The 54,583-nt window shown below is 61.4% G+C and carries 54 protein-coding genes and 1 pseudogene (1 of these 55 running past the window's edge); 28 read left to right on the forward strand and 27 right to left on the reverse strand.

Annotation, left to right across the window (positions count from 1 at the left end; translation table 11 throughout):
• From QTL94_RS00685 to QTL94_RS00700, 4 genes are all read left to right on the forward strand, one after another.
• Positions 1 to 1,153: the 3' portion of a pyridoxal phosphate-dependent decarboxylase family protein gene (locus tag QTL94_RS00685; protein WP_289800256.1), read on the forward strand. 254 nt of this gene lie to the left of the window's left edge; only the last 1,153 of its 1,407 coding nucleotides appear in the window; its start codon lies beyond the left edge, outside the window; its stop codon occupies positions 1,151 to 1,153.
• 192 nt (positions 1,154 to 1,345) lie between these two features.
• Positions 1,346 to 2,635, forward strand: a complete 1,290-nt coding sequence (locus QTL94_RS00690; protein WP_289800257.1) for an extensin-like domain-containing protein — start codon at positions 1,346 to 1,348, stop codon at positions 2,633 to 2,635.
• Between the two features lie 372 nt (positions 2,636 to 3,007).
• On the forward strand, positions 3,008 to 3,934 hold the full coding sequence (locus QTL94_RS00695; RefSeq protein WP_289800258.1) for an ABC transporter ATP-binding protein: 927 nt from the start codon (positions 3,008 to 3,010) through the stop codon (positions 3,932 to 3,934).
• A complete protein-coding gene (locus QTL94_RS00700) occupies positions 3,931 to 4,692 on the forward strand; it encodes an ABC transporter permease (RefSeq protein WP_289800259.1) in 762 nt (253 codons plus the stop codon). Before QTL94_RS00695 ends, QTL94_RS00700 begins: the two co-directional genes overlap by 4 nt.
• A 1-nt stretch (position 4,693) precedes the next feature.
• On the opposite strand, the gene QTL94_RS00705 is transcribed toward QTL94_RS00700, so the two are convergent.
• Both QTL94_RS00705 and QTL94_RS00710 read right to left on the reverse strand, forming a co-directional pair.
• Complete coding sequence (locus QTL94_RS00705) at positions 4,694 to 5,482, reverse strand: COG4705 family protein (protein WP_289800260.1); 789 nt, start codon at positions 5,480 to 5,482, stop codon at positions 4,694 to 4,696.
• 20 nt (positions 5,483 to 5,502) lie between these two features.
• Positions 5,503 to 5,766 carry a hypothetical protein gene (locus tag QTL94_RS00710; RefSeq protein ID WP_065693975.1) on the reverse strand — a complete coding sequence of 88 codons (264 nt, stop codon included), beginning with the start codon at positions 5,764 to 5,766 and terminating at the stop codon, positions 5,503 to 5,505.
• A gap of 175 nt (positions 5,767 to 5,941) precedes the next feature.
• Here QTL94_RS00710 and QTL94_RS00715 point away from each other — a divergent pair, with 175 nt between their 5' ends.
• The gene (locus QTL94_RS00715; protein ID WP_289800261.1) at positions 5,942 to 6,619 is read left to right on the forward strand and encodes a winged helix-turn-helix domain-containing protein; all 678 of its coding nucleotides are present in this window, start codon (positions 5,942 to 5,944) and stop codon (positions 6,617 to 6,619) included.
• Entirely contained in the window at positions 6,606 to 7,967 is a 1,362-nt protein-coding gene (locus tag QTL94_RS00720; RefSeq protein ID WP_289800262.1) for a HAMP domain-containing sensor histidine kinase, read from the forward strand. The genes QTL94_RS00715 and QTL94_RS00720 overlap by 14 nt, the downstream gene beginning before the upstream one ends.
• A gap of 3 nt (positions 7,968 to 7,970) precedes the next feature.
• Here the strand turns inward: QTL94_RS00720 and QTL94_RS00725 are convergent, their stop codons facing one another.
• The 3 genes from QTL94_RS00725 to QTL94_RS00735 are packed head-to-tail and all read right to left on the reverse strand — an operon-like array spanning position 7,971 to position 9,687.
• Positions 7,971 to 8,672, reverse strand: a complete 702-nt coding sequence (locus tag QTL94_RS00725; RefSeq protein WP_065693972.1) for a TIGR02281 family clan AA aspartic protease — start codon at positions 8,670 to 8,672, stop codon at positions 7,971 to 7,973.
• Positions 8,669 to 8,884, reverse strand: coding sequence for a DUF1289 domain-containing protein (locus QTL94_RS00730; RefSeq protein ID WP_065693971.1), 216 nt, complete (start codon positions 8,882 to 8,884; stop codon positions 8,669 to 8,671). The genes QTL94_RS00725 and QTL94_RS00730 overlap by 4 nt, the downstream gene beginning before the upstream one ends.
• Before the next feature lie 20 nt (positions 8,885 to 8,904).
• Positions 8,905 to 9,687: an adenosylcobinamide-GDP ribazoletransferase gene (locus tag QTL94_RS00735; RefSeq protein WP_289800263.1), complete on the reverse strand. Its 783-nt coding sequence runs from the start codon at positions 9,685 to 9,687 to the stop codon at positions 8,905 to 8,907.
• A gap of 137 nt (positions 9,688 to 9,824) precedes the next feature.
• Between QTL94_RS00735 and cobT the strand changes: the two genes are divergently transcribed.
• Both cobT and QTL94_RS00745 read left to right on the forward strand, forming a co-directional pair.
• Positions 9,825 to 10,841, forward strand: coding sequence for a nicotinate-nucleotide--dimethylbenzimidazole phosphoribosyltransferase (gene cobT, locus QTL94_RS00740; RefSeq protein ID WP_289800264.1), 1,017 nt, complete (start codon positions 9,825 to 9,827; stop codon positions 10,839 to 10,841).
• 119 nt (positions 10,842 to 10,960) lie between these two features.
• Positions 10,961 to 11,341, forward strand: coding sequence for a diacylglycerol kinase (locus QTL94_RS00745; RefSeq protein WP_065693968.1), 381 nt, complete (start codon positions 10,961 to 10,963; stop codon positions 11,339 to 11,341).
• Between the two features lie 59 nt (positions 11,342 to 11,400).
• Here QTL94_RS00745 and QTL94_RS00750 read toward each other — a convergent pair whose 3' ends face one another.
• Positions 11,401 to 12,936 carry a sensor histidine kinase gene (locus tag QTL94_RS00750; RefSeq protein WP_289800265.1) on the reverse strand — a complete coding sequence of 512 codons (1,536 nt, stop codon included), beginning with the start codon at positions 12,934 to 12,936 and terminating at the stop codon, positions 11,401 to 11,403.
• Positions 12,937 to 13,042: 106 nt separating this feature from the next.
• Here QTL94_RS00750 and QTL94_RS00755 point away from each other — a divergent pair, with 106 nt between their 5' ends.
• The 3 genes from QTL94_RS00755 (at position 13,043) to QTL94_RS00765 (ending at position 14,773) form a co-directional block, all read left to right on the forward strand.
• Entirely contained in the window at positions 13,043 to 13,579 is a 537-nt protein-coding gene (locus tag QTL94_RS00755; protein WP_289800266.1) for a thermonuclease family protein, read from the forward strand.
• The gene (locus QTL94_RS00760; protein WP_289800267.1) at positions 13,573 to 14,217 is read left to right on the forward strand and encodes a uracil-DNA glycosylase family protein; all 645 of its coding nucleotides are present in this window, start codon (positions 13,573 to 13,575) and stop codon (positions 14,215 to 14,217) included. The genes QTL94_RS00755 and QTL94_RS00760 overlap by 7 nt, the downstream gene beginning before the upstream one ends.
• 67 nt (positions 14,218 to 14,284) lie before the next feature.
• Positions 14,285 to 14,773, forward strand: coding sequence for an Lrp/AsnC family transcriptional regulator (locus QTL94_RS00765; protein WP_065693964.1), 489 nt, complete (start codon positions 14,285 to 14,287; stop codon positions 14,771 to 14,773).
• A gap of 2 nt (positions 14,774 to 14,775) precedes the next feature.
• Here QTL94_RS00765 and QTL94_RS00770 read toward each other — a convergent pair whose 3' ends face one another.
• Positions 14,776 to 15,462, reverse strand: a complete 687-nt coding sequence (locus QTL94_RS00770; RefSeq protein WP_289800268.1) for a DNA alkylation repair protein — start codon at positions 15,460 to 15,462, stop codon at positions 14,776 to 14,778.
• Positions 15,459 to 16,328: an NAD(P)-dependent oxidoreductase gene (locus QTL94_RS00775; protein WP_289800269.1), complete on the reverse strand. Its 870-nt coding sequence runs from the start codon at positions 16,326 to 16,328 to the stop codon at positions 15,459 to 15,461. The genes QTL94_RS00770 and QTL94_RS00775 overlap by 4 nt, the downstream gene beginning before the upstream one ends.
• 264 nt (positions 16,329 to 16,592) lie before the next feature.
• Between QTL94_RS00775 and QTL94_RS00780 the strand changes: the two genes are divergently transcribed.
• The 5 genes from QTL94_RS00780 (at position 16,593) to QTL94_RS00800 (ending at position 21,719) form a co-directional block, all read left to right on the forward strand.
• Complete coding sequence (locus QTL94_RS00780) at positions 16,593 to 17,558, forward strand: aliphatic sulfonate ABC transporter substrate-binding protein (RefSeq protein WP_289800270.1); 966 nt, start codon at positions 16,593 to 16,595, stop codon at positions 17,556 to 17,558.
• Positions 17,559 to 17,755: 197 nt separating this feature from the next.
• A complete protein-coding gene (locus QTL94_RS00785; RefSeq protein ID WP_289800271.1) occupies positions 17,756 to 18,721 on the forward strand; it encodes an aliphatic sulfonate ABC transporter substrate-binding protein in 966 nt (321 codons plus the stop codon).
• 32 nt (positions 18,722 to 18,753) lie between these two features.
• Positions 18,754 to 19,929, forward strand: a complete 1,176-nt coding sequence (ssuD, locus tag QTL94_RS00790) for an FMNH2-dependent alkanesulfonate monooxygenase (protein WP_065693960.1) — start codon at positions 18,754 to 18,756, stop codon at positions 19,927 to 19,929.
• Between the two features lie 121 nt (positions 19,930 to 20,050).
• Positions 20,051 to 20,887 carry an ABC transporter permease subunit gene (locus QTL94_RS00795; RefSeq protein WP_289800272.1) on the forward strand — a complete coding sequence of 279 codons (837 nt, stop codon included), beginning with the start codon at positions 20,051 to 20,053 and terminating at the stop codon, positions 20,885 to 20,887.
• Between the two features lie 10 nt (positions 20,888 to 20,897).
• Positions 20,898 to 21,719 (forward strand): ATP-binding cassette domain-containing protein, encoded by an 822-nt coding sequence (locus QTL94_RS00800; protein WP_289800273.1) that lies wholly within the window; start codon positions 20,898 to 20,900, stop codon positions 21,717 to 21,719.
• Here the strand turns inward: QTL94_RS00800 and QTL94_RS00805 are convergent.
• The 5 genes from QTL94_RS00805 to QTL94_RS00825 form a co-directional block, all read right to left on the reverse strand.
• Positions 21,716 to 22,192, reverse strand: coding sequence for an SRPBCC family protein (locus QTL94_RS00805; protein WP_289800274.1), 477 nt, complete (start codon positions 22,190 to 22,192; stop codon positions 21,716 to 21,718). The two genes, QTL94_RS00800 and QTL94_RS00805, sit on opposite strands and share 4 nt — an antisense overlap.
• Before the next feature lie 7 nt (positions 22,193 to 22,199).
• The gene (locus QTL94_RS00810) at positions 22,200 to 22,532 is read right to left on the reverse strand and encodes an ArsR/SmtB family transcription factor (RefSeq protein WP_065693957.1); all 333 of its coding nucleotides are present in this window, start codon (positions 22,530 to 22,532) and stop codon (positions 22,200 to 22,202) included.
• Positions 22,529 to 23,221, reverse strand: a complete 693-nt coding sequence (locus QTL94_RS00815; RefSeq protein ID WP_289800275.1) for a glutathione S-transferase family protein — start codon at positions 23,219 to 23,221, stop codon at positions 22,529 to 22,531. Before QTL94_RS00815 ends, QTL94_RS00810 begins: the two co-directional genes overlap by 4 nt.
• 88 nt (positions 23,222 to 23,309) lie before the next feature.
• Entirely contained in the window at positions 23,310 to 25,001 is a 1,692-nt protein-coding gene (locus QTL94_RS00820; RefSeq protein WP_289800276.1) for a hypothetical protein, read from the reverse strand.
• Between the two features lie 91 nt (positions 25,002 to 25,092).
• On the reverse strand, positions 25,093 to 25,908 hold the full coding sequence (locus QTL94_RS00825) for a class I SAM-dependent methyltransferase (protein WP_289800277.1): 816 nt from the start codon (positions 25,906 to 25,908) through the stop codon (positions 25,093 to 25,095).
• 126 nt (positions 25,909 to 26,034) lie between these two features.
• On the opposite strand from QTL94_RS00825, the gene QTL94_RS00830 reads away from it, so the two are divergent.
• Positions 26,035 to 26,757 (forward strand): DUF2270 domain-containing protein, encoded by a 723-nt coding sequence (locus QTL94_RS00830; protein WP_065694099.1) that lies wholly within the window; start codon positions 26,035 to 26,037, stop codon positions 26,755 to 26,757.
• Positions 26,758 to 26,774: 17 nt separating this feature from the next.
• Here QTL94_RS00830 and QTL94_RS00835 read toward each other — a convergent pair whose 3' ends face one another.
• The 4 genes from QTL94_RS00835 to QTL94_RS00850 form a co-directional block, all read right to left on the reverse strand.
• A complete protein-coding gene (locus tag QTL94_RS00835) occupies positions 26,775 to 27,041 on the reverse strand; it encodes an usg protein (protein ID WP_113521115.1) in 267 nt (88 codons plus the stop codon).
• Between the two features lie 159 nt (positions 27,042 to 27,200).
• Complete coding sequence (locus QTL94_RS00840; RefSeq protein ID WP_289800278.1) at positions 27,201 to 28,031, reverse strand: ABC transporter permease; 831 nt, start codon at positions 28,029 to 28,031, stop codon at positions 27,201 to 27,203.
• Entirely contained in the window at positions 28,028 to 28,831 is an 804-nt protein-coding gene (locus QTL94_RS00845; protein WP_065693951.1) for an ABC transporter permease, read from the reverse strand. The genes QTL94_RS00840 and QTL94_RS00845 overlap by 4 nt, the downstream gene beginning before the upstream one ends.
• Positions 28,832 to 28,944: 113 nt before the next feature.
• The gene (locus QTL94_RS00850; protein WP_289800279.1) at positions 28,945 to 29,718 is read right to left on the reverse strand and encodes a transporter substrate-binding domain-containing protein; all 774 of its coding nucleotides are present in this window, start codon (positions 29,716 to 29,718) and stop codon (positions 28,945 to 28,947) included.
• On the opposite strand from QTL94_RS00850, the gene QTL94_RS00855 reads away from it, so the two are divergent.
• Both QTL94_RS00855 and QTL94_RS00860 read left to right on the forward strand, forming a co-directional pair.
• Entirely contained in the window at positions 29,717 to 29,866 is a 150-nt protein-coding gene (locus QTL94_RS00855; RefSeq protein ID WP_289800280.1) for a hypothetical protein, read from the forward strand. The two genes, QTL94_RS00850 and QTL94_RS00855, sit on opposite strands and share 2 nt — an antisense overlap.
• Before the next feature lie 174 nt (positions 29,867 to 30,040).
• Positions 30,041 to 32,305 carry an OmpA family protein gene (locus QTL94_RS00860; protein WP_289800281.1) on the forward strand — a complete coding sequence of 755 codons (2,265 nt, stop codon included), beginning with the start codon at positions 30,041 to 30,043 and terminating at the stop codon, positions 32,303 to 32,305.
• A gap of 51 nt (positions 32,306 to 32,356) precedes the next feature.
• On the opposite strand, the gene mobB is transcribed toward QTL94_RS00860, so the two are convergent.
• From mobB to moaA, 4 genes are all read right to left on the reverse strand, one after another.
• Positions 32,357 to 32,875: a molybdopterin-guanine dinucleotide biosynthesis protein B gene (mobB, locus tag QTL94_RS00865; RefSeq protein ID WP_289800282.1), complete on the reverse strand. Its 519-nt coding sequence runs from the start codon at positions 32,873 to 32,875 to the stop codon at positions 32,357 to 32,359.
• Entirely contained in the window at positions 32,875 to 33,507 is a 633-nt protein-coding gene (gene mobA, locus QTL94_RS00870; RefSeq protein WP_289800283.1) for a molybdenum cofactor guanylyltransferase MobA, read from the reverse strand. Before mobA ends, mobB begins: the two co-directional genes overlap by 1 nt.
• Before the next feature lie 7 nt (positions 33,508 to 33,514).
• Entirely contained in the window at positions 33,515 to 34,423 is a 909-nt protein-coding gene (locus tag QTL94_RS00875; RefSeq protein ID WP_289800284.1) for a DMT family transporter, read from the reverse strand.
• Between the two features lie 201 nt (positions 34,424 to 34,624).
• Positions 34,625 to 35,671, reverse strand: coding sequence for a GTP 3',8-cyclase MoaA (moaA, locus tag QTL94_RS00880; protein WP_289800285.1), 1,047 nt, complete (start codon positions 35,669 to 35,671; stop codon positions 34,625 to 34,627).
• A 134-nt stretch (positions 35,672 to 35,805) separates the two neighbouring features.
• Here moaA and QTL94_RS00885 point away from each other — a divergent pair, with 134 nt between their 5' ends.
• Both QTL94_RS00885 and QTL94_RS00890 read left to right on the forward strand, forming a co-directional pair.
• The gene (locus tag QTL94_RS00885; RefSeq protein ID WP_065694098.1) at positions 35,806 to 36,180 is read left to right on the forward strand and encodes a gamma-butyrobetaine hydroxylase family protein; all 375 of its coding nucleotides are present in this window, start codon (positions 35,806 to 35,808) and stop codon (positions 36,178 to 36,180) included.
• 27 nt (positions 36,181 to 36,207) lie between these two features.
• Positions 36,208 to 37,398, forward strand: a complete 1,191-nt coding sequence (locus QTL94_RS00890; RefSeq protein WP_289800286.1) for a low temperature requirement protein A — start codon at positions 36,208 to 36,210, stop codon at positions 37,396 to 37,398.
• 1 nt (position 37,399) lies between these two features.
• On the opposite strand, the gene QTL94_RS00895 is transcribed toward QTL94_RS00890, so the two are convergent.
• On the reverse strand, positions 37,400 to 37,867 hold the full coding sequence (locus QTL94_RS00895; protein WP_065693943.1) for a MarR family winged helix-turn-helix transcriptional regulator: 468 nt from the start codon (positions 37,865 to 37,867) through the stop codon (positions 37,400 to 37,402).
• A 45-nt stretch (positions 37,868 to 37,912) separates the two neighbouring features.
• Between QTL94_RS00895 and QTL94_RS00900 the strand changes: the two genes are divergently transcribed.
• Positions 37,913 to 38,857, forward strand: a complete 945-nt coding sequence (locus QTL94_RS00900) for an alpha/beta hydrolase (RefSeq protein WP_289800287.1) — start codon at positions 37,913 to 37,915, stop codon at positions 38,855 to 38,857.
• Positions 38,858 to 38,907: 50 nt separating this feature from the next.
• Positions 38,908 to 39,519 carry a pyridoxamine 5'-phosphate oxidase family protein gene (locus tag QTL94_RS00905; protein WP_289800288.1) on the forward strand — a complete coding sequence of 204 codons (612 nt, stop codon included), beginning with the start codon at positions 38,908 to 38,910 and terminating at the stop codon, positions 39,517 to 39,519.
• Between the two features lie 34 nt (positions 39,520 to 39,553).
• On the opposite strand, the gene QTL94_RS00910 is transcribed toward QTL94_RS00905, so the two are convergent.
• Complete coding sequence (locus QTL94_RS00910) at positions 39,554 to 40,621, reverse strand: GGDEF domain-containing protein (RefSeq protein WP_289800289.1); 1,068 nt, start codon at positions 40,619 to 40,621, stop codon at positions 39,554 to 39,556.
• A gap of 348 nt (positions 40,622 to 40,969) precedes the next feature.
• Between QTL94_RS00910 and QTL94_RS00915 the strand changes: the two genes are divergently transcribed.
• Positions 40,970 to 41,185 carry a hypothetical protein gene (locus QTL94_RS00915; protein ID WP_065693939.1) on the forward strand — a complete coding sequence of 72 codons (216 nt, stop codon included), beginning with the start codon at positions 40,970 to 40,972 and terminating at the stop codon, positions 41,183 to 41,185.
• 6 nt (positions 41,186 to 41,191) lie between these two features.
• Here QTL94_RS00915 and QTL94_RS00920 read toward each other — a convergent pair whose 3' ends face one another.
• Together QTL94_RS00920 and fumC are read right to left on the reverse strand one after the other, a co-directional pair.
• Positions 41,192 to 42,799 (reverse strand): fumarate hydratase, encoded by a 1,608-nt coding sequence (locus QTL94_RS00920; RefSeq protein WP_289800290.1) that lies wholly within the window; start codon positions 42,797 to 42,799, stop codon positions 41,192 to 41,194.
• A 170-nt stretch (positions 42,800 to 42,969) separates the two neighbouring features.
• A complete protein-coding gene (gene fumC, locus QTL94_RS00925; RefSeq protein WP_289800291.1) occupies positions 42,970 to 44,361 on the reverse strand; it encodes a class II fumarate hydratase in 1,392 nt (463 codons plus the stop codon).
• 395 nt (positions 44,362 to 44,756) lie between these two features.
• On the opposite strand from fumC, the gene QTL94_RS00930 reads away from it, so the two are divergent.
• Both QTL94_RS00930 and QTL94_RS00935 read left to right on the forward strand, forming a co-directional pair.
• On the forward strand, positions 44,757 to 46,631 hold the full coding sequence (locus tag QTL94_RS00930; RefSeq protein WP_289800292.1) for a L,D-transpeptidase family protein: 1,875 nt from the start codon (positions 44,757 to 44,759) through the stop codon (positions 46,629 to 46,631).
• Positions 46,632 to 46,879: 248 nt separating this feature from the next.
• Positions 46,880 to 48,373, forward strand: coding sequence for an esterase-like activity of phytase family protein (locus tag QTL94_RS00935; RefSeq protein ID WP_289800293.1), 1,494 nt, complete (start codon positions 46,880 to 46,882; stop codon positions 48,371 to 48,373).
• Positions 48,374 to 48,409: 36 nt separating this feature from the next.
• On the opposite strand, the gene recG is transcribed toward QTL94_RS00935, so the two are convergent.
• Positions 48,410 to 50,515 carry an ATP-dependent DNA helicase RecG gene (gene recG / locus QTL94_RS00940; protein WP_289800294.1) on the reverse strand — a complete coding sequence of 702 codons (2,106 nt, stop codon included), beginning with the start codon at positions 50,513 to 50,515 and terminating at the stop codon, positions 48,410 to 48,412.
• A 91-nt stretch (positions 50,516 to 50,606) separates the two neighbouring features.
• Here recG and QTL94_RS00945 point away from each other — a divergent pair, with 91 nt between their 5' ends.
• Both QTL94_RS00945 and mfd read left to right on the forward strand, forming a co-directional pair.
• Entirely contained in the window at positions 50,607 to 50,918 is a 312-nt protein-coding gene (locus QTL94_RS00945) for an FAD assembly factor SdhE (protein ID WP_065693933.1), read from the forward strand.
• On the forward strand, positions 50,915 to 54,421 hold the full coding sequence (mfd, locus tag QTL94_RS00950; protein ID WP_289800295.1) for a transcription-repair coupling factor: 3,507 nt from the start codon (positions 50,915 to 50,917) through the stop codon (positions 54,419 to 54,421). The genes QTL94_RS00945 and mfd overlap by 4 nt, the downstream gene beginning before the upstream one ends.
• Before the next feature lie 71 nt (positions 54,422 to 54,492).
• Here mfd and QTL94_RS28425 read toward each other — a convergent pair.
• Positions 54,493 to 54,583 (reverse strand): annotated as a pseudogene (locus QTL94_RS28425) (IS200/IS605 family transposase); the annotation flags it as partial.

The raw sequence follows: 54,583 nt of genomic DNA on the forward strand, positions 1-54,583 counted from the left end.
CGTCGCCGCCGATTTTCTGACGAGCGCGTGGGGCCAGAACGCCGGCAACCACACGGCAACTCCCTCCGCCGCGGCGGTCGAGGGCATTGCTGCGCGGTGGCTGCTCGATATCCTTGGCCTGCCTGCGCAGAGCTCTGTCGGTTTCGTGACCGGCGCGACGCTCGCCAATTTCACCTGCCTTGCCGCCGCTCGCGGTGAGGTGCTGCGTCGGGCGAACTGGGACGTCGACGCGCACGGACTGTTCGGCGCGCCGCCGATCACGGTCCTCATTGGTGACGACGCGCATACGACCGTGTTTTCCGCATTGCAGTTTCTGGGGCTCGGTCATGACAGGGTCGTCAGACTGCCGACTGACGACCACGGTCGCATCGCCGTTTCTGCCTTTTCGCAGGCGATCGCCGCCGTCCAGGGGCCATGCATCGTCATCCTTCAGGCCGGGCAGATCAATACCGGCGCTTTCGATGACTTCTCGGTCCTCATTCCGCTGGCGCATTCCGCCGGTGCCTGGGTGCATGTCGATGGCGCCTTCGGTCTGTGGGCGCAGTCATGCGCCAAACGCCGTCATGTGACGGCCGACGTTGCGCTCGCGGACAGCTGGGCCACCGACGGCCACAAGTGGCTGCAGACGCCCTACGACTGCGGCTACGCGATCGTGCGCAACGAACTCGCCCACCGCCGCGCCATGACCATTGCCGCGAGCTACCTGCCTCTGGCGGCCGAAGGCGAGCGGGATCCCTCGCATTATGTGCCCGAGCTGTCGCGGCGTGCGCGCGGTTTTGCGACGTGGGCCATGATCAAGCATCTCGGTCGCACCGGCATCGAAGCCATGGTCGACCGCTCCTGCGACGCGGCAAGTGAGCTGGCCCAGAAGCTGGCAAGGGAGCCGGGTGTGGTCATCGCCAACGACGTGGTGCTGAACCAGATCGTTGTGCGGTTCGAGGATGAGCGCTGGCCGGGGCAGGGCGACGAGTTGACGACACGGACGATCGCGGCAATCCAGCGTGACGGCCGGATCTTTGCCGGCGGCGCGACCTGGCGTGGCACGCAGGTCATGCGCCTGTCTGTCACCAATTTTCAGACGGATACGGCCGAGGTGGCGCTCGCCGCCGAGGCGATTATCGATGCCTATCGATCGGCGAAAATCGGCGCCTAGTCAGAGGTTGGTCTGCTGCATCGACGAGCCTGTCGCGGCGGCTGAACGTGGCTCTTTCGGGAGCCCGGGGCGGGCCTGCGATTTCTCGACCGTGGATCGCGAGGGCTTCGAGGTAAGCTTTCGTTCACCGTTTTTTACTAAATTTCAATTGAACTTCTTTGATGACTGCCGTTCTGCGGAAGCGATTTTGGTATGGCGTTTGTTTCCATTCTGCGGCGTTATGTGCTGCCTGTGCTGCTATCGACTGCACTGACGACGTGCTCGACGGATGGGCTCATTCCGCCCGGCGAAGTGGATCATGGCACGAAGGTCAGCTCCATTTCGCCACCCAAGCGCTATGCCGCGCCGGTCTCCGCCCAGCCAGTCGAAACCCGGCAGGCCTATCCCGTCTCCAGCCAGCCGGTGAGTGGTACCCAGCAATCGATCGACTATCTGGATACGCCGAACCTCGCAGGGACCGGACATTCGGCACGCACCGGTCAACCAGGCGGGCTCCCGCGTATGGACAGCGATCAGGCCGCCGCTGGCGCGCGGGGCGCGGCCGGGCAGCTTCAGGGGCAACCGCAGAACTGGGGTGGCACCCAGGCACTTGCCGTGCCCGAGGGCGGCGTCAACATGGATGCCGAACTCGGCGCCGAGCCGGTGACCGGCTTGGCGCAGGAAGAACAGCAGCAGATCGCCGAAGGACAATCCGACCAGCCTGTCGTCGATGGCATCGGCACGGACAATCCGACTCAGCTCAATCGCGCGCGCGTCGCGCAGCCTGCGAGCGAGGCTGTTGTGAGCGAGTCTCGCGTCTGGAGTGATGGCAGGCCCGTTGTGGCTCCGTCGCGCGTGCCGGAGGAAAATGAGACGCAGGTTGCCATGCTGCGTCCCAGCAATCCGATGATGAGCCGACCTGCTCCCGTCGATCCCGGCGTCATGCCGGCGTCCGAGTTGGCGTGTCGCCGTGAGCTGAAGCGAATGGGCGTCGTCTATACCGACAAGCCGCCGATTTCGCAGGGGCCGGCCTGCCAGGTGCCATATCCCATCTCGCTGCAGGGGCTTTCCGGCAATATCGGGGTCAGGCCCGCCGTTGTCCTGAATTGCCAGGTGACACTTGCCTTTGCCAAGTGGGTGAAGAACGAACTCGCGCCGTCGGCACGCTTTCGCTACTGGTCCGGCATCAAGACCATCGAGCCTCTTGGCGGCTACAGCTGCCGGCGCATGAACAACAGCCGGCAGAAATACAATCCGATGTCCGAGCATGCGCACGGCAATGCGATCGACGTGGGCAAGTTCGTGCTGAAAAGCGGCCATGAGATCGACGTGCGCAAGAAGGGGCTGTTCTCCTTCCGCGAAGGGCGCCTGTTGCAGGCGGTTCGCAGCGACAGCTGCCGGTACTTCAACACTGTTCTCGGCCCCGGCAGCAATCCGGAGCACTGGAACCACTTCCATTTCGACCTGAGATCGCGCCAGAGCGGCAAGGTCTATTGCGACTGATCTCTCCCGAGACCTAACAAAAGCGCCGGCGCGAAGGCCGGCGAGGCACATGCGACCGGGTGCTGGCCAGCTTCCGGCGCCTTGATAATGCGCGGATGCCGCGCTGCTTTGCCTTGGGGCCGCAGACGAGGTGCAACGAGATCACCTGCACGGCTCCCCAAGGGGTGCGGCGGGAGGGAGCGTGGCGTCGGCCCGCCGATGTTATGCCTTGGAAATGTCACCGCCTGATGACGTGGCGCCAAGCTGTGCTCTTTTTCGCGGATGCCCGTTTTCGAGGAAATGAATGCTCTGTTCACAGCCGGCGGGATGTCAAACGTCTCCAAAGCGGCTATATAGCGGCACAAAACGCCCGCGAATTTGCACGAGCCCTGAATGGCCCCCATCATTTCGATCCGCAATCTCACCAAAACCTATGCCAATGGTTTCCAGGCGCTGAAGGGCATCGATCTCGATGTCGAGAAAGGCGAGATCCTGGCGCTGCTTGGACCCAACGGCGCCGGCAAGACGACGATGATCTCGATCGTCTGCGGTATTGCCAATCCGAGCGGAGGGCAGGTGATGGTCGGGGGCCACGACGTGGTCAGGGACTTCCGTGCAACCCGATCGATGATCGGCCTCGTTCCGCAGGAGTTGACGACCGACCAGTTCGAAACGGTCTGGAACACAGTGAGCTTTTCGCGTGGCCTGCACGGCAAGAAGCCGAACCCGGCCCACATCGAGAAGGTCCTTCGCGACCTGTCACTCTGGGACAAGAAGGACAACATGCTGCGCCAGCTTTCGGGCGGCATGAAGCGGCGCGTGCTGATCGCCAAGGCGCTGTCGCATGAACCGGACATCCTGTTTCTTGATGAGCCGACGGCGGGCGTCGACGTCGCGTTGCGCAAGGACATGTGGCAGGTCGTCGAGAAGCTCCGGCAGGCCGGCGTTACGATCATCCTGACGACGCATTATATCGAAGAGGCCGAGGAGATTGCCGATCGCGTCGGCGTGATCAATGGCGGTCAACTGCTGCTGGTCGAGGAAAAGAAGGCGCTGATGGCCAAGCTCGGCCGCAAGCAGCTGATCCTGGAGTTGACCAAACCACTCGAGGCGCTGCCGGAGAGCTTCGTCGGGAACGGGCTCTCGCTGGCCGCCGACGGCAACCGGCTGATCTACGAGTTCGACGCCCAGAACGAGCAGGAGAGCATCGCGTCGCTGCTGACGCGGCTTGGCCAAGAGGACATCCACTTCAAGGATCTGTCGACGCAGCAGAGTTCGCTGGAAGATATCTTCGTGGCGCTCGTGGGAGGAGCGAAATGAACTTCGAGGCCATCAAGTCCATCTATTTCTTCGAGATGGCGCGCACGCGCCGCACACTGCTGCAAAGTGTCGTCTCGCCGGTCATTTCGACATCGCTCTATTTCATCGTGTTCGGCGCTGCCGTCGGTTCGCGTATCCAGGAGGTCGATGGCGTTCCCTACGGCGCCTTCATTACGCCAGGGCTGATCATGCTGACCCTGCTTGGCCAGTGCATCAGCAACGGTTCCTTCGGCATCTATTTCCCGAAATTCACCGGGACGATCTACGAGGTGCTGTCCGCGCCGGTCGCCATGACCGAGATCCTGCTTGGCTATGTCGGGGCGGCGGCGACGAAGGGGCTGATGATCGGCGTCATCATCCTGCTGACGGCCAACATCTTCGTGGACGTGAGGATCGAGCATCCATTCATGATGGCGCTGTTCTTCCTGCTCACGGCGATCACCTTCAGCCTTTTCGGCTTCATGATCGGCATCTGGGCCGCGAACTTCGAGCAGTTGAACCTGATCCCGATGCTGGTCGTCCCGCCGCTGACGTTCCTTGGCGGCAGCTTCTATTCGATCAACATGCTGCCGCCCTTCTGGCAGGCGGTCAGCCATTTCAATCCGGTGCTCTATCTCGTGAGCGGCTTTCGCTGGAGCTTCTTCGGGATCGCCGACGTCAATCCGCTGGTCAGCCTCGGCATGATCACCTTCTTTCTGGCGATCTGCCTCGGCACGCTCGGCTGGATCTTCAGAACCGGTTACCGGCTGAGGAACTAGCCTATTTCGTGCCGGCGATTTCTCCATCGTCCATGGAGCCGCCGTTGAGCGTCATGTAGATGACGATGACAACGATGGCGCCCAGGAACAGGAGGCTGGTGTAGATCGTGCCAAATCCGAGCCCGCCATACTCCAGCGGCTGGGCCAGGAGATCGCCGAAGGACGCTCCGAGCGGTCGGGTGAAGATGTAGGCGAGCCAGAAGGCGAGGATGCCGTTGATCCTGCCTGCGAAGTAGCCGAGCGCAATGATGCCGACGACAAGGACGAAGAGTGCAGCGGTCGCGAGATAGCCGACATCAAGCGTTTCGGCGATCCAGTCGCCCGCGGCAGTTCCGAGCGCGAAGGTGAACAGGATTGCCAGCCAATAGAAGGTTTCGCGCCGGTCGGTGTAGATCGTGTGGATGGAGAGCGTTCCCTCAAGCCGGTGCCAGATCAGGAACGTCAGGATCAGGGCGACGGTGAAGACGATGGTTGTGACTTCGAGCGGGACGCCGAAATTGTCGACGAGATTGTCGGTCACCAGCGTGCCGACGATACTGATCAGGACGACTGCCAGCCAATAGACCCAGGGGATATAGCGCTTGCGTGTGAACTGAAGGGTGATGGCGACCACAAGTACGGCGGTCATGATCACTGATGTCACGGTCAGGCCCAGGCCGAGATTGACGGCCAGGTAGTCGGCTGCCGTTTCGCCCATGGTCACGGCCATCAGCTTGATCAGCCAGAAATCAAAGGTCGCCTCGGGCACGCGGTTTGCACGCGCACCGAACGGAAAGACAGGTCGTGTCATTCGCTCTACTCCAGCGCTTGTCACTTGCCCATGATCTTCATGGCGTCTGCAAGAAACTTGTCGGAGCGGGTGTCATCATCGGCATTGCAGCGTTCGATGGCCTTGGTTTCGAGCGCTTCCACCGCCTTTGCGTCGGCATCGTTGAGTTTGGCCGAGGCCTTGGTGGCACGCATTTCCTTCAGCATGTCTTCGCAGGGGGCGGCAGCGTGCGCAGGGAGGGCAACGACAATGAAGCCCAATGCCACGACTGAGCTCAGAATTCCGGCGGCAACGATGGTTCGCATGATCTACTCCTTGGACTGACCTGGCACTGTTGGCCATGTCAGACAGGTTAGAGGCATGACCATACGCTGGCTTTGCTGGAAACATACCGTTTCGTAAGGTTGCGGCCCGGCGCTGGCGTCTTCGCGAAAATCAGCTAACGTGAAATTGCCAGGCGAGCGGAGCGAACGGTAGCGAATGCGGATACTGTTGGTCGAGGACGACCGAAAGACGACCGACTATGTGGCGAAGGGCTTCGCGGAGGCGGGCCATGTCTGCGACGTCGTTCATGACGGTCGCGACGGCCTTTTTCAGGCGAGCCGCGAAGCCTACGACGTGGTTGTCGTCGACCGGATGCTGCCGGGGCTCGACGGCCTGTCGCTGGTACGTGCGCTGCGCGCCGCGCGGGTCGGCATTCCGGCATTGTTCCTGACCTCGATCGGCGGCGTCGATGATCGTGTCGACGGGCTGGAGGCTGGTGGCGACGACTATCTGGTCAAGCCTTTCGCCTTTTCCGAGCTTCTCGCCCGCGCAAACGCGCTGGCGCGCCGGCCGCCCGTGCAGGAGCAGAAGACGGTGCTGCGGGTTGCCGACCTGGAACTCGATCTCATCCGCAGGCAGGCGACGCGTGCAGGACAGCCCATTGAACTGCAACCGCGGGAATTCACGCTGCTCGAGGTCCTGATGCGGGGCGAGGGGCGGGTGTTGACACGTACCATGCTGCTCGAGCGGGTGTGGGATTTCCACTTCGATCCGAAGACGAGCGTGGTGGAGACACATATCAGCCGGCTCAGGGCGAAGGTTGATAAGCCCTTTGATATCCAGTTGCTGCACACGGTCAGAAACACCGGCTACAGCCTGCATGCCCCGCGCTAATCTTCTTCGCAGCACGCCGTTCCGGCTCGCTCTGACATTCGGCCTGCTGTTCATCGCCGCATTCTTCGTCGCCGGGGTCATCACCTATCGGACACTGGAACGCGGGTTGACGCGGCAGCTCGATGAGTCCGTCAACGCGACCTATCTTGCGGTTGCCTCGACCTTCTCGCAGAACGACGCCGAAGACCTGATTGCTGCGGTCAATACCTATGCCAGCCTGCATGGAGCAGGCCGCGGGGTGTTTTCCCTGGCGGATGCGAGTGGCAAGCGCCTTGCGGGCAACTTGGCGCCGCCTGCGCTGTCGGAAGGACTGTGGGACGTCGATTCCGACGATCTTGGCCTTCCCGGCAACAAGAAGTATCGCGCGCGGGTGGGCATCGTCGGCGGCAATCGACTTGTCGTCGGTCAGAGTTTCAGTGAGAGGGATCGCCTCGCCAATATACTGCTGATCAGCCTGGGATGGAGCGCCGGGCTGATCGTCGTCATCGCGTTCGCTGGTGCGATGTTTGTCGCCGCGCGGGCTCAAGGTCGACTTGATGCCGTCGCGCGGACGATGGAGGACGTGTCGAACGGGCAGCTGGCCACGCGGATTCGCCTGAAGGGAAATGGCGACGATATCGACCGTGTTTCCGAACACATCAACCACGCGCTCGACCGTCTTTCAGGCCTGGTGGACGGGATGAGGCAGGTGAGCGCCGACATCGCGCACGAGCTCAAAACGCCGCTCAATCGCTTGAAGATGACGCTGGAGGATGCGGCGGACAAGGACGAGCGAGGGCAGCCGGTCGCAAGCCTGCTCGCGGAGGCGCGCGCCGAAAGCGACCAGATCAATGCCACCTTCGAGGCGCTGCTCAGGATATCGCAACTCGAGGCCGGCACGCGCAGGACGCGGTTTCAGCCGGTCGACCTCGTCGATGTTATGTCCTCGGTGGCGGAGATCTATGCGGATGTTGCGGAGGACGAGGGGCATAGCCTTCAATTCTCCGGCCCGGACGCCAGGAGCGCCATGGTCATGGGCGATCGCGAGCTCCTGACGCAACTGTTCGTCAACCTGATCGAGAATGCCATCAACCACTGTCCACCGGGGACGGCCATACAGCTCGGGCTCGAGATCGAAGGCGGCGCGGCGCTGGCAACGGTGACCGATAGCGGACCGGGCATCCCCGCGCACGAGCGGGAAAAGGTCTTCCGTCGGCTCTACAGGCTCGACAAGAGCCGGACGACTCCTGGCAGCGGATTGGGGCTCAGCCTTGTCAGGGCGATCTCCGACCTGCATTTCGCGGAGTTGTCGCTGGAAGACAACCGGCCCGGCGTCCGGGTCGCATTGCTCCTGCCGCTGTCGGACTAAGGCCTAGTCCCGGAGCCGCAACTCGTCCGTCTGCATCTGGAGCGAGCCCAGCGTCTCGAGGAAGCTCATGCCGAGCAGGCTTTGGTCGAGTTTTCCGTCTTCGGCGACGCTGGCCGCAACATTGTTGCGAACGATCGGGCCGATCGCGACTTCGGAGAGGGTGACGGGCGCGGCGCGTGCGCGTCCGTTCGCGGTCATGACGCTCATGGAATAATCTAGGTTCTCGGGAATGATACCGACGCGTTCGGCGTCCTCGCGGGAGAGGGCGACCATGCTGGCACCCGTATCGACGAGCATCGATATCCGCTGGCCGTTGACGGAGACTACCGCCTCGAAGTGGCCGTTCAGGAGCTTGTGAAGAATGACCTCTTCACCACCCTCGCTTGTCGTGACCACGAAGGCGCGGCCGGGGATGAGCCCAGCAAGCAGGCGATTGCCGACGCCAAGGGTTTCCTGGCGGTAGACGTAGGCCGTCGCAAGACCGAGGATGAGGACAAGCCATATCAGCAGGTTGCGCATCGTCTCGCCGAGGCTGATCCGACGCGCCCATATTCCGGCGGCCAGCATCAGGGCAATCGGCAGCAGGTAGACGACACGGCCGAAGTCGTCTGTTCGCATGCCGAACAGGCGATTGTCGTCATTGCTGAAGAGCAGGAGCGCCAAGCCAAATCCGAGGACACCGAGAGCGACGGTCAAGCGCGTCATGCAGTCTGCTCCGCGTTCAAGTTCCCTTGCCTGCTGCCCCCGGCAAAGGTCTGCTGCGCCGGGAGGCGGGTGGGCAGGATGAGCATCAGCCGGTTGCGCTCGTCATCCGACAATGTGATCCAGTCTCCGATTTCCTGGAGGGTCCGACCGCAGCCGACACAGAGGCCGATGGCCTGATCGATAGAGCATACGTTGATGCATGGTGTCCGCATAATCAGACTATATCGATGTTTCACAAAGACATGGCAATAGCGCAGAGTGCCGCGATCTCGGAAATCTGTGCGGTGGCGCCAAGCGTGTCCCCGGTGTGGCCGTGGAGGCGTTTGCGAACGAAAACCGAAAAGGCAACGGTGGACAAGCCTGCAGCGAGCAGGCAGGTGACCAGCGGCAGCAGCCCCAGGCTCGGCCAGATGAGGATGGCGCCGAGCAGGCAGCCGGAGACGAGTGCCGTGTGCATGGTGCCTTCGCCCGGCTGGCCGGCCGCTGCAGCGACGCCGTCGGGCTTGGCCGGCGGCAATCGATGCCAATGCCAGACGAGTGCACCTCGGCTGACGCCGGCGACGGCCAACACTCCCAAAGCTGCGGCGAGTGGCGGGGCGGCGCGCGCGATTGCCGCGATAGCGGCGGCACGGATGGCGAAGGAGAGGATCAACGAGATCGCGCCATAGGTGCCGATGCGGCTGTCCTTCATGATCGATAGGCTATGATCCCGATCTCGGCCACCACCGATCCCGTCAGCGCTGTCTGCGAGCCCGTCTTCATGCAGGGCGCCGGTCACGATCGCCTGTACGCCAAGCGCGACGAGGGCCGACATCAGGCGGTCGGCACGCAACCCCAGCATCACCAGAAACACCAGTGCCGGCAGCAGGCCGATGATCAAGCCGGCCAGCGGAAACGCACGGGCGACGCGGCTGAGCCTGCCGTCGAAACCTGAAAAGACGGATTGGGGTACTGGAAAGCGGCTGAGGAACGAGACGGCGCGGGCAACGTCTGTGACATAGTTTCCAATGCTCATTCTGCGCTTGCCCCGCGACCATTTGCAACGCTTTTGCAGTTGTTCGCCTGCGTCGCTGCCTTTAAGAGAGTGGCGACGAAAGAAGCTGATTTGCAGCCAAAAGACAAGTTTACAGACAAGACAAGGAAGCCGCATTCATGAGCGTTTCAGGCCTGCCATTCGATGATTTCCGGGCGCTTCTGCGAGATCTGCCGGGCCCGGATGCCGCGGCACTGGTTGCCGCGCGCGAGCGCGACGCGCAGCTGACGAAGCCTCCGGGTGCGCTCGGACGGCTTGAGGAAATCGCTTTCTGGCTGGCAGCCTGGACCGGTCGCACGCCGGCTGTCAACCGGCCTCTGGTCGCGATCTTCGCTGGCAACCATGGCGTTGTTCGCCAGGGGATCACGCCGTTTCCGCCTTCGGTGACGCAGCAGATGGTCGAGAATTTCGCCGCCGGTGGCGCCGCGATCAACCAGATCTGTGTGGCCAATGATCTTGGTCTGAAGGTTTTCGACCTCGCTCTCGACTATCCGACCGGGGACATCACAGAGGAAGCAGCCCTGTCGGAGCGCGACTGCGCGGCGACGATGGCATTCGGCATGGAGGCGATCGCTGGCGGCACGGACCTGCTCTGCATCGGCGAGATGGGGATCGGCAACACCACGATTGCCGCAGCGATCAACTACGCCCTCTACGGCGGCTCGGCCCGCGACTGGGTTGGACCGGGCACCGGATCGGAAGGCGAGATGCTGGAGCGCAAGATCGCGGCTGTCGAAAAGGCGGTTGCCCTGCACAGCGATCATCTCGACGATCCGCTGGAAATCATGCGCCGGCTCGGCGGTCGCGAAATCGCGGCGATGGCCGGGGCCATCCTTGCCGCACGCGTCGAGCGGATCCCGGTGCTGATCGACGGTTATGTCGCGACCGCCGCGGCCGCGATCCTGAAGGCGGCCAATCCGTCGGCGCTCGATCATTGCCTTATCGGCCATGTTTCGGGTGAGCCGGGGCATCTGCGGGCAATCGAGATGCTGGGCAAGACCCCGCTTCTGGCGCTGGGCATGCGGCTGGGTGAGGGCACTGGGGCAGCGCTCGCCGCCGGTATCGTCAAGGCAGCGGCGGCCTGCCACTCGGGCATGGCGACATTTGCACAGGCAGGTGTTACGAATAAGCACTGACCTTCAGGTTCGTGACAGGTTTATGACAGAGTTCTTGCGGCGCTTACCGCGAACCGGTATTCGCATTTTTTGATACATGGCGGCCGTGGGCCGCCATCGACATGATGACGAGGCGCTTGATGAAACCTGCCGTAACCAAACTCACTGGCATCAGCCACTTCTTCGCTGCTGCCAGCTATTCACTCGGCGGTTTCCGGCGACTGATCAAGGAGGCTGCATTCCGGCAGGAGCTGCTGTTCTTTGCCGTTTCGCTGATCCTGCTGATTGCTGTCGGGGCGACACTGGTCGAACTGATGATCGCTGTGCTTCTCTTTCTCGTCCTGTTTGCTTTCGAAGCGTTGAACACCGCCATCGAGGAAGTGATCGACCGGATCTCGCCGGAGATCTCCATGGTCGGAAAACACGCGAAGGATCTGGGCTCGTTTGCGGTTCTTTGCATGATCGCCGCCTGCGGCATCTTCCTGCTCTTCACCGTCGGAAAACATCTGCTGCACGTATGATGCGATAGCGTCGCCGGCATCGCGTGCGGCGCGGTGCCTTCAGCCTATCTGCAGAATGATCAGGCAAAGCTGCGGCGGCGGCGTGAGACCGCTTGCGTATCTTCCACGGCCGGCACCGTCTGCAGTACGCGGCGTGCCGGAAGAATGGCGATGACCTCGGTACCTTCTCGTAGCTTGGACTTGAGGATGAACTGACCGTCGTGCTTGGCAAGGATCGCCTGCACGATGGGCAAGCCGAGCCCGGTGCCCTGTTCGGCGCTCTTGATGGCGATCGAGCCTTGCCCGAATGCGGATAGCACAACGGGAATCTCGTCCTCGGGGATACCAGGCCCATTGTCCTTGATGGAGACATACTGGCCGCCGCCGGCGGTCCAGCCGACCTTCATATGGATCTCGCCGGATTGCGGCGTGAATTTTACCGCGTTCGACAGCAGGTTGAGGATGACCTGGCGCATCGACTTTTCGTCCGCCCAGACGGACGGAAGCTCTGCCTCGAACTGCTGCGTGATCGAGATGTTCTTGCTGCGGGCGCGCAGCTGCACCATGCCGATGCATTCCTCGGAGATGTCGAGCAGCGAAATTGCTTCTTCGCTCAGTTCATATTTGCCGGCCTCGATGCGCGAGAGGTCGAGGATTTCGTTGATCAGGTCGAGCAGATGCTGTCCGGATCGATGGATGTCGCTGGTGTATTCCTTGTAGGTCGGGTTGTTGAGTGGACCCATGACCTCGGCGGACATTACTTCGGAGAAACCGAGAATGGCGTTCAGCGGCGTCCTAAGTTCATGCGACATGGAGGCGAGGAAGCGCGACTTTGCAAGGTTTGCCTCCTCCGCACGGCGGCGGGCCTCGTCCGACATGGATTTGGCCACTTCAAGCTCGGCGATCAGATCGTCCTTCTCCGCCTGGTAAGCGAGGATCTTCAAATTCGACTGGAACAGCCGGTCGCTGATGTAGTTGAAGAAAAGGACGGTGGTCGTGAGAATGGCGGTCAGGCTGATTTCGAGAATGTCGCGCGACAGCGCCGCCTTGATGCCTATGCCGACGATGACAGGGACAAAGGCCACCAGCACCGACGGTGTGAGCATGAAATTCGACATTGCAGTTAGCGACAGCGCGATCAGCAGGGTGGCGCCCTTGTAGAGGACGAAGCTGGATGGTTCGCAGGTTGCGCAATCCTGGACGGCGAAAACCGCCCAGCAGCAACCGATCATGAATTGACCAAGCAGCAACGCACGCCGCCATTTGCGGGCGCGTGCCGTCGTCATCTCGTGCTTGCGGGCGCGGCGCGCGAGGAAGACGTTTGTTGCGTGCGCCGTGAGCGTCAGCAGCGCCCAGAGAAATATCTGTGTGTTTTCGGTGAAGTAGACCCCAAGCGCCGCGACGATGATGACGAAGAGGGGCATGATCGAGGCGCCCTGGAGCAGCGCGTTGATGTACATGACGAGCACGTCGCGATCGAAGGCACCGCTCGCTGAATGGCTGGACTGCAGGCGTTCGCGCGTCACGCGAACAGCCTTGGAAACCGGCTTGTTGCGGTGACTGCGTGATTTGTCGACGATATTCTTATCGTTCGATGTGCTGACGCCGTTACTCATTGCACACGTTGAAACTTGATCCGCGGATTTCTACACCCTAGACCCCAATTCTTAAGAAGATGTTTGCCATCTTTGCCAACGGTTTGTTTTTCAAGGAGGCGAAAGCGTGACGGGCGGCTTTCGGATAATTCGCGACGGTGTGACGGCGCTGGCTATCCTGGCGTTCCTCTGGCTGATCGCCGCGAAGTTGAACGACAGGGCGGAAATCGTGCAGGCAGGTTCCTTTCATGCCGCCGACGGCGACAGTCTTGCTCTCGGCGGCGAGCGGATGCGCCTCTACGGGATCGATGCGCCGGAGCTTAGCCAGACCTGCGCGCGCGCGGGGACGACCTGGCCATGCGGCGTGGACGCCAAGCGGGCGCTGCAGGGGCTGGTCGCAGCCAAGGATACGCAGTGTGCGGGGACCGAGCGAGACCGTTTTGACCGGCTGCTGGTGGTGTGTCGGGCCGGTGGCGTCGATCTCAATGGCGCGATGGTGCGCAAGGGGCTGGCCGTCTCCTACGGCGCCTATCACAGCGAGGAAGCGCAGGCGCGGGCCGAAAAGATCGGGCTGTGGGCCGGCACCTTCGAGATGCCGAGATCGGTGCGCGACCATGCGCGCGAGGCGTCAGGCTCTCGCGATACGAGGCTATTCGGATGGTAGAGGTAAACGAACAGCCTGACGGACTTGAAGCGTTGCGCACCGAAATCGCGGCCTGTCGCATCTGTCGTGATGCTTCGCTTCGCGGGTCCGAGCATCGATTGCCGCATGAGCCCCGACCCGTTGCGGTGATCTCGTCGCTGGCGAGGGTGCTGATCGCCGGGCAGGCACCGGGGCTTCGGGTCCACGAAAGCGGGATGCCGTTCAACGATGCCTCCGGCGACCGACTGCGCGAATGGCTGGAGGTCGACCGGGAGATGTTCTACGATCGTGACCGATTTACGATCGTGCCGATGGGGTTCTGCTTTCCGGGGTATGATGCCAAGGGCAGCGACCTGCCGCCGCGGCGTGAATGCGCGCCGCATTGGCGCCAGCGGGTGATTTCGGCCATGCCGCAGGTGGAGCTGGTTTTGGTCGTCGGACAATACGCGCAGGCATGGCATCTGGGTACGGAACGGCGCGAGAATGTGACGGAAACGGTGCGAGCGTGGAGGACAATGCTGTTTGCCAATCGCTCTCCAGCCTTCTTGCCGTTGCCGCATCCCAGTTGGCGCAATTCCGGCTGGATCAAGCGCAATCCATGGTTCGAGGACGAGTTGCTGCCGGTGCTCCGTGAGCGGATCAAATTGCTCGTGAACTGAAACAAAATTCTTTTCCACCGCCGGAATCGCGCTATACAGGGAAAATAATTCGAAGGGGCTTTTGTAGATGGACCGTCTCGACCGCAAAATCCTGCGTCTTTTGCAGGAAGACTCGACTTTGGCCGTTGCTGATCTCGCCAAGAAGGTCGGTCTGTCTACCACACCCTGCTGGCGGCGTATCCAGAAGATGGAAGAAGACGGCGTCATCAAGCGCCGAGTGGCCATCCTGGACCCCGAGAAGGTCAACACCAAGGTTACGGTGTTCGTATCGATCCGCACGGCAACGCATTCGATAGAGTGGCTGCGCCGCTTTTCGGAGGTGGTGGCCGAGTTTCCCGAGGTTGTCGAATTCTACCGCATGAGCGGCGACATCGATTACCTCTTGCGCGTCGTCGTTCCTGATATTGCCGCCTATGACGCCTTCTACAAGCGGATGATCGCCAAGATCGAAATCCGCGACGTCTCCTCGGCCTTCGCCATGGAGCAGATCAAATATTCGACTCAACTGCCGCTCGACTACATGCTCCTCGACAACGCGAAATCCAACGAGGACTGAGCTCAGCCTTTCAGGCGAGCCAGGATCTTGTCGCTCTTCAGTTCCCTGACGGCATCCTTGCCGATCCATCGGGCGGTCTTGTCGTTGCTCGCGGCCAGCTGTTCGGCAAGCGCCAGCGCCGGGCCGTGGCAGCGGCGATTGCGCTTTCCGATGTTTCTCAGCGCCCAGTTGACCGCCTTTCGCACGAAGTTGCGAGGGTCCGTGGAATGGGCCTCGATCAGCGGCAGCCAGGCCAGCAGGGTTTCGTCCGGTTCCTTCTTCATGTGGACGGCGGCCGATGCGATCATCGCAAACGCGGTTCGGCGGACAAACTCTCGGTCATCCGCGGCGAATTCCGGGATCAGTTGCAAAAGGCGCGCTTCGATGAAGAGATCGGCTGCCGTGTCGACGATCTCCCATGACTTGAAATCGCTGGCCCATTGGCGGGCGAGGCCGGCGGTCAGGCTCTTCGGCTCGGCGGTATAGAGCGCTAGCATGCGCGCCTCGCGGATGTTGCTCGCCCACAGTTCGAGCGCCCGCGCATGATCTTTCTTCACGGCACGGGCGATGCGTTGCAGGTCGGGATTGGAAAGGCCCAGCGCGGTATCTGTGACGATGCCGAAGCGAGCCATCCCGGCGACATTCTCCTGCGAGCGCAGCGATTGCAGATGCGCGATTAGTACTGCTGCGCTGGAGGAGGGGCCGATCATTTTTCGAGGCGGGCGAGCAGGGAAGACGTATCCCAGCGATTGCCGCCCATGGCCTGGACATCGCCGTAGAACTGGTCGACGAGGGCCGTCAGGGGTAGCTTGGCGCCGTTGCTGCGAGCCTCGTTGAGAACGATGCCGAGATCCTTGCGCATCCAGTCGATGGCAAAGCCGAAGTCGTACTTGCCGACGTTCATCGTCTTGTGGCGGTTTTCCATCTGCCAGGAGCCTGCCGCACCCTTGGAGATCACCTCGACCACCTTTTCAATGTCGAGGCCGGCGCGTTTGCCGAAATGGATGCCCTCGGCAAGGCCCTGTACGACGCCGGCGATGCAGATCTGGTTGATCATCTTGGTTAGTTGTCCGGCGCCAGCCGCGCCCATCAGCCCCACCATTCGGGCGTAGGCGTCGATGATCGGCTTTGCCGTGTCGTAGGTGGCTTCGTCGCCGCCGCACATGACTGTGAGGACGCCGTTTTCGGCGCCGGCCTGGCCACCGGAAACCGGCGCATCGATGAAGCCGACGCCCTTTTCCTTGGCTGCGGCGTAGAGTTCGCGGGCAACTTCGGCGCTGGCGGTGGTGTTGTCGATCAGGATCGCACCGGACTTCATGGTCTGCAGCACGCCATTTTCGCCCGATGTCACCGAGCGGAGATCATCGTCATTGCCGACGCAGGTAAAGACGAAGTCTGCATCGCGGGCTGCTTCGGCCGGCGTCGGGGCGGACTTGCCGCCGAATTTCGCGACCCAGTCGTCCGCCTTTGCGGCGGTACGGTTGTAGACCGTGACGTCATGGCCGCCTTTCACCTTCAGGTGACCCGCCATGGGGAACCCCATCACGCCGAGACCGATGAATGCGACTTTTGCCATGTCTTATCCCTTTCATGAATGTCGAGAACGAGGCTTAGCGGAAAGAAAGGCAGGCGAAAAGCCATCACGTGCGGGCCGGTGGATTGTTCGCTTGGAAGAAAATTCCGCTGAATCGGAAAAATCGGGTCGGGAAAATTTCAGCGGCAGCGAATATGACAAATAAAAATGTCGATCTATTTTATGGATTTGATCAGTATAAAGTCACCACAAGCGAAATGCGCCACTTCATCCGTATCAGAAGGCGCAGAAACAAAGGGGATTGGCATGATTTCACGTCGTCAGACATTGGGGCTCTTCGGTGCCGCCGCGGCAACGGCTTTGCTGCCGGCCGTGCGGCCGGCCCGTGCAGCGGCCACGGAATTTCGCATCGGCTGGCAGAAGAACGGCGTGCTGGCGCTCGCCAAGCGCCGCGGCGCGCTTGAACAACGGCTTGCCGACAAGGGGATCACGGTCAGCTGGTCGGAGTTCACCTCCGGTCCGCCGCTGCTCGAAGCCCTTGGGGCCGGCGCGCTCGATTTCGGCGCGACAGGCGATGTGCCGCCACTGTTCGCCCAGGCCGCCGGTGGGCATCTCTACTATGTCGGTACCTATCGCGGCAGTCAGGCCGCATCCGCGATCGTGGTCCGCAAGGACTCGTCGATCAATACCGTCGAGGACCTGAAGGGCAAGAAGGTGGCGTTCAAGCGCGGATCGAGCGCGCATAACGTCACCGTGAAGATATTGCGCAAGTCGGGCCTCGCCATCGATGACGTCGAGGCGGTCGATCTGTCGCCGCCAGATGCCGCCGCTGCATTCAAGAATGGCAGCATCGACGCATGGTCGATCTGGGATCCCTATCTGGCGATTGTTGAAGCCGATCCGCAGACACGCATCCTCTCAACCGCTGAAGGCATCGTCGACGCCTACAGCTACTTCCTTGCAAATGCCGAGTTCACCGACGCGAACGGGCAGGTGGTCGTCGACGTCATCGACGAACTCGCAAAGGTTGGCCGCTCGGCGCAGGGCAAACTGAATGACACGGTCCAGGAGCTATCGGAGATCACCGGCGTTCCTGCCGATGTGACGCGCGTTGCTTTGACGCGGCCGGGCGCCGACCTCGGCAGCGTTTCGACCATCACCGACGAGGCTGCGGCCTACCAACAGGCGCTCGCGGACGAGTTCTTCAGCCTCGGTATTGTGCCGAAGAAGCTGAAAACGGGCGATATCGTCTGGCGCCCGAAGGCTAGCTGAGAACGCCATCCCGATCGAGGCATTTTTCCTTCTGCGGCATGAAAGCGAACAGCATGCCGCGGACCGGGGAAATTTATTCCTGCAAAGCCAATAGAATAGAAAAATGATATTGTCGATCTAATTGGTCGTCTATGTCACTATTATCTCCTGAAGCGACAGGCTGACACGAAGAGCAGCCATCACGAGAGGGATATACGATGTTCACCCGCAGACAGACCCTAGGCCTCATCGGTGCCGCAGCGGCAAGCACGATCCTGCCGCAGGTGCGGACAGCCAGTGCCGCGCAGACGACGCTGCGTATCGGCTGGCAGAAGTTCGGCGTGCTGGCGCTGGCGCGGCGTACGGGCGCGCTGGAAAAGCGTCTGGAAGCCAAGGGTGTCAGCGTCGAATGGAACGAGTTCACCTCCGGGCCGCCGTTGCTCGAAGCCGTTGGTGCCGACGCGCTCGACTTTGGCGTCACCGGCGACGTACCGCCGCTCTTCGCGCAGGCGGCAGGTGGCAACCTCCTTTACGTCGGCGCATACCGTGGGCCGGCGGCTTTTCACGGATTGTTGGTCCACAAGGACTCGCCGATCCAGACCATCGAGGATCTGAAGGGCAAGAAGCTCGCCTACAAACGCGGCTCGAGCGCTCACAACTTCGCGCTCAAGGTGCTCGCCAAGGCAGGGCTTTCGCTCTCGGATATTACTGAAGTGGACCTACCGCCGCCGGATGCCGGCGCGGCCTTCAAGAACGGCGCGATCGATGCCTGGGCGATATGGGATCCCTTCTTCGCGGTCGCTGAGGCCGACCCGCAGACGCGGGTGGTGACGACGTCGGAAGGGCTGCTCGACAATTGGGGCTACTTCCTTGGCAATGGCACTTTCACGGCAGCCCATCCTGAGATCATCGCCGATGTGATCGATGAACTGGCGAAGGTCGGCGCCGCGGCGCAGGCGGATCTGGACGGGACGGTCAAGACGCTTTCCGAGATCACCGGCGTTCCCGCCGATATCACGCGCGTAACACTGACGCGCAGCCAAGCCGATCTCGGCAAGGTGTCACTCTTCCCCGACCAGGCTCTGACCTACCAGCAGGCATTGGCCGACGACTTCTACAAGCTCGGCGTCGTGCCGAAGCAGCTCAACGTCAGCGATATCGTCTGGCGTCCGAAGGCGAGCTGAACTCATTTTTCCGGTAAAGAGGATCACCTCCAATGACTGCCAAACACGATCCCATCAACTTTCTCTGGTTCATCCCAACGTCGGGCGACGGCGCATATCTCGGTTCGGACGAACTGAACCGCGCACCTGAGATCGGTTATCTCACGCAGATCGCCCAAGCGGTCGATCGCCTCGGCTATTCCGGCGTGTTGTTGCCGACGGGTGTCTCTTGCGAAGAGTCCTTCGTGACTGCGGCGGCACTGGCGGCCCAGACGCAGAAGCTGAATTTCCTCGTTGCCATCCGTCCGGGCACCGCGTCGCCTGCGTATTACGCACGCCTGACGACGACACTCGACCGTATCTCCAACGGCCGCCTGTTGCTCAACATCGTCGTGGGCGGCAGCCCGGCAGAGCTCGCCGGCGACGGTATCCATCTGGCGCATGACGAACGCTATGCCCATGCCGACGAGTTCTTCACGGTGTTCGAGGAGCTGCTCGAGAAGGGCGTGGCGAGCTATGACGGCAAATATATCAAGGCGACCAATGCGCGCCTCGGCTTTCCCTCCGTGCAGAATCCGCGGCCGCCGCTCTATTTCGGCGGCTCCTCGGATGCCGGTATCGATTTCTCGGTCGGCCGCGTCGACAAGTATCTGACCTGGGGCGAGCCGCCGGCACAAGTTGCCGAGAAGGTGAAGAAGGTACGCGCCGCAGCTGCGCAGAAGGGCCGCGACGTCAGCTTCGGCATCCGTCTGCACTTCATCGTGCGCGAGACGGACGAGGAAGCCTGGGCCGCGGCGGACCGGCTCATTTCGAAGCTCGACGACGAGACGATCCGAGAAGCACAGGAGCGCTTCGTCAATGAATCCGACTCGGTTGGACAGAAGCGCATGGCAGCGCTCCATGGCGGTCGTCGCGACAGGCTCGAGGTTTCTCCGAACCTCTGGGCGGGTGTCGGACTGGTGCGTGCCGGCGCAGGCACGGCACTGGTCGGGTCGCCGAAGACGGTGGCGGCGCGTCTGCGCGAATACCAGGATGTCGGTATCGATACCGTGATCGGTTCGGGCTATCCGCACCTCGAAGAAGCGTACCGGGTGGCCGAACTGCTGTTTCCGGAGCTGGGGATCACCCGCGAGGAGCAGCGCCACGGCTTCCAGAGCGACTTCGGCAAACGCCAGGTCTTTGGTGGCGGCAGCCACGGCGGAAACCTCAAGGTGGTTTCGGGCTCCTGATCCGTTTTCCCCGCGCCGTCCGTCGATAGCGGGCGGCGCGTTCAGTTGAATGAATGCACTGGGAAATGAAACCACTGGCGTCTTCGACGACGTGGCATCGGGCATAAGCGAGGAAAACTTCATGTCGACATTCGATACGCCGATCGGACGGGCGTTGACCGAACGCACAGAGGGCAGGGCGCGCCCTAGCCTTTCGCTGCCGAAACCCGAGACGCTTCTCCCCTACCTTGTGCCGGTCGCGATCATCGCCGTCTGGCAGCTTGCGTCCTCCGCCGGTTGGATCGCGTCACGCATCATGCCGTCACCGGTCGACGTCGCTCTCGCTTTCTGGGCAACGACCATCACCGGGCAGCTGCCCCACGATATTCTCGTCAGTGCCGCGCGTGCATTCGGCGGATTGCTGGTAGGCGGCGCAATCGGCTTCCTGCTCGGGATCGCCAACGGTGTCTCGAAGGTATCGGAGCAGCTGACCGACACGACATTGCAGATGCTGCGCACCATTCCGCACCTCGCGATGATCCCGCTGGTTATCCTCTGGTTCGGGATCGGCGAGGAATCGAAGCTGTTTTTGACGTCGCTCGGCGTGCTCTTTCCCGTCTACCTGAATGCCTATCATGGCGTGCGCAACGTCGATCGCGATCTGATCGAGATGGGCCGGGTGTACGGCATGGGCAGCTGGACGCTGTTCCGGAAGGTGATCTTTCCTGGTGCCTTGCCCTCGATCTTCGTCGGCCTTCGCTACGCGCTCGGCATCATGTGGCTGACGCTGATCGTCTCGGAGTCGATCGCTGCCTCGTCTGGCATCGGCCACATGGCGAACAATGCGCGTGAATTCATGATGACCGACGTCGTCGTGCTCGCGTTGGTGATCTACGCCGTGCTTGGCAAGCTGGCCGACGTTGTTGCCCGTGCGCTTGAGCGCCGTGCGCTGAAATGGAACCCGGTTTACCAGAAATAGGAGTGACGCCATGACCCTCATCGCGCATGAGCGTTATCAAGGTGCCGTCGACGAGCGTGAATATGAACACGACCGGGCGGTTTCGACGGCTGAAGGGGCTGCATCAATCACGCTGAAGGGGCTCGAGAAGAGCTTCGGCGGCAACCGCGTGCTGCGCGGCATCAACCTCCACATTCCGGCGGGCCAGTTTGTCGCGATCATCGGCAAGAGCGGCTGCGGCAAGAGTACGCTGCTGCGTATCCTGATGGGGCTGGACGAACCGACAGCCGGCGAACTGCATTTCGAAAATGCCGATGGTGGCGATGCCAACGCCAATGCGCGGATCGTCTTCCAGGAGCCGCGCCTGTTGCCTTGGCTCAGTGTTGCCGAGAATGTCGCGGTCGGCCTTGGCGACAAGGTGGACAAGCGGCTGGCGAGCCGCGAGGTCGAGGTTGCACTGGCCGAGGTGCAGCTCGCGGAGAAGAGTAACGAGTGGCCGGCGCGGCTTTCCGGCGGCCAGAGGCAGCGCGTAGCGCTGGCACGCGCTCTCGTGAGCAAGCCGGGCGTGCTTGCGCTCGACGAGCCGCTCGGCGCGCTCGACGCACTGACCCGGATCAGCATGCAGGAGCTGCTGAACCGCGTCTGGCGGGAACTGGGCTTCACCGCAGTTCTGGTCACCCACGACGTCAGTGAAGCCGTGCATCTAGCCGACCGGGTGATCGCGCTCGACGAGGGGCGCGTCGCTCTCGATCTGGCGATCCCCTATCCGCATCCGCGCCGTCACGGCAATCCGGCGCTGGCGGAACTTGAAGGCAGGCTGCTTGCCGCCATTCTCGGGACGGATGGAGCCTAGTGGACGATGCTCGTCTCACGCTCGACGAAGGCCTGTACGCGATCGAGCAGGATTTCGGTTCCCTGTAATCGGGAACCGTTATCGGCATAGCCGTCGAGAAACACGACCTGTTCGGTGAACGTCATCTTCGTTCCTGCCGATGTGGTCTCAAACGCCACGGTGGCGAGCGATGCGGAGATCGTCGCATCGTCAAGTTTCATGTCGTAGGCGTAGATGATGCGCGCATCCTGAACGATGTCGAGATAGATGGCTGAATAGGCATGCACGATGCCGCTGCTGTCTGCGACGCGGTTTTGCTCGGTGCCGCCGATACGGAAATCCAGGCTGTAATCGAGCGGTACCCACTCGTCATGACAGGCGAACCACTGGCGTTTGGCCTCGGGATTTGCCCAGGCGCGAAAAGCGCGGGCAAGGGGCGCGCGAAGTGTGCGCTCGATCGTCAACGTCGTATGGCTGGCAGAATGCGTTTTCATGTTTTGCCTACTCCGATGGTTCGTCTGCTAGGAAATGGTCCAACCGGTCGAATGCCTTGTTCCAACTCGCCCGACGCTCCGCGAGCCAGCGCTCGACATTGCCGAGCGCGTCTTCCCTGAGATGGTAGGTGCGCACGCGACCGTTCTTTTGAGAGCTCACAAGCCCGCTGTCTTCCAGTACGCCGAGATGCTTCATGACGGTGGGCAGCGCCATCGAAAGCGGAGCGGCCAGCTCCGACACCGAGGCCGGGCCACGTCCCAGACGATCGACCATGCCGCGGCGGCTGCGATCGGAGAGTGCGTGGAACATGCGGTCGAGGGCGGCTGGTTCCTGCATCATTCGGCGATCTCGGGATCATGAAAATGAGCGGGAAGCCGGTCGGCATAGGGGTAGAACTTGAAGTAGGGGCGGGCCTCGTCCAGCACCCTTGCAAATGACGGCCGCGACAGGAGCCGGTTGTAGTAGGCTTCGAGCCGCGGGCGACCGTCGCCGAATGGCACGAGCGTTTCGGCGTAGAAGAGGGCGGGTGCGGCGGCGCAGTCCGCCATGGTGAAGCTATCGCCGATGATCCAGTCATGATCGGCCAGCTGTTCTTCGACCATGTCATAGGCCATGACCAATGCGCTGCGGGCCTCGTCGACACCGTATGGATCCTTGGAGCCCTCGGGTCGCAGCTTGTCGGCAACGATCTTCTGCATCGGCGTCTGAACGTATAGATCGAAGAAGCGGTCCCACAGCCGGATCCGGAGCGCCTGATCCTCGTCGTCCGACAGCAGCTGGACAGGCCCGCGATGGTGGCGATCCAGATATTCGATGATGATCGTCGTTTCCGGAATGATGTGATTGCGTGCCGTGTCGCGAAGCATCGGCATCTTGCCGACTGGCCAGAGACGGACGAATTCGGCGCGCGACCGTTCGTCGGCGAGATCAACGATCAGATTGTCGAACGGTGTGCCGTTCTCGTAGAGCGCAATCAGGACCTTGTGGCAAAAGGATGCAAGCGGATGACCATAGAGAGTAAGCGACACGCGACGTCCTCCTCGGCGAAACTTATCTGATTGGATAAGTATCAGAATTAATCCGAGGAGGATAGATAATAGTTATCCGTTGGGATAACTATTCTGCGGCATCTTTCACTGGAACGATGTCGGTCGGCGAAGGTTTGGGCGCATTCGCCGGATTGCGCTTGGAGTCTTTCAGGTATTCCGAGTTCGGTTCCAGACTGTCGGCGATGTCGTTCCACAGGCGCCGCAGCCGGCGCACATGAAGATCGTCACCGATCCAGGACATCAGATGCTCGATAGCGGCGGTCGTGCCGTTCTTGTCGGCGATGCGGCTGTTCAGCCACTCGAAATACTGGTCCAAAGTTTCCGCCTTGGGAGCGTCGGGCCGGCCGATGAAGAATTTGAAGCCGGAGATTTCCGTGATTGACCGAAGGTTCTGTGTTGGCGCGAGCAAGACCGTCGCGCACATCGCATCATATGCGTCCGGGGCTTGCATGCTCTCGATGGCGCGCTCTAGGTCAAAGATCGTCCGGATGTTTAGTTCGCGGAAGGTCAGGAATTTCTCAGGTCCGAGGATGTGGCATAGCTGCGCCTGCGCCACCCAGTCGATGCACTGGAAGACACCAAAGGGCGTCTCGATGAAGAGCATGATCGGGTTATAGGTCGCGAGGTTCTGGACATCGTAGATGCCGCATTCTTCGAGCCGGAAACGTGTCTCGAAGTCGATGCCGTCGATAATGTCAGGCGAGACCGTCTTGGTGATCTCCGCGAAGCGGTCGTCGGCTATCTTTGCCCAAGGAACGAACGCCCGCAGTTTCAGCAGGAGGAACTTGCTCGAGCTTTGGGGCAGCAGACCGAGCAGCACCGCGAGTGCCAGCCAGACGCTCGAAATCCTGTCGTCGTCGGTGCTGTCATCGACCGCTGGTTCTTTCGCCGGCGGTTGAGGCGCAGCAGCAGTGGCTGCCGGCGAGGCCGTGCCGGTCGTCTGTTGTATGTTCACGATGCCGGAAAGGGAGACGGGCGAGGTGATGGTTGGAAATGCGTTGTAGAGCAGGATTACCACCAGCACCGTCGCAGCCATCTCGCTGGCCTGCCGCAGGAAGGTGAACGCGTTGAGATCGAAGATGGCAAGCGAGCGTAGCAACATGCGCAGCGCCGCGACGTAGGCACCGACGAAGGCGAACGCGCCGATTGTTTCCGAGAGCGTCAGATTGCATCCGGTCGCCGGAACGCACTCGTCCCCGGTCCCATAGCCGAGCGCGGTGAAGAACAGTTTGAAGCCGTAGTAGGACACCAGCATGAAGCTCAGCGACGCCAGATAAAGCCGAACATTGGCGCTCTGGAACGGTCGGCAGGCAATCTCGATGTAGATATTGATACGGTCGACGTCCGTCTTTGCGTCCTTCAAACGCGACTGATCGTCATATTTTGCGCTAAGCCTGAGGTCGGAAATGTACTTCGACTTGACGTATTCGAAGGATGGATTGGGCTGATTTTCAGCGCCGGGCGCGGCTTTCGTCGTGCTGTTGTCGTTGGTCGGGTCGGCGTTCGGCACCGTATCAGCGGAGCGCGGCTCGGTGGAGAGGGTCGTTCCCTTGACCCCTGGCAGCTTGAATGTGGTCAGGAAGTCCTGGATGGAGCGCAATCGCCTCAACCTGATTTCCTGTCGCGCAAACAACATCAGCAACGGGCTCAGGACCGCGATACCCAGAGCGTACCAGTTGATGCCGGAAAGGTAGAACAAAATAGCCTCGGGCGTGCCCACCAGGCTGACGAACAGGCCACTCCACGATGATGTATCCATCTTGCCCCCCAACAAAACATTGGGAGGATGGTGTACTTCTCATGGTTACGCAACCAATCGACCGCAATCACTGATTGTGGTTGTCGCGGTGTTATCTGAGGCGGGCGATGACCAGATGACCGGGCGTCGGCTGGCCCTCTTCCATGCGGACATTGATGTCGGTGATTTCGATCAGGTCGAAACCGGTGGCCGCCAGTCGTTCGCGGACGTAGGCGTCGGAATGGGCAAAGCGCTGATGCGGGCCGACCATGTAGGAGCGACCGGCAAGCGCTTCCTCGGGCAGGGTTTCGGAGGAAAACACGAAGATGCCGCCCGACATCATGTTTTCGGCGGCGCCGAAGAAAAGCGGCTCCAGCGCGCCGAGATAGGGCAGGACATCGGTTGCCGTGATCAGGTCGAAGGGCTCTTCGTCGTTGTCATCGAGGAAGTCCTCGACCTCGGCGACGAACAGGGTTTCGTAGAGGTCCTTCTCATGGGCGATCTCGACCATGTTTTCGGAAATGTCGATGCCGGTCATCTCTTCGCAGATATCGCGAAGCGTGCCACCCGTCAGGCCGGTGCCGCAACCGAGGTCGAGCATGCGCTTGAACGGGCCGAGTTCCAGGCTCTGGATGCGCTGGCGAACCAGCATGGGCACGTGATAGCCAAGCTGTTCGACGAGCACGTCCTCGAAGACTTCTGCATGCTGGTCGAAGAGGGTCTCGACATAGGCATCCGGTGCCTTGCTTGGCGTTTCGCCGCGACCCATGGCGGCGATGCGGACGGCGGCGCCGCCGTGATCGTCGGGATCGATGGCAAGGACTTCTTCGTAGGCCTTGACGGCTGCGTCGACGTCGCCGGCCTTCTCAAGGGCGAGTGCGCGATTATAGGCTTCCGCCAGTGCGTCTTCGTCGATCTTCTTGGCCATGTCTCTCACCACAATTTTTGTCTCTTGCGGAGCCTCTACGGCGACTGAATGCCTTTTGCAATGGCGACGTTGCGCGCGCAAAGTAAGTCATTCCTAATTCAATGAGAACAAATGGAGGAAATGACCATGATCGCGCAGCCCGGTAACGCACCGTTGGACGGTGAGATGGAGAGCCCGCGGCCGGCGCTTCCGGCGAGTGCTGGCGAGGTGACGAACACGCTGAGCCACTATTATCGTGGCGAGCTTGGCCGGATGACGAGTTGGCGCGACCGGATCGACCGGACATCGAACTGGGCGATCACCGTTTCGGCAGCACTCCTGTCGGTATCCCTGTCGTCGCCGACGTCGCACCATGGGGTGCTGTTGTTTGGCATGATGCTGATCACGCTTCTGCTTGTCATCGAGGCGCGGCGCTACCGCTTCTTCGACATATACAGGGCGCGCATCCGGCAGCTGGAGCGCAGCTATTTCGCCGAGATCCTGTCGCCGGGCACGGCGCCGCGAAGCGACTGGGCTGCGAAGATTGCGGCAAGCTTGCGCAAGCCCGAGTTTCTGCTGAGCTATCGCGCCGCGATCCGGCGGCGGCTCCGCCGGAATTATTGCTGGATGTACCTCATCCTGCTGCTCGCGTGGTGCCTGAAAATCACGACGCCCAAGCTGCAGACGGAAGGCGATACCCAGACACAGGCACATTCCTGGTCCTACGTGGTCGACAATGCGGCGCTGGGGCCCATCCCAGGCTGGGCCGTGATTTCAATCGTCGCCGTGCTCTATATCGGCATTCTCTATGGTGCGCTTCTTCGCGAAACGGAACGTGGCGAGTTCTTCCACGGGGAAGCGCATGTCTGACCGGCTCGATAGAGCTGTCAGTTGATGATGAATTCACCCTTCAGGGAGCGCCATTCCGTGGCCGATATCAGCTTGCGGTGAATGTAGCGTACGGAGTGAAGCGGCCCATCCAGCTTCTCCTGCCAGAATTTCAGGAAGCTGCGCATCTCCGGAAACTCCGGTGCCAGATCGTAGTCCTGCCAGATGTAGGTCTGGAGTATGGCTTGGTGATCCGGCATGCGGTAGATGATCTGGGCGGTTGTCAGGCCGTAGCCCTGAAGCTGCTTTTCGAGTTCCTTGTGCATCGTCGTCTAGCCTCTGGTTCCCATGCAGCGCTCATTAGCGCTACATGAAATGGAACCATGACATGGTTAACCGAAGCTTGCGGAATGTCGATCGGATATATTTTTATTTCTTTATTTCAATGCGTTAGCAGCTCTCTATGTTGAGTGCTGCCAACGCTGTCAGCGCTTGAGGTGTCTGGTCAATCGGCGTTCGATCCAAGCCCAGAGATGGCGCAGGGTCTCGACCATGGCGAGGTAGAAGATCGCCGCCCACAGATAGGTCTGGTAGTCGAAGGTGCGCGAGAAGGCGTAGCGCGTCTCGCCCATCAGGTCGAGAACGGTGATGATCGCCACGACGGCCGAGCCCTTGATCAGGAGAATGATCTCGTTGCCGTAGGGGCGCAGGGCCACGATCAACGCCTGCGGCAGGATGATCTTGCGGAAGGCGACCGCCTTGTGAATGCCGAGCGAGGCCGCCGCCTCGTGCTGGCCATGCGGCACGCTCTCGATCGCGCCGCGCAGGATTTCGGCCTGATAGGCTGCGGTGTTGATGGTCATCGCGAAAAGGCCGCAATACCAGGCGTCGCGGAAAAACCACCAGAGACCGACGGACTCAAGCTGAGGCCGAAAGCCGCCGAGACCGTAGTAGATCAGGAATAGCTGAGCGAGCAGCGGCGTGCCGCGGAAGACATAGACATAGGCATAAGCGAGGCCGTTGATGACCTTGTTCTTCGACATGCGCGCGAAGGCCAATGGCAACGACAGGATCGCGCCGAAGATCACCGATATGGTGACCAGTGCAATCGTCGTGAAAAGACCGTGGATGTAGCGTGGCCCGTAGCGCGTGAAATTGCCCAGGTCCCAGCCCTTGATGATCATGCCGACCAGCGAAATGGCGAGAACGATCCACAATCCGACGAAGAAATAGCCGGTGATACGCGTTGCGTTGAGGCTCGTCTGCTCGACCTTCGGCGCCGGCTGCGGCGGTATGAGGACTTCAGCGTGGCTCATCGGCGGACCTCCGAGCGCTTGGCCCAGCGTTCGATGTAGCGCAGGCCGAAGGAAGAAATGATCGCAAGGCCGAGATAAAGGGCGCAGGCGACGATGTAGAAGAGGAACGCCTGCTTGGTCACCTTAACCGCGACGCCGGTCTGGCGTAGAATGTCCGCGAGCCCGATGATCGACACGTAGGATGTGTCCTTGAGCAGGATCATCCACAGATTCACAAGACCGGGCAGGGCGATGCGCACCAGCTGCGGCAGGACAATCAGCATAAGCGTGCGGCCTCGGTGAAATCCGAGTGCGTCACCGGCCTCATACTGGCCTTTCGGAATGGCGCGGAATGCCGACAGCAACACTTCCGAACAATAGGCGGAGAAAACAACCGAGAGCGCGATGACGCCTGCGATGAAGGCGTTGATCTCGATCCGCCCGTCATAGCCGGCGTAGGCAAGCACGGCCTGGATCAGGATCTGCATGCCATAGTAGATGATGAAGAGGGTCAGCAGTTCCGGCAGGCCGCGGAAAATCGTCGTGTAGATGCCGGCCGCCAGGCGTACGGATTTTTCCTCCGACTGCTGGCCAAGCGCAACGACGAAACCGATGAGGAGGCCGATCGGCAGCGTCACGAGCGCGACCGCAACGGTGACCTTCAGGCCGGCTGCGATCTCGTCGCCCCAGCCGGTGTCGCCACAGGCAAGGATCGTGGATGAGCCAAACCAGGTAAAGAGGCCCGCAGGTCCGCAAAGCGGATCGAAGACATATCCTATCGCGGCCCATAGAGAGCCCAGCGCGGAAAATAATCCGCCCATTATGCTTTTCCCCTCGCGGCTTTTGCCGCTTTGATCTTTCAGTCTTTGTCAAACAAAAATGGCGGAAGGGCAAGCCTTCCGCCACCATCTAATGTAGCGACCTACAGATTTTATCAGTCGCCGTAAACGTTGAAGTCGAAGTACTTGTCCTGGATCTTCTTGTACTCGCCGCTGGCACGGATCGCGACGATCGCCTTGTTGAGCTTTTCGCGCAGCGGATCGCCCTGGCGGACGGCAATGCCGGCGCCAACGCCATTGATTTCCTTGTCGACAGGAAGCGTCGTCAGGATCTTGCAGCATGCACCGGCGTCAGACTTGACCCACTGCGAGAGCACGACGACGTCGTCGATGACGGCATCGACGCGACCGTTTGCGATGTCGAGCTTGTACTCGTCGGCGGTCGGGTAGAGCTTGAGCTCGGTGTCCGGCAGGTGCTTTTCGGCGTAGTTGGCATGCGTCGTCGACGTTTGTGCGCCGATGACCTTGCCCTTGAGGCCGGCAACGTCAGTCACGGTCGAGTCCTTCGGTACGGCAACAGCCGGCGGCGTGTTGTAGTACTTGTTGGTGAAGTCGACCAGTTTGGAGCGCTCAGGAGTGATCGACATGGATGAGATGATCATGTCGAACTTCTTGGCCTGGAGAGCCGGAATGATGCCGTCCCAGTCGCTGCTGACGATGGTGCAGTCCGCCTTCATTTCGGCGCAGAGCGCACGGGCGATGTCCATGTCGAAGCCGAGGAATTGGCCGCTGGCGTCTACATACTCGAAGGGCGGGTAGGTGGAGTCGGTGCCGATGACATACTTCTCGCCGTCTGCCATTGCAGAGCCGGCGAAAAGAGACATCGCGGCAATCGAGGCGGCTGCGAGAATACGGGTGGAGATACGCATGAGAGTCCTCTCTGTTGGTGGCCGCCGTCCGTATTTTTGTTTTGCGTCGGCGGCGCAGATCGGCGCTGCCTGGCAACGCCTTGAGGCGATACTCAAACGCTTTTTGCTAAAATTGCAACAGGAATCGCGGCTCTCTCAACCATTGTAAACTGTGGCGAAGATGAACGTGTGCAGTCTGCCATATTCAGAACGGGTTAATCAGGCAGGTCTTAAAACGCGTGGAACAAATTCGCGTGTGTTCGATTCCCTGACACGAGCGTGGGTCAGAAGAGAACGCCGCAATGACCGCGCCGAAGATAAGAAGAATCAATGAGGAGCCCTAATGGGAATGAGATCCAGACTGTTTGCCAGCGCCGCGTTTCCGCTGCTGTCCCTGTCGATGGTGATGCAGCCCGTGCACGTGTTTGCGGCGGCCACCAGCGTCGAGCAGACCAGCCCCGCCGTGCAGCCCGCCGGCACCATCGAGGTCGCGCAAGAGGCTGCGCCGGATGCGCCCTCGGATGAAGAAATTCTGAAAAAGCGGCACAAGAAGCAGGCCGAAGGCGGTGGCGACCAGCAGCAGGCGCCCGCCGAAAAGCCCCGCAAGCAGCGCGAACCTGCCGCCGAAGAAGCACCGCAGCAGCAGGAAGCTCCGGCTGAAAAGCCACGCAAGCAGCGCGAGCCGGCAGCCGAACAGGCACCGCAACAACAGCAGCAGGAAGAAGCGCCTGTCGAAAAGCCACGCAAGCAGAAGCAGCGTGAACCTGCAGCTGAGCAGCCGGCAGCGGAACCGGCACAGCAGCAGGAGGCACCTGCCGAGGCGCCGAGAAAGCACAAGCAGCCAGCCGCTGAACAGGCCGCCCCTCAGGCGGAACCTGCAGCACCGCAACAGGAGCAGGTCGCTCCCGAGCAGCAGCCTGCCGAAAATCAGCAGAAGCCGCGCCACAACAAGCGCGACAAACAGCAGAAGCAGCAAGAGGAGGCCGCGCCTCAGCAGCAGGAGCAGGCCGCTCCGCAGGCGGAACCTGCAGCGCCGCAACAGGAGCAGGTTGCTCCCGAGCAGCAGCCATCAGGCAAGAACGGCAAGCCGGTAGCGGAAGGCACAGACCAGCCCGTGAAGCCGCGCAAGAAGCCGGCCGCCGAGGCTGCACCCGAAGGCCAGAAGCCGGCCGCGGAACAGGCTCCGACCCAGCAGGAACAGCCCGCGCCAGAGAAGGCCGCCAAGCCGCAGAACGGCAACGAGCCTGTAACGGGCAAGGCGCCCAACCAGGAGCAGCCAGCGGTCGGCGAAGCACCGGCAAAGCCGCAGCTGGAAACAGCACCCGCGCAGCAGCAGGGCGAGCAGATCGCTCCCGCGCAGCCTGAAGGCGGCGTGGCCGGACAGCCCGCAGCGGGTCAGGCCGAGCAGGTCATTCCTGCGCCGGAGAAGATCACCCCCAAGGAACTCGAGCGGCGCAAGGAAATCGCAGCCGATCCGAGCAAGAGCACGGAAACCGTGGTGCTTCCTGTTGAAAACGGTGCCGCCGTTCTCGATAGCGACAAGGATGCCGACCGCTCCGGTGGTGTGCAGTCGCGCCGCGACCGCGACAAGCAGCGCGGCCAGGAGCAGCAGGTTCGCGTTCCGAAGTCCGACGCCGATGCGCAGGTTGCGCCCAGCGGCGAAAGACGCCCGCCGATCAAGATCGAGGCGGTCACCAGCGAGCAGGGCGAGCGCCTTGATCGTCGCCCGCAGTTCCAGCGGCCCGATGGCGCGCAGTTCGGCCAGCGCGGCAACGATAACCGCGTGATCATCCAGTTCAACAACCAGACCTATGTGCGTGGCGATGACGACCGCCGCTTCCTCAGGGATGGCGAACGGCCGATGTACGAGCAGCTGCCGCGCGACCGTTATCGCGAGACGATCGACCGTGATGGCTACCAGATCGTAACGGTCCGTAACCGCTACGGCGATATCATCCAGCGCTCGCGCATCGATAATCGTGGTCGGGAATCGGTGCTCTACTACTCGCCGGAACTCTATGACGATCCCGATCGCAGCTACTTCCAGGATCCGGGTGCCGACCTGCCACCGATGCGCCTGCGCATCCCGCTGCGGGACTACATCATGGACACGAGCAGCGACGACGATCGCGACTACTACGACTTCCTCCGCGAGCCGCCGGTCGAGCCAGTCGAGCGCGTCTATTCGCTCGACGAGGTGAAGTATTCTGCTCGTATCCGCGACAAGGTGCGCCGTATCGACCTAGATACGATCACCTTTGCGACCGGCAGCGCCGAAATCCCGATGAGCCAGGCGCGCAGCCTGCGCAAGGTCGCCGACGCGATCAACGAAGTGCTGCGCAAGGATCCGTCGGAAACATTCCTGATCGAAGGTCACACGGATGCTGTCGGTTCCGACCAGAGCAACCTCGTGCTGTCCGACCAGCGCGCCGAATCGGTCGCGAACGTGATGACCGACGTCTATGGCATCCCGCCTGAAAACCTTGCGACGCAGGGTTACGGGGAGCGTTACCTGAAGGTCAACACGCAGGGACCGAACCAGGAAAACCGCCGCGTTACCATCCGCCGCGTGACGGCGCTGGTAAGGCCGGTTGCCTCGCGCAACTAAGGTCGAACAGAGCTTGAATGCAGGAGGCCGCCGGGTGACCGGCGGCCTTTTTCATGTCTGCGGCTGCAAGCCGACCGCCTTTGCGATGAAATCGGCGATGGCGATCGTGTCGTCTAGGTCGAATACGGGCAGGGTGGCTGCCTCAACCGCGTGATCGGCCGCGATCGCCACAATGTAGGGATCGGTGGGCGCCAGTGGTTCGCGATTTGTCGATTCAAGGCGGCGCGCCTCGATCTTTGGAATGGGCTCGCGCTTGTAGCCCTCGATCAGCACGAGGTCGCAGGGCGCGATCCGACCAAGGATTTCCTCGAACGTCGGCTCCGGCGCGCCCCGTAGTTCGTGCATGATTGCGTAGCGCGTGCCGGATACGATGGTGACCTCGTGGGCGCCTGCCTGCCGATGGCGGTAGCTGTCGGCGCCGACCTTGTCGATATCGAAGTCGTGGTGGGCGTGCTTGATGGTCGATATGCGATAGCCGCGCCGTGTGAATTCTTCGACCAGTCGAACAGCCAGTCCGGTCTTTCCCGAGTTCTTCCAGCCAGCAATGCCGAATATCCTGGGTGCGGCCATCAGGCTAGGACCTTCAGCCAGCGCTCGGCCTCCGCGAGATCGTCAGGCGTGTTGACGTTGAAGAACGGATCGAGAAGGCTCGCCCGCGTCGGGCGCAGTGGAAAGGAAACTTCCGTAACGTCATGCCGTAAGAGGAAGTCGCGGACGCGGCGTTTCTCATCCGTTGCGATCCAGGATTCGAGATCGTTCGCAAGCGAGACCGGCCAGAGGCCGAACACCGGATGGCTGCGACTTTCCGAGGTGGCAATGGCGATCTTTTCCGGCGCGTCGATCGCTGCCGCCAGCCAGTCGACGAGATCGCCGGGGAAGAAGGGGCTATCGACGGAAACCGTGACAACGTGGGTAACCGCAGGCAGAGACGCGCCGTGGACCATGGCGGCATGGATGCCGGCCATCGGGCCTGCCTTGCCGGGCACGATGTCTGGAACGAAGAGGCGGCTGCAGTTCTTCGGCGTCACGTCGGCATTGACGGCAACGGTGCTGACCTGCGGCGCAAGCTGCTCTATCACCCGGTCCAGCAACGTGCGATCGCCAAGTGCCACGGATGCCTTGTCGCGGCCCATGCGCGATGAGCGTCCGCCGGCCAGGACGACCCCGGGAATGTTGGACCTGTTCATCGCGAATTTATTCATGACTGCCTCAGACGGGTGTTCTCGGTTCGGATTCCTGGGCCAACGGCGCCACGTGGCGCTTGCCCTCACGATAGAATGTATAGAGGCCCGAGGCGATAACGACTGCTGCGCCGATCAAAGTCCAGAGATCGGGGATTTCGGCGAAGAATACGAAGCCCAGCAGGGCCGAGAAGATGAGGCCGGTATAGCGCAAGGGCGCCACGAAGGAGATCTCTCCCGTTCTCATCGCCAGAATGACGGACTGGTAGCCGATGAGGACGAGGATCGCCGCCAGCACGATATGGGAGAATGATGTCGCATTCACCGGTTTCCAGCCGCCAAGGAAGGGCGTCAGAAGGGCGCCGCATACCGCGACCGATACGGCGGTGACCACCGTGATCATCAGTGCGGGAATTTCCGGGTCGATGCCGCGCGTCGCCAGATCGCGACCGGCGGTCACGAGAACGCTTGCGACGACAAGCAGGGCAGCTATCGTGAAGCCTTCGGCGCCTGGTCGGATGATGATCAGCACCCCCATGAGGCCGATGAGGATGGCCGACCAGCGCCGCCAGCCCACGGGCTCACCGAAGAGCAGTGCCGCGCCAAACGTCACCACCAGGGGCAGCGATTGCAGGATGGCGGATGCGTTGGCGATCGGCATCATGCCCAAGGCGGTGATGTAGGTCACCGCGGCGAGAATCTCACAGACCACGCGCAGCAGCACCATTGGCTTCAGGATGACGCGCCATGAGCGCAGTGCCTTCATCTGTCGCGCGATCAGGTAGATGACGACACTCGTGATCAGTCCGCGCAGGCACATGATCTGCCCGGCGTTCATCTGTGTAATGACCGATTTGGAAAGGGCGTCGCTCGAGGAGAAACCGGCCATGGCCGAAGTCATATAGATGGCGCCCTGGGTATTGCGAGACCGCGGCATAAAGACATTCCGATTCTTGTGCGCCCCTTTTAAAGGCGAACCGGAAGCAAGGGAATCAGCAGGAAGACACAGCGAGCAAAATTCGATTGTGCAATGCAACCATTATGTGCGCTTGCAGCATGGACGGATTCATCGACTGGATGATGGTGGGATCGCTCACAAGTCGTCATCACCGCTTATGTGGAGTTGCCTGTGGCGCGGTCACCCGCCGGTGACGCTCATATGGCGAGCCACGGCCGGGCGGTTGTGGGCGCGGTCGATGATGAAATCGTGCCCCTTGGGCTTTCGCGTGATGGCCTCATCGATCGCGGCATAGAGCAGCCCGTCGTCCTGCGTGGCGCGCAAGGTGGAGCGGAGGTCAGCGGCGTCGTTCTGGCCGAGGCACATGTAGAGGGTGCCGGTGCATGTCAGGCGGACGCGGTTGCAGCTTTCGCAGAAATTGTGCGTCATCGGCGTAATGAAGCCGAGGCGGCCGCCGGTCTCCTTGACCTCGACGTAGCGTGCGGGGCCGCCCGTGCGGTAACCGATATCGCTGAAGGTGAACTCCTGTTCGAGATCGGCGCGCAGCTTGGAGAGCGGCAGGTAGCGATCCGTACGATCCTCCTCGATCTCGCCCATCGGCATGGTCTCGATGACCGTGAGGTCCATGCCTCGTCCGTGCGCGAAGCGGATCATTTCCGGCATTTCGACTTCGTTGAAATCCTTGAGGGCGACTGCATTCAGCTTGACCTTCAGCCCGGCCTTCTGCGCGGCGTCGATGCCCTCCATTACCTTGTGGAAGTCACCCCAGCGGGTGATCTGGCGAAACTTTTCCGGGTCGAGCGTATCGAGCGAAACGTTGATGCGACGAACGCCGCAATCGAAGAGTTCATCGGCAAAACGCGACAGCTGCGAGCCGTTGGTGGTCAGCGTCAGCTCATCGAGGCCGGACCCGATCTGCTTGCCGAGTTCGCGCACCAGATACATGATGTTCTTGCGCACCAGCGGTTCGCCACCGGTCAGCCGCAGCTTGCGGACACCCTTGGCGATGAAGGCGGAACAGAGCCGGTTCAGCTCTTCGAGCGTGAGCAAGTCCTTCTTCGGCAGGAAGTTCATGTTTTCCGCCATGCAATAGGTGCAGCGGAAGTCGCAGCGATCGGTCACGGAGACGCGCAAATAGGTGACCGCCCGCTGGAACGGATCGACCATCGGCCGCGCATCCGATACCAGCGGCGTGGCATTGCCTATCGTTCCGACCTTGCTGTTCACCACTGCCTCCGCATTCTTCTATATGTGCGTATATGCCATTGCCGCGTCAAGGGAAACGCCGCCCAGGCAACGTAAATTGAGCTTGCCTCCGAAAGCCTCATTGCCTACTCCTCGACATGAAGAGGATTGCGACCATGGGCGACATCTGGCCAACTGAACTCAGGGTATCGAAGGACCGGCAGCGTCTGGTCGTCACATTCAACGACGAGCGCAGTTTCGAGCTCTCGGCGGAGATGCTGCGGGTGCTTTCGCCATCGGCGGAAGTGCAGGGACACGGACCGGGACAGAAGGTGACCGTGCCAGGCAAGCGCAATGTCGCTATCATTTCAATGATGCCGACCGGCAATTATGCCGTCCGCATCGGCTTCGACGACATGCACGACACCGGCATCTATACCTGGACCTATCTGCGCGAACTCGGTGAGCGCGGCGATGAACTGTTCGCCGCCTACGAAGGAGAGTTGCGTGAGAAGGGCATGAACCGGGATACGTCCGAAAAACCGCGCTGAGAGCAAACGGCAAGAAGAGGGGAACGAATGGCTGCGACTAGGCAACGAAACTGGCTGCGCGTGAAGGGTAGTCCCGGGGGCAGCAGAGTGAGCTTCCTCGAGCTGTTCTTCGATCTGGTTTTCGTTTTCTCGATCTCGCAGCTGTCGCATGCCCTTGCGGCTCACTATACGCCGCTTGGTGCGCTTGAGGCCGGGCTGATGACCTTTGCGGTCTGGTGGGTGTGGATTTTCACCGCCTGGGTAACCAACTGGCTCGATCCCGAGAAAATGCCGGTTCGTGGCATGCTCGTGGTGCTCATGCTGCTCGGGCTCGTGCTCTCGGCCTCGATTCCCGAGGCCTTCGGCGACAAGGGACTGCTGTTTGCCGGGGCCTATGTGCTGATGCAGGTCGGGCGCTCCCTGTTTGCCGTTTTTGCGATGAAGGGCGTCAGCGCCTCCAACTATCGCAACTTCATCCGCATCAGTGTCTGGCTTGGGGTGGCGGGTGTCTTCTGGATTGCTGGCGGCCTATTGGAACATGAGGCCCGTCTGGTCGCCTGGCTGATTGCTCTGGCCATCGAGTATGCAGGTCCGGCGTCCGGATTCTTCGTTCCGGGGCTAGGCAAGTCGACGACTGCGGACTGGGACGTCTCGGGCGCCCATATGGCCGAGCGTAGCGCGCTCTTCGTCATCATCTGCCTCGGCGAGGCGATCCTGGTTGCCGGACGCACCTTCTCAGAGCTGCCTTTCTCGACCCTGACAGCCGTTGTTTTCCTCACGGGATTTGTCGCGACAGTCGGCATGTGGTGGCTCTACTTCCGGTTCGGTCACGAACGGGCTGCGCATCGTATCGAGCATGACGAAACGCCCGGCAGCATTGCTCGCCAGGCTTTCACTTATGCGCATATTCCGATCTTGGCAGGCATCATCGTCCATGCCGTGTCCGTGGAGTTCATGTTCTCCCATCCGCACGAGGTGGGCGATCTGGGCATCGTCGCGTCCGTGCTCGGCGGCGTCGGATTGTTCCTGGCGGGCAATCTGTGGTTCAAGGGAGCGACCAGCGGCAGGCCGCCGCTCTCGCATATCGGCGGTCTCGTGCTGCTGATCCTGCTCGCCTTCGTTGCTCCATTCACCGAGATTTACGTGATGGGGATGCTGTCGACTGCGGTGCTGCTTATCGTGGCCGCCTGGGAATATCGGTCGCTATCCGGCCAGGCTGTGGCGCACACGCTGCACTAGGTCAGTCGTCGTCTCGCAGCTCCTTTTGCAGGACGCCGATGATCCGTTCCATCGACGCGGCCATTGCCATGCATTGGTCGACGGGCTCCGGTGAGAGCACGCGCTCGATCAGGTCCGTCTGGATGACCATGGCGCGTTCGGTCACGCTGCGACCGTCGGGCGTCAGGAAAAGCCGCAGCACGCGCTTATCGCTGTCGTCGTTCCGGCGCTCTATCAGGCCACGTTTTTCCATCTGAGGCAGCAGCATGCTCATGTTGGAGCGCCCGACGAGCAATTTGCGGGCAAGTTCCTGCTGGGAGATACCCTCGAAACGGTAGAGGTTGATCAGGATATCGAGATGCGGCGTCTTGATATCGAGATCGGCCAGCGCGCGACCCAGCGACTGCTGCATCAGCTGGCAGGCCCTGCCAACGGCAATCCAGCTGCGAAAACGCGGATGATCCCAGGGAAGGAGTTGATTTTTGTTCATCGTTGTACTTTATTGTTCAGTGTTGAACATTATTGGATTCCCACTATGGCAAACTTTGCATTGAAGGTCACCCGCCTCGGATTCTCGCTGTTGCAATCCGTGTCGCCGACGCTGGCAGGCAATGCAGCTTTCCGGCTCTTCTGCCGCACGCCATCGAAACGGCCGAAGGGCGAGAAGGCCCGAGCGGCCCACGCCGACGGCCAAAAGGCGCTCGCCGGGACGGAGCGGTTTGACCTGCGTCTGCCGGACGGCGCGCATGCCTACGCCTATCGCTTTAACGGCGGTGCTGTCGGCATGCGCAAGCGCTATCTCATGGTGCATGGCTGGGGATCGAGCATCGATTATATGGCGGGTCTTGTGACCGCGCTTGCGGCGACCGGCGCGGAAGTCATCGCTGTCGATCTACCCGGTCACGGGCGGGCTACCGGGCGGTCTCTCCACATGGGGCAGGCGGTGAACGCGATCCGGGCAGCCGAAATTCGCTTCGGATCGTTCGATGCGGTGGTTGGTCATTCATTCGGCGGAGCAGCCTCGATGGTCGGTGCTGCCGGCTTGTTGCCCGATGTCCCGGCCGTTCTGCCCGATCGGCTTGTGCTTATCGGATCCCCGAGCGAAATGCAGTGGCTCTTCAAAGGGTTCGGCAAAATGATCGGATTGGGCCGTGCCAGCCAGTCGGTGCTGGAGCGCAAGGTTCATGATGTCACCGGACGGCGACTGGAGGATTTCGACGCCGGCAAGGCCGTCGGCGAGATCCGGCGTCCGGTGCTCGTGGTTCACGCGGAAGACGACAAGGAAGTGAGCGCAAGCCACGCGCGCCGCTACGCTGCCTTCGGGCAGACCGTTCGCTTGCATTGGGCGAACGGGCTTGGGCATCGCCGCATCGTGAACGCCGCGCCCGTGATCGATACCATCCTCGATTTCCTTCGTGAAAGCGACTTTGAGGCGGAAGCCGAGATTATTCCACTTCCCACACGGCGGGCGTCATCGTAGCGTCATGTTAGGCGGCTAATTGCCGACCTGTTGCATAGCGCGGAACGGCCATGAAAATCATCAGGACAGTCGAAGAACTGAGTGCGATCTATGCCGGCGGCTTGACCCAGGCATCGGTGGCGAAAGTCACGAAGCAGCTGACACCGCTCTACAGGCAGATGATCGAAGCCTCGCCGTTCGTGGCGCTGGCAACAGTCGGACCGGAAGGTCTCGACTGTTCACCGCGCGGCGACATCGGAGGCGTCGTTCGGATCATCGATGACAAGACGTTGCATCTTCCGGATTGGCGCGGGAACAATCGCGTCGATTCACTGTCGAACATCGTGCGTGACCCTCGGCTGGCGTTGATGTTCCTGGTGCCGGGCTCGAACACGACGATGCGCGTCAACGGGCGCGGTGTCGTGTCGAACGACGAGGCACTGCTCGCAAGCTTCGAGATGGATGGAAAGCATCCGCGCACGGTCATCGTCATTACGATCGACGAGGTCTATTTCCAGTGCGCGCGGGCGCTCATCCGGTCCGAGCTGTGGAATGCCGAAAATTTCGTCGACCCGAAGAGTCTGCCAACACCCGGGCTCATGCTGAAAGCCGCCGAGGGCGACTTCGATCACGAGACCTACGATCGGGAATGGGCCGCGCGCGCAGCAAAGACCATGTGGTAGGCGTGTCCGCCGGTCGACGACGCTCTGGGAGCTGCTATCCCTTGTAGATCAGCCAGCTCTTGGTGAACTCCTTCTGCATTCCATCCTCGAAGAGGACGCTGCAGTTGCGACCGGAATTCTTGGCGCCGTAAAGCGCAACGTCGGCCTTGTGGTAGAGCTCGCCAGCATCCTCTGCACAGGAGGCCATGCAAGCGCCGACGGATACCGTCACCGGTCCGTAGTTTACGCGTGTGCGCGAGTTGGTGAAGGGTGTTGCCTCAAGTGTCCTGCGGATACGCTCTGCCGTCAGCATCACTTCCTCGGCCGTGTTGCCTTCGATGATGAGGGCAAATTCCTCGCCGCCGGTGCGCGCGACGAAGACATCGCGCCTGACGTTGGCGCGGATGACGGATGCGACGGTCGCCAGGATCTTGTCACCGACCGGGTGACCATAGGTGTCGTTGATCTTCTTGAAGTTGTCGATGTCCGCCAGAACCAGCGCTGTAACCGGCCGCATCGCCGGGTTGTTGAAGACGGCGGCTAGGCGATCGTCAAAGGCGCGGCGGTTCGACAAGCGCGTCAGCGAGTCCGTATTCGCAATGCGCTTGTATTCGTCCAGTTCCTTGCGAACCTGGTCCATTTCCTGCGAACGCTGCACGACATTCTCGACGGTGCGTTCGCCATGCGCCATCGTGTCGCCGGTTGCTTCGGTCAACAGCGTGATCGCGTTTTCGATCAGGTCGACGCTGGTATGGCTCTTTGAGCTGATGCGCCTGTAAGTCTCGCCGAGCAGCTTGTTGTAGCTTTCAAGCGAGGTCTGTTCCTGGCGCAGTACGCGCAGGAGCGTTTCGAGTTCGGCGGCCAGGCGCGTATGGGCGTCGTCGAAAACACGAGCGGGACTGTGGGTGAAGTGCTGGGCGCCGAGCTGGTCGAGTTCTTCCTGGGTCGCCTGGCTGCCGAGCGCGGCGAGGTCGCGGGTCAGTGCCGGGTTCGAGCCGATATAGGCTTCGTAGAAGAGTTCGTAGTTTCGCGGGATGGGAGCCACGCCCATGGAGCGCATGGCAAACGTGATCTGCCCTGCCACGTCTGGGACATGCGCCTTCGGTGCTGCGACCATGGTCATCCCGCTACTCCTCATCAACTCTCAAAAGCAGTCTTTAATTGTTTAGCTTGTAAATCTTGGGAAATGATTAAGGCCGGATATACCAATGATTACATGTGATTTTTACAATGGTTGGTGCATCTACTCGCTATCGTCATGATTTTTATTTGAGATTCTTTCAGGGGTACGTATCGCCATACGCCTTGAAGGCGAGTTGTTTTCGAAAAGAATCCAACTTGTCGTTTGGCTGGGCGATTGTCTTCGCCTTGTTGACGATCGGTGTCCATCTCCGGATCTTCTGCGAAAGGCGGCAAGAGAGCACATTCCTTCCAACGAACCCAACGGGGTTTCAACGGAAAGCATGAGATCATGGAAACGTCTCGCCATTCTTCACCAGTCGTACTGGTTGCCGCAATGATCGCCGGATCGGCATTTCTCATCCAGCACAACGGCTTCTTCGAAGGTGCGTTTCGCACCGACATCCTCGCCAGCGTGAAGGCGGAGGATGTGCTCACCGCAACCGATCTCGGTGCGATGAGCCATGTTCAGACGGTCGACCGGGCGGCGACCGCATCAATCCACTAAACCCGATCAGCCGAGGTTGAATTCCTGGAAGAAGTCGTTGCCCTTGTCGTCGGTGACGATGAATGCGGGGAAGTCTTCGACCTCGATCTTCCAGACAGCTTCCATGCCGAGTTCCTGGTATTCCAGGACTTCGACCTTCTTGATGCAATCCTGCGCGAGGCGCGCGGCCGGACCGCCGATGGAACCGAGGTAGAAGCCGCCGTGCGTCTTGCAGGCCTCGCGCACGGCGCGCGAGCGGTTGCCCTTGGCGAGCATGACCATCGACCCGCCGAAGGACTGGAACTGGTCGACATAGCTATCCATGCGGCCGGCCGTGGTGGGACCGAAGGAACCGGAGGCGTAGCCTGCCGGCGTCTTGGCCGGGCCGGCATAATAGACCGGGTGGTTCTTCATGTAGTCGGGCATGCCTTCGCCCTTTTCCAGCCGCTCGCGGATCTTGGCGTGGGCGAGGTCGCGCGCGACGATGATGGTGCCCGTCAGCGACAGGCGGGTCTTGACCGGATGCTTGCTGAGTTTTGCAAGTATATCCGCCATCGGCTGGTTGAGATCGATGCGGACCATCGATTCCGACAGCTTCGTCTCGTCGATCTCAGGCATGTACTTCGACGGATCTGTCTCGAGCTGTTCCACGAAGATACCTTCACGGGTGATCTTGCCCTTGGCCTGGCGGTCGGCGGAACAGGAGACACCAAGGCCGATCGGCAGCGACGCTCCGTGACGGGGCAAGCGGATGACGCGGACGTCGTGACAGAAATACTTGCCGCCGAACTGGGCGCCGACACCCATCTGCTGCGTCAGCTTGTGGATTTCCTTTTCCATCTCGACATCGCGGAAGGCGTGGCCGCTTTCCGAGCCCTCGGTTGGCAGGTCGTCGAGATAGCGCGTCGAGGCAAGCTTGACGGTCTTCAGGTTCATTTCGGCCGAGGTGCCGCCGATGACGATCGCCAGATGGTAGGGGGGACAGGCTGCCGTGCCGAGGGTCAGGATCTTTTCCTTGAGGAAGTCGATCATCCGGTCGTGCGTCAGCAGCGACGGAGTGCCCTGGTAGAGGAAGGTCTTGTTGGCGGAGCCGCCGCCCTTGGCGACGAAGAGGAAGTTGTAGCTGTCGGTGCCTTCCTCGTAGATGTCGATCTGTGCCGGCAGGTTGTTCTTGGTGTTCTTTTCCTCGAACATCTTGATCGGGGCGAGCTGCGAATAGCGCAGGTTCTTCTTCTCGTAGGCATCCATGACGCCCTTGGCGAGGGCCGAGTAATCCTCGCCTTCGGTCCAGACGCGGCGGCCCTTCTTGCCCATGATGATCGCGGTGCCTGTATCCTGGCACATCGGCAGGATACCGCCGGCGGCGATGTTGGCGTTCTTCAGGAGGTCGTAGGCCACGAAACGGTCGTTGTCGGTCGCTTCAGGGTCGTCGAGGATCGAGGCAAGCTGCTTGAGGTGTCCCGGACGCAGCAGATGGTTGATGTCGGCGAATGCGGTCTCGGCCAGCAGGCGGATGCCCTCGGGCTCGACAGTCAGAATGTCCTGCCCCTTGAATGTATCGACAGAGACGTAGTCGCTGCTGATCTTGCGGTATTGGGTGGAGTCTTTGCCGAGAGGGAACAGATCATCAGCCATCGAAGGACCTTTCTTGGGGACCGAACGTAAATCGCAGTCGGTCTATTCCCGCACCTTCGCAATTGCAATAATTCTAAAACCTGCATGTTTCAGTCAACAATGCATGCAAAAACACCGCCGCGGTTGCGGCGGTGCTGATAGAGCTCGAGGAGCAGAAAGGCGAGGCGGGCCTACTTGGGGCCGATCATTGTTTCGGGGCGCACGATGGTGTCGTATTCCTCGACGGTTACAAGTCCGCTTGCCAGGGCTTCCTCCTTCAGCGTCGTGCCGTTCTTGTGTGCCGTCTTGGCGATCTTGGCCGCGTTGTCGTAGCCGATCTTTGGCGCAAGCGCCGTCACCAGCATCAGCGAGCGTTCGAGGCCTGCCTTGATGTTGTCTTCGCGGGCCTCGATGCCGACCACGCAATTGTCGGTGAAGGACACCGCGGCGTCGCCGAGCAATTGCACGGACTGCAGGAAATTGTAGGCCATCATCGGATTGTAGACGTTGAGCTCGAAGTGACCCTGGCTGTCTGCGAAGGTCAGTGCGGCGTTGTTGCCGAAGATATGGGCGCAGACCTGCGTCAGGGCTTCGCACTGGGTCGGGTTGACCTTGCCGGGCATGATCGAGGAGCCCGGTTCGTTCTCGGGGAGTGCCAGTTCGCCAAGCCCTGCGCGCGGACCCGATCCGAGCAGGCGGATGTCGTTGGCGATCTTGAAGAGCGCAGCTGCCGCGGCGTTGATGGCGCCATGGCTGAAGACCATGGAGTCATGGGCGGCCAGCGCCTCGAACTTGTTGGGCGCGGTGACGAAAGGCAGGCCGGTGATCCCGGCGATTTCTTCGGCGACATTTTCAGCAAAGCCGATCGGAGCATTGAGACCGGTACCGACCGCAGTGCCGCCCTGCGCGAGTTCGCAAAGGCCGGGCAGGGTCAGTTCGATGCGCTTGATGGCGGAGCCGACCTGGGCGGCATAGCCCGAAAATTCCTGTCCCAGCGTCAGCGGGGTTGCGTCCTGCGTGTGCGTCCGGCCGATCTTGATGATGTGGCTGAACTCGGTGACCTTCATGTCGAGCGCGGCATGCAGGTGGCGAAGGGACGGGAGCAGGTGACGGACAATCTCTTCGGCGCAAGCGATGTGCATGGCGGTCGGGAACGTGTCGTTGGACGATTGGCTCATGTTGACGTGGTCGTTGGGATGAACCGGCTTCTTCGACCCCATCACGCCGCCCAGCATCTCGATCGCGCGGTTCGAGATGACCTCGTTGGCGTTCATGTTCGATTGCGTGCCGGATCCCGTCTGCCAGACCACGAGCGGGAAATGCGCGTCGAGCTTGCCGTCGATGACTTCCTGCGCGGCATCGATGATGACCTTGCCGAGCGCCGGATCAAGCTGGCCGAGCGCCATGTTGGCGCGGGCCGCCGCCTGCTTGACGATGCCGAGTGCACGTACGATCGAAAGAGGCTGCTTTTCCCAACCGATCTTGAAGTTGCCGAGAGAGCGCTGGGCCTGCGCGCCCCAATATTTGTCGTTCGGTACTTCGATCGGGCCAAATGTATCGGTTTCGGTGCGAGTGGAGGTCATGGCCAAGCCTTTCTTTTGCGATTGCCGAGCAAAGATGTCGTCTTATATGTCTGATATGGTTTCGAGAAAACCGGCTGATGAAAACATGATGGCTATATTCATGTTATCGGTCGCTCCATAAGTGCTTTTTTGGACACGGGCGAGTTTTTATCTATGAGCGGCTTTTTGGCCACTGTGTCGGAACGCAAAAATAAAGTAAAAAATTAACCAATAATTTCATAATTTTGTGTGAACTGCGAGCGGCGCCAGGGTTTGCCGCGTTACTGAAAGTTGAGTTTTCCGAGGCTAGCGGTGGCGTGTGCTTTCTGCCATTTGACCCTTCGGCGCCGTATCGAGTTCTAAACTGGGCTCTGCCCGCGATCGAAGACAGCATGACACTGGGACTGGAAAAAAGCATGACACTCCTTTCGAAAGGTGCGGTATCCGCATTGGCACTTTCTTGCGGCATCGCCGCCATGGGGGCCGCTCCCGCGCATGCCTATACGTTGATGGACATGATCCGTGGTGATCGTGCACGCACGCAGAGCACCCTGATCCGCCCGGCGCCTGTCGCGCCGCCGGCGACCTACGCCGATCCCAGCGCGCCGCTGCCGAAAGTATCTTCGCCGACCTATTATACCTACAAGCCCGATCCGATGCGGTTTGTTGATACCAGCAAGTTCACCGATCCCGTCGTGACCGGCGCTGTTGCCGCCGTCAACGTGTCGGCTGATGCGGCTCCCACCGTGCAGCGTCGCTTCCTGATCGAGGCCAAGGTGCGGGCGCCGGTAGAGGTCGCCAAGGCGCTTGAAGCCTATTACGGCGATGCGAAAAATCCGCTGCTGTGGCTGAGCGGTGCCGACATCAACGATCGCGCCAAGGCTGCCATGGCGGCACTTGCCGATGCCGGCTCCGTCGGGCTCGATCCAACCGACTACGCGCTTGAGGTTCCCAACGTCGATCCATCCAACCCGGACCCATCAGCACGCGATCGTGCGCTGACGCAATTCGAGCTCGCACTGTCCGCCAAGGTTCTCGCCTATGTGCAGGACACGGTTCGCGGTCGTGTCGACCCGAACAAGCTGTCTGGCTATCACGACTTCGTTCGCAAGACGGTAAACCTGACGCCCGTTCTCAAATTGGCACGCATGAGCCCGGATGTTGCTGCCTATATCACCAGCCGCACGCCGGATGGCCCGCAATTTGCGGCCCTCAAGGCTGAGCTCGCAAAGCTGAAAGGCGAAGGCAGCGCCGAGGCGCCTATTAACATCACCCTGACGGGTCTGCTGCGTCCCGGCGACAGCTCGCCGGAAATTCCGAACATCGTCAAGGCTATCAGCAAGCATGGTTCCGCTGCGCTGAAGGCGGAAAACGCCGCGACGCTGGCTGCCTATACCGATGGTACCGACTACTCGCCGGAAATCGTCTCGCTCGTCGAGAGCTTCCAGAAGGAGCGCGGCCTGAAGCCTGACGGCGTCATCGGCCAGGCTACCGTTCGCGTGATGACCGGCGGCGACAGCAACGGCGCGAAGATTGAAAAGCTGGTCGTGGCCATGGAGCAGGCACGTTGGCTGCCGGCCGATCTCGGGTCGCGCTATGTCTTCATCAATCAGCCGGCTTACATGGTCTACTACCACAACGACAACAAGGAACAGCTGTCGATGCGCGTGGTGGTCGGTCAGCCGTCGCACCAGACGTTCTTCTTCCAGGATCAGATCCAGACGGTCGAGTTCAATCCGTTCTGGGGTGTGCCGCAATCAATCATCATCAACGAGATGCTGCCGAAGCTGCGTTCCGATCCGAACTATCTGGATCGCATGGGCTATGAAGTTGCCGTCGGCGGCAGGGCCGTGCCTTCGTCGAGCGTCGACTGGTACGGTTCGACGTCGAACATCTCCGTGCGCCAGCCACCGAGCGGTGACAACGCGCTGGGCGAACTGAAGATCCTGTTCCCGAATGCGCACGCGATCTACATGCACGACACGCCATCGAAGAGCTTCTTCAAGCGTGACATGCGCGCTCTCAGCCACGGCTGCGTGCGCCTTGCCGACCCGCGCGCAATGGCCGCTGCCGTCTTGAACACCTCGGTCGAGAAGATCGGCCAGGAGATCGCGACCGGTAAGAACCATGCGGTGCAGGTGCCGCAGAAGTTCCCGATCTACATCGCCTATTTCACGGCATGGCCTGACAAGAACGGCGTGGTGCAGTATTTCGACGACGTCTACGACCGCGACGCCTATGTCGAGAAAGCCTTCAGCGCAACGTCGAAGGCCCGCGGCGCTCAGATCTGATCTTCAAAGCTGCGCGGCCGTAGGTCGCGCAGCTTTCCCGGCGCGCCGCTGCGCCCGCGCCCTGGGTGTGGTTTGTGCCGCCCCGCGCTTAACTGTCATTTCACTATCATAGTCCCGTCCTACATGGAGCGTGGAAGGTTGGAGAGGCCGCAACCGGACCCGCCGTCACAGATCTGAGTTCTGTGCGTGGTGTGTACGGGGGTCTGTGTACCGGCTGACGTCACGGTATTTTTCCAAAGGACATTATTATGAGCGTTTCATCCTTCGCCAAGGCACGTTTTGTCGTCACGGCGCTCCTTGCATCGGTTGCCTTTACGCCTTTCGCCGCGTTTGCCGACAACACCGTGACGGTCGGTGGCGTCTCTTTCGTCAATCAGGGACTGGTCGCTGTCGGCCGTATCCCGGCCAATCAGCGCGACAAGTTCGGCGAGACCTTCGGTTCCGGCTCCGGCATGGCCATCGATCCGGCCTCGTGGACCAAGGATGGTGATGGCTACAAGGGATCGCTGTGGCTGCTTCCCGACCGTGGCTACAACGCCGCCGGCACCACGGATTACCGTCCGCGCATCAACACCGTTGACATCCTGATGACGCCGACGGCGGTGGGAGGCGTACCGACTGCCGGCAAGGAGCAGACCGGCGTAGAGGCGAAGCTGGTCGACTCGATGCTGCTCGTCGACGACAAGGGTGGCGACATGACAGGGCTCGATCCGGAAAGCGGCGTTCGTGCTGCAACCGGCGAGTTTCCGCCGCTGCCGCAGGCCAGCAACGGCAAGGTCGCGCTCGACAACGAGGCCATTGTCCGGCTGCCTGATGGCTCTATGTTCATCAGCGACGAATATGGCCCTTACATCTACCACTTCTCGGCGGACGGTAAGCTGATCTCGGCGACGCAGCCGCCGAAGGCACTGCTGCCGATGCGCAAGGGCGCGCTGAACTTTGCCTCCAACAATCCGGGCCCTGGCGCTTCGACCCCGGACCCGAAGGATCCGGAGACGGGGCGCCAGAACAACCAGGGCCTTGAAGGCATGGCGATAACGCCCGATGGCAAGTACCTGATCGCGGTGCTGCAGTCGGCAACCCGCCAGGATGGCGGCGATTCCGGCGCGACGCGGCAGAACACCCGTGCGATGGTCTACGATGCAGCCGATCCGGCACATCTGAAGCTCGTTCACGAATACGTCGTGCCGCTGCCAGTCTTCAAGGATGCGAAGGGCAAGACGCTGGTTGCGGCGCAGAGCGAAATCGTCGCGCTTTCCGACAAGGCGTTCCTGATGCTTGCTCGCGACAGCAACAACGGCTTCGGCCTCAAGGGCGATACCTCGCTTTACAGGGCGATCAATGTCGTCGATTTGTCTGCCGCAACCGATATCGCCGGAAGCGAATTCGATGGCGACAAACCAGTCGCGCCGAAGGGGGCGTTGGACCCCAGCGTGATGCCGGCAACGCTGACGTCTCTGATCGACCTCAACGACAGCAAGGAGCTTGCACGCTTTGGCCTGCACAACGGCGCGCCGAACGACCGCAACAACCTGTCCGAAAAGTGGGAAGCGATGTCACTGGCCAGTGCGCTGGATCCGAGCAAGCCTGACGACTACTTCCTATTCGTTGCCAACGACAACGACTTCCTGACCCAGGACGGCTTCCAGGTGGGCTCGGCCTACAAGGCTGAGAACGACGCGAACGTCGATACGATGTTCCAGGTATTCCGCGTGACGCTGCCGGGGATTGCCAAGAGGTAAGCCGCATGGAGGCGGGCGCTTCGAAGCGCCCGCCTGTTAGCCGGCGTGCAGGAAGCGGATCGCCTCGTCGCGTCGGAAGAGGTAGAGCAGGGTCCGTACGGCTTTTCCGCGCTCGCTCGTCAATTCGGGGTCGCGTTCGATCAGATAGGCGCCATCCTTTCTCGCAATTTCCAGCAGGTCCGCATGGGCCTCGAGGCTGGCAATCCGAAAACCGGGTGTTCCGGATTGCCGTGTGCCCAGCAGCTCGCCTTCACCGCGCAGCTTCAGGTCTTCCTCGGCGATCCGGAAGCCATCTTCCGTTTCCCGCATGATCGAGAGCCGGGCATGGCCGGTTTCGCTGAGCGGTCCCTTGTAGAGCAGGATGCAGGTCGATGCCTCGTCACCGCGCCCAACGCGGCCGCGCAACTGATGCAGCTGTGCCAGCCCGAAGCGCTCGGCATGTTCTATGACCATGATCGTGGCATCGGGGACGTCGACACCGACCTCGACGACGGTGGTTGCGACGAGCAGGCGAATGTCGCCGTTCTTGAACGCCATCATGACCGCGTCCTTCTCCGTCCCGCTCATGCGACCGTGAATGAGGCCGATGCCCGGGCCGAGAGCGGAGGCGAGGGTGGCGTGCCGTTCCTCGACCGACATGAGGTCGCTCTCTTCGGATTCCTCGACGAGCGGGCAGATCCAATAGGCTTTCTTGCCTTCCGCCAGCGCACTCTTCAGCCGGCCGACGATTTCGCCGACGCGTTCTGTCGGTACGGTGATCGTCTGGATCGGCTTGCGGCCCGCCGGCTTCTCCGTGAGCTTGGAAACATCCATGTCGCCAAAGGCGGCGAGGACCAGCGTTCTCGGAATGGGCGTTGCCGTCATGACCAGCATGTGGGGCGTGATGCCCTTGGCGGTCAGGCGCAGCCGCTGGTGGACGCCGAAGCGGTGCTGTTCATCCACCACGGCCAGCATGAGGTTGTTGTAGCTGACGCTGTCCTGGAAAAGTGCATGGGTGCCGATGATGATCTGCGCCTCGCCCGACGCGATCCGTTCGAGGATCTCGTCGCGCTCGCGGCCCTTGGTGCGGCCGGTCAGGACTTCGATGCCAAGGTTGGCGGCTGCCGCGAATTTGGAGATCGTCGCATGGTGCTGGCGTGCCAGGATTTCCGTCGGCGCCATCAAGACGGCCTGTCCGCCGCTTTCGATCACCGCAGCCATGGACATCAGCGCTACGAGCGTCTTGCCGGAGCCGACGTCGCCCTGCAGCAGCCGCAACATGCGATCGTCGCCCGCCATGTCCTTCAGGATGTCGGCGATCGCCTGGTTCTGGCTTCCTGTCGGGGAAAACGGCAGAGCCTGCAATATCTGGCGACTGACGGCGCCGGTTGCGTGGACGGGCTTGCCGGCGACCTTGCGCAGACGCTGGCGCACGAGCGCGAGGGATAGCTGTCCCGCCAGAAACTCGTCATAGGCAAGACGGCGGCGAGCGGGTGCCTGCGGGTCAATATCGGAGGGATCGCGAGGCTCGTGAAGCATGTGGACGGCGTCTGATATCGACGGCAGGCCTTGCTTCTGGGCGAGCGTGAGATCGATCCATTCCGGCAGATCGGGGATGCGCGGGAGCGCGGCCTCGATGATCTTTCGCAGCGTCTTCGGGGAGAGTCCTGCGGTGAGGGGGTAGATCGGTTCCACGAGCGGCAGGTTGCCCGCCTCGCTCGTCTTCACGATGTAATCGGGATGCACCATCGAGGCGCGACCGTTAAACCAGTCGATCTTGCCGCTGACGGTTACTTCCTCGTCGATGGGGAGCTGCTTCTCCAGCCATGTCGACTGGCCGCGGAAGAAGACAAGGGTGAGTTCTCCGGTCTCGTCGTGCAGGAAGACGCGGTAGGGAACGTTGCTCTTCCGGTTCGGCGGCGGCTGGTGTCGATCGACGCGGCCGGTGATCGTGACGATGGCTCCCTGCGGCGAGCGGGCGATGCCTGGCTGGTTGCGGCGGTCGATCAGCGAGTGCGGGGCATGGAACAAGAGATCCACGACCCGGCAATCCTCCGGCGTATCGCGGCCGAATAGCTTGGCGAGCAGTTCGGCGATCTTCGGGCCGACGCCGGGCAGGCCGGAAACCGACGAAAACAGGGGATCGAGAATGGCAGGACGCATGGCGGCAAAATGCGACGAACAATGCGGACTTGGCAAGGCTGACAAGCCGCTTTCGAGGGTCTATAGAGGCGCATCAACAGGAAGGTATGCCATGACAGGTGTGACACTCTCGAGCGTCGATCTCGATCCCCGCCGCCGCCGGATTCTGTTCCGTTGCTGGCATCGCGGCATTCGCGAGATGGATCTGGTGTTCGGTCAGTTTGCCGAGAAGGAAATTGCCGGGCTATCGGAAGCTGAACTCGACGAGTTCGAGACGATCATGGCCGAAGAGGACAACGACCTCGTGCGGTGGATCATGGGAACCTGGCCGGTGCCCGAGCGTTTCCAGACACCGATGTTCGAACGGCTCGCTGCCTACAAGCCGGACTTTGAATATCCTGCCGACGCCAGGAACGCGGAATGATCCCAGGTTTAGACGCCAAGAAGCTCGCAGCGCTTGCCGAGCCGCTGACCATCGGCAACGTGCCCGCAGGGCTCGAACCGCTGTTGCTCGCGGATCTTGCGCGCGCCGGCGAACCCGTTGCCTACGTGCTCTCAGATGGCCAGAGAATGGCGGACCTGGAGCAGATGCTTGGCTTTGTGGCGCCCGACATTCCGGTGCTGACGCTGCCGGCATGGGACTGTCTGCCCTATGACCGTGTCTCGCCGAGCGCCGACACGTCGGCCCGTCGCCTTGCGGCGCTGAGCGGGCTCATCGCCCACCAGAAGAAGCCGCATGCGGCGATCGTGCTGGTCACGGTCAACGCGATGCTGCAGAAGGTGGCGCCACAGGATGTGATCGAGAGCCTCGCGTTTTCTGCAAGGCCCGGCAATCAGGTGCGGATGGACGATATTGCCGGACGGCTGGAGCGAAACGGCTTCGACCGGGTGGCGACGGTTCGCGAAGTCGGCGAGTACGCGGTGCGCGGCGGCATCCTCGATGTCTTCGTGCCGGGCTCGGAAGAGCCGGTGCGGCTGGATTTCTTTGGCGATACGCTGGAGAGCGTTCGCAGCTTCGATCCCGCCAGCCAGCGCACCACGGGGCAGATACGCTCGCTCGATCTCAACCCGATGAGCGAGGTGACGCTGACGCCGGATACGATCAGCCGTTTCCGCAAGAATTACCTTTCGGCCTTCGGTGCGGCGACCCGCGACGATGCCCTCTACCTCGCCATCTCCGAAGGGCGCCGCTACCCCGGCATGGAGCATTGGCTGCCGCTGTTCTACGATCGGCTGGAGACGGTGTTCGACTATCTCAAGGGCTTTCGTCTGGTTACCGACCATACGGTGCGTGAGGCGGCCGAAGAGCGCTCGAAGCTGGTCTTCGATTACTACGATGCGCGCCTGAACTCCGGCCAGCCGACCAAGGGGCAGATGGGGCAGGGAACGCCGTACAAGCCCGTCGTTCCCGGCCAGCTCTATCTGGACGGCAAGACGTTCGCCAATACGCTAGATGCCTTCAATGCGATGCGCATCTCGCCATTCAACGAGCATGAGGGCGAGGCTCGCCGCGTCGTCAATCTCGACGCGCGCCAGGGCGAGCGCTGGGCACGCTCGAATGCCGAAGGCGGCGGCAATGCCGAGCGAGTCAACGTCTTCGACGCCGTCGTGAAGCATATCGCCGACCGACGCGGCGGCGGCGCGAAGGTGCTGATTACCGCCTGGACCGAGGGATCGCTAGAGCGGCTGCTGCAGGTTCTCAACGAACACGGCCTCGAGCGCGTAAAGCCAATTGCTGCGTTCAAGGAGATCGAGGCTCTTGCCAAGGGTGAGGCGGCGGCAGCCGTTTTCAGTCTTGAATCCGGTTTTGAATCCGGCAATCTCATCGTCATCGGCGAACAGGACATTCTCGGCGACCGCATGGTGCGCCGGTCCAAGCGCCGCAAGCGCGCCGCGGATTTCATCTCCGAGGTTGCTGGTCTCGACGAAGGATCGGTGGTTGTTCATGCGGAGCACGGCATCGGGCGCTTTATCGGCCTGAGGACCATTCAGGCAGCGGGCGCGCAGCACGCGTGCCTCGAGCTACAATATGCCGACGAAGCAAAGCTCTTTCTGCCGGTTGAAAACATCGACCTTCTCTCGCGTTACGGCGGCGAGGGGACGGAAGCGCAGCTCGACAAGCTCGGCGGCGGCGCATGGCAGATGCGCAAGGCCAAGCTCAAGAAGCGCCTGCTTGACATGGCGGATGGGCTGATCCGCATCGCGGCGGAGCGGTTGACCCGGCACGCGCCCGTGCTGACGACGCCGGAAGGGCTCTATGACGAGTTCGCGGCGCGCTTCCCTTATGACGAGACTGAAGACCAGGACAACGCGATCGAGGCTGTGCGTGGCGATCTCGGCGCCGGACGCCCGATGGACCGGCTGGTCTGCGGCGACGTCGGCTTCGGCAAGACCGAGGTTGCGCTTCGTGCTGCTTTCGTGGCTGCCATGAACGGCATTCAGGTCGCGGTCGTCGTGCCGACGACGTTGCTCGCCCGCCAGCACTTCAAGACCTTTTCCGAGCGCTTCCGTGGCCTGCCGGTTCGCGTGGCGCAGGCGTCGCGTCTCGTGGGCGCCAAGGAGCTGGCGCTGACGAAGAAGGAAGTGGCTGACGGCAAGACGGATATCGTTGTCGGAACCCATGCGCTGCTAGGCGCCGGTATCAAGTTTGCCAATCTCGGCCTTCTCATCATCGATGAAGAGCAGCATTTCGGGGTCAAGCACAAGGAACGGCTGAAGGAGCTGAAGAGCGACGTTCACGTTCTGACGCTGTCGGCGACGCCAATCCCGCGCACGCTGCAGCTGGCGATGACCGGTGTTCGCGAGCTTTCGCTGATCACCACGCCGCCGGTCGATCGCATGGCGGTTCGCACCTTCATTTCGCCGTTCGATTCGCTGGTCATCCGCGAGACGCTGATGCGCGAGCATTATCGCGGCGGGCAGAGCTTCTACGTTTGCCCACGGCTGGCCGATCTGGAGGACGTGCATGCGTTCCTCCGGTCCGATGTGCCGGAGCTGAAGGTTGCGGTCGCGCATGGGCAGATGCCCGCGGGCGAACTCGAAGACATCATGAACGCCTTCTACGAGGGCCGCTACGACGTGCTGCTGTCGACGACAATCGTCGAATCCGGCCTCGACGTGCCGACGGCCAACACCTTGATCGTGCATCGTGCCGACATGTTCGGCCTCGCACAGCTCTATCAGCTGCGCGGCCGCGTCGGCCGGTCGAAGGTGCGTGCCTTTGCGTTGTTCACGCTGCCGGTCAACAAGGTGCTGACGGCAACGGCCGAGCGGCGTCTCAAGGTGCTGCAGTCGCTCGATACGCTCGGCGCCGGCTTCCAGCTTGCCAGCCACGACCTCGATATTCGCGGCGCCGGCAACCTGCTTGGCGAGGAGCAGTCCGGTCACATCAAGGAAGTCGGCTTCGAACTGTACCAGCAGATGCTGGAAGAGGCGGTTGCCGAGGTGAAGGGCGTCGACGAGATCCAGGACACCGGTTGGTCTCCGCAGATCTCGGTCGGCACCTCGGTCATGATCCCCGACGGTTACGTGCCCGATCTGCATCTGCGCATGGCGCTCTATCGCCGTCTCGGCGAGATCACCGAACTCAAGGAGATCGACGCTTTCGGTGCGGAGATGATCGACCGGTTCGGACCGATGCCGATCGAGGTGCAGCATCTGCTGAAGATCGTCTACGTGAAATCGCTGTGCCGTGTTGCCAATGTCGAGAAGGTGGATGCCGGACCGAAGGGTGTCGTCATCCAGTTCCGCAACAAGGAATTCCCGAACCCGGCAAATCTGGTCGGCTACATCGCCAAGCAGGGCGCGATGGCGAAGATCCGCCCCGACCACAGCGTGTTCCTGACGCGCGATCTGCCGACGCCAGAAAAACGGCTGCAGGGTGCAGCCGTCATCATGACGCAGCTTGCGGAAATGGCGAAGGGCTAAAGTCATGACCTCCACCAGAGGTGGAGGTTTGAAACGCTGCGCTTGAACCGCTAGAAGCGTTTTGCTATAGGTTAGTAGCTAGTGTTAAACAGGTCGGCAAAGTCGGAAGCTTTGTCGGCCTTTTCTTGATTACGGATATATCGTCTGACGACCTGCTCATCA

Origin of the sequence: Rhizobium sp. S96, assembly GCF_030382195.1 — a bacterium.
In the GTDB taxonomy this organism is placed as follows: Bacteria; Pseudomonadota; Alphaproteobacteria; order Rhizobiales; family Rhizobiaceae; genus Rhizobium.

What these genes read in the sequence shown, in the direction of transcription:
- QTL94_RS00690 (WP_289800257.1), top strand. Translation starts at nt 1,346, where the DNA reads ATGGCGTTTGTTTCCATTCTGCGGCGTTATGTGCTGCCTGTGCTGCTA.
- QTL94_RS00695 (WP_289800258.1), top strand. Translation starts at nt 3,008, where the DNA reads ATGGCCCCCATCATTTCGATCCGCAATCTCACCAAAACCTATGCCAAT.
- QTL94_RS00700 (WP_289800259.1), top strand. Translation starts at nt 3,931, where the DNA reads ATGAACTTCGAGGCCATCAAGTCCATCTATTTCTTCGAGATGGCGCGC.
- QTL94_RS00705 (WP_289800260.1), bottom strand. Translation starts at nt 5,482, where the DNA reads ATGACACGACCTGTCTTTCCGTTCGGTGCGCGTGCAAACCGCGTGCCC.
- QTL94_RS00710 (WP_065693975.1), bottom strand. Translation starts at nt 5,766, where the DNA reads ATGCGAACCATCGTTGCCGCCGGAATTCTGAGCTCAGTCGTGGCATTG.
- QTL94_RS00715 (WP_289800261.1), top strand. Translation starts at nt 5,942, where the DNA reads ATGCGGATACTGTTGGTCGAGGACGACCGAAAGACGACCGACTATGTG.
- QTL94_RS00720 (WP_289800262.1), top strand. Translation starts at nt 6,606, where the DNA reads ATGCCCCGCGCTAATCTTCTTCGCAGCACGCCGTTCCGGCTCGCTCTG.
- QTL94_RS00725 (WP_065693972.1), bottom strand. Translation starts at nt 8,672, where the DNA reads ATGACGCGCTTGACCGTCGCTCTCGGTGTCCTCGGATTTGGCTTGGCG.
- QTL94_RS00730 (WP_065693971.1), bottom strand. Translation starts at nt 8,884, where the DNA reads ATGCGGACACCATGCATCAACGTATGCTCTATCGATCAGGCCATCGGC.
- QTL94_RS00735 (WP_289800263.1), bottom strand. Translation starts at nt 9,687, where the DNA reads ATGAGCATTGGAAACTATGTCACAGACGTTGCCCGCGCCGTCTCGTTC.
- cobT (WP_289800264.1), top strand. Translation starts at nt 9,825, where the DNA reads ATGAGCGTTTCAGGCCTGCCATTCGATGATTTCCGGGCGCTTCTGCGA.
- QTL94_RS00745 (WP_065693968.1), top strand. Translation starts at nt 10,961, where the DNA reads ATGAAACCTGCCGTAACCAAACTCACTGGCATCAGCCACTTCTTCGCT.
- QTL94_RS00750 (WP_289800265.1), bottom strand. Translation starts at nt 12,936, where the DNA reads ATGAGTAACGGCGTCAGCACATCGAACGATAAGAATATCGTCGACAAA.
- QTL94_RS00760 (WP_289800267.1), top strand. Translation starts at nt 13,573, where the DNA reads ATGGTAGAGGTAAACGAACAGCCTGACGGACTTGAAGCGTTGCGCACC.
- QTL94_RS00765 (WP_065693964.1), top strand. Translation starts at nt 14,285, where the DNA reads ATGGACCGTCTCGACCGCAAAATCCTGCGTCTTTTGCAGGAAGACTCG.
- QTL94_RS00770 (WP_289800268.1), bottom strand. Translation starts at nt 15,462, where the DNA reads ATGATCGGCCCCTCCTCCAGCGCAGCAGTACTAATCGCGCATCTGCAA.
- QTL94_RS00775 (WP_289800269.1), bottom strand. Translation starts at nt 16,328, where the DNA reads ATGGCAAAAGTCGCATTCATCGGTCTCGGCGTGATGGGGTTCCCCATG.
- QTL94_RS00780 (WP_289800270.1), top strand. Translation starts at nt 16,593, where the DNA reads ATGATTTCACGTCGTCAGACATTGGGGCTCTTCGGTGCCGCCGCGGCA.
- QTL94_RS00785 (WP_289800271.1), top strand. Translation starts at nt 17,756, where the DNA reads ATGTTCACCCGCAGACAGACCCTAGGCCTCATCGGTGCCGCAGCGGCA.
- ssuD (WP_065693960.1), top strand. Translation starts at nt 18,754, where the DNA reads ATGACTGCCAAACACGATCCCATCAACTTTCTCTGGTTCATCCCAACG.
- QTL94_RS00795 (WP_289800272.1), top strand. Translation starts at nt 20,051, where the DNA reads ATGTCGACATTCGATACGCCGATCGGACGGGCGTTGACCGAACGCACA.
- QTL94_RS00800 (WP_289800273.1), top strand. Translation starts at nt 20,898, where the DNA reads ATGACCCTCATCGCGCATGAGCGTTATCAAGGTGCCGTCGACGAGCGT.
- QTL94_RS00805 (WP_289800274.1), bottom strand. Translation starts at nt 22,192, where the DNA reads ATGAAAACGCATTCTGCCAGCCATACGACGTTGACGATCGAGCGCACA.
- QTL94_RS00810 (WP_065693957.1), bottom strand. Translation starts at nt 22,532, where the DNA reads ATGATGCAGGAACCAGCCGCCCTCGACCGCATGTTCCACGCACTCTCC.
- QTL94_RS00820 (WP_289800276.1), bottom strand. Translation starts at nt 25,001, where the DNA reads ATGGATACATCATCGTGGAGTGGCCTGTTCGTCAGCCTGGTGGGCACG.
- QTL94_RS00825 (WP_289800277.1), bottom strand. Translation starts at nt 25,908, where the DNA reads ATGGCCAAGAAGATCGACGAAGACGCACTGGCGGAAGCCTATAATCGC.
- QTL94_RS00830 (WP_065694099.1), top strand. Translation starts at nt 26,035, where the DNA reads ATGATCGCGCAGCCCGGTAACGCACCGTTGGACGGTGAGATGGAGAGC.
- QTL94_RS00835 (WP_113521115.1), bottom strand. Translation starts at nt 27,041, where the DNA reads ATGCACAAGGAACTCGAAAAGCAGCTTCAGGGCTACGGCCTGACAACC.
- QTL94_RS00840 (WP_289800278.1), bottom strand. Translation starts at nt 28,031, where the DNA reads ATGAGCCACGCTGAAGTCCTCATACCGCCGCAGCCGGCGCCGAAGGTC.
- QTL94_RS00845 (WP_065693951.1), bottom strand. Translation starts at nt 28,831, where the DNA reads ATGGGCGGATTATTTTCCGCGCTGGGCTCTCTATGGGCCGCGATAGGA.
- QTL94_RS00855 (WP_289800280.1), top strand. Translation starts at nt 29,717, where the DNA reads ATGAGAGTCCTCTCTGTTGGTGGCCGCCGTCCGTATTTTTGTTTTGCG.
- QTL94_RS00850 (WP_289800279.1), bottom strand. Translation starts at nt 29,718, where the DNA reads ATGCGTATCTCCACCCGTATTCTCGCAGCCGCCTCGATTGCCGCGATG.
- QTL94_RS00860 (WP_289800281.1), top strand. Translation starts at nt 30,041, where the DNA reads ATGGGAATGAGATCCAGACTGTTTGCCAGCGCCGCGTTTCCGCTGCTG.
- mobB (WP_289800282.1), bottom strand. Translation starts at nt 32,875, where the DNA reads ATGGCCGCACCCAGGATATTCGGCATTGCTGGCTGGAAGAACTCGGGA.
- mobA (WP_289800283.1), bottom strand. Translation starts at nt 33,507, where the DNA reads ATGAATAAATTCGCGATGAACAGGTCCAACATTCCCGGGGTCGTCCTG.
- QTL94_RS00875 (WP_289800284.1), bottom strand. Translation starts at nt 34,423, where the DNA reads ATGCCGCGGTCTCGCAATACCCAGGGCGCCATCTATATGACTTCGGCC.
- QTL94_RS00885 (WP_065694098.1), top strand. Translation starts at nt 35,806, where the DNA reads ATGGGCGACATCTGGCCAACTGAACTCAGGGTATCGAAGGACCGGCAG.
- QTL94_RS00890 (WP_289800286.1), top strand. Translation starts at nt 36,208, where the DNA reads ATGGCTGCGACTAGGCAACGAAACTGGCTGCGCGTGAAGGGTAGTCCC.
- QTL94_RS00895 (WP_065693943.1), bottom strand. Translation starts at nt 37,867, where the DNA reads ATGAACAAAAATCAACTCCTTCCCTGGGATCATCCGCGTTTTCGCAGC.
- QTL94_RS00900 (WP_289800287.1), top strand. Translation starts at nt 37,913, where the DNA reads ATGGCAAACTTTGCATTGAAGGTCACCCGCCTCGGATTCTCGCTGTTG.
- QTL94_RS00905 (WP_289800288.1), top strand. Translation starts at nt 38,908, where the DNA reads ATGAAAATCATCAGGACAGTCGAAGAACTGAGTGCGATCTATGCCGGC.
- QTL94_RS00910 (WP_289800289.1), bottom strand. Translation starts at nt 40,621, where the DNA reads ATGACCATGGTCGCAGCACCGAAGGCGCATGTCCCAGACGTGGCAGGG.
- QTL94_RS00915 (WP_065693939.1), top strand. Translation starts at nt 40,970, where the DNA reads ATGGAAACGTCTCGCCATTCTTCACCAGTCGTACTGGTTGCCGCAATG.
- QTL94_RS00920 (WP_289800290.1), bottom strand. Translation starts at nt 42,799, where the DNA reads ATGGCTGATGATCTGTTCCCTCTCGGCAAAGACTCCACCCAATACCGC.
- fumC (WP_289800291.1), bottom strand. Translation starts at nt 44,361, where the DNA reads ATGACCTCCACTCGCACCGAAACCGATACATTTGGCCCGATCGAAGTA.
- QTL94_RS00930 (WP_289800292.1), top strand. Translation starts at nt 44,757, where the DNA reads ATGACACTCCTTTCGAAAGGTGCGGTATCCGCATTGGCACTTTCTTGC.
- QTL94_RS00935 (WP_289800293.1), top strand. Translation starts at nt 46,880, where the DNA reads ATGAGCGTTTCATCCTTCGCCAAGGCACGTTTTGTCGTCACGGCGCTC.
- recG (WP_289800294.1), bottom strand. Translation starts at nt 50,515, where the DNA reads ATGCGTCCTGCCATTCTCGATCCCCTGTTTTCGTCGGTTTCCGGCCTG.
- QTL94_RS00945 (WP_065693933.1), top strand. Translation starts at nt 50,607, where the DNA reads ATGACAGGTGTGACACTCTCGAGCGTCGATCTCGATCCCCGCCGCCGC.
- mfd (WP_289800295.1), top strand. Translation starts at nt 50,915, where the DNA reads ATGATCCCAGGTTTAGACGCCAAGAAGCTCGCAGCGCTTGCCGAGCCG.